Source organism: Vibrio mytili (genome assembly GCF_000830505.1).
Taxonomy (GTDB): Bacteria; Pseudomonadota; Gammaproteobacteria; order Enterobacterales; family Vibrionaceae; genus Vibrio; species Vibrio mytili.
Genome location: NZ_JXOK01000050.1, coordinates 1 through 57,671, shown reverse-complemented (window position 1 = coordinate 57,671; position 57,671 = coordinate 1). Strand labels below are relative to the sequence as shown.

The 57,671-nt window shown below is 44.3% G+C and carries 48 protein-coding genes and 10 pseudogenes (1 of these 58 running past the window's edge); 21 read left to right on the top strand and 37 right to left on the bottom strand.

Translation table 11 applies throughout. The annotated features are described in order from the left end of the window. From lpxD to rpsB, 11 genes and pseudogenes are all read right to left on the bottom strand, one after another. Positions 1-565, bottom strand: a pseudogene (gene lpxD, locus SU60_RS13845) (UDP-3-O-(3-hydroxymyristoyl)glucosamine N-acyltransferase) (it extends 466 nt beyond the left edge of the window). A gap of 6 nt (positions 566-571) precedes the next feature. After that, a complete protein-coding gene (locus SU60_RS13840) occupies positions 572-1,081 on the bottom strand; it encodes an OmpH family outer membrane protein (protein WP_041156071.1) in 510 nt (169 codons plus the stop codon). A 13-nt stretch (positions 1,082-1,094) separates the two neighbouring features. Beyond that, a pseudogene (gene bamA / locus SU60_RS13835) lies at positions 1,095-3,508 on the bottom strand (outer membrane protein assembly factor BamA). Positions 3,509-3,552: 44 nt separating this feature from the next. Beyond that, positions 3,553-4,911 (bottom strand): sigma E protease regulator RseP, encoded by a 1,359-nt coding sequence (rseP, locus tag SU60_RS13830; protein WP_041156030.1) that lies wholly within the window; start codon positions 4,909-4,911, stop codon positions 3,553-3,555. Between the two features lie 15 nt (positions 4,912-4,926). Next, positions 4,927-6,134, bottom strand: a pseudogene (gene ispC / locus SU60_RS13825) (1-deoxy-D-xylulose-5-phosphate reductoisomerase). Between the two features lie 51 nt (positions 6,135-6,185). Then, positions 6,186-7,028, bottom strand: a complete 843-nt coding sequence (locus SU60_RS13820) for a phosphatidate cytidylyltransferase (RefSeq protein WP_041156029.1) — start codon at positions 7,026-7,028, stop codon at positions 6,186-6,188. 12 nt (positions 7,029-7,040) lie between these two features. Then, the gene (locus SU60_RS13815) at positions 7,041-7,796 is read right to left on the bottom strand and encodes an undecaprenyl pyrophosphate synthase (RefSeq protein WP_041156028.1); all 756 of its coding nucleotides are present in this window, start codon (positions 7,794-7,796) and stop codon (positions 7,041-7,043) included. Positions 7,797-7,892: 96 nt separating this feature from the next. Continuing rightward, the gene (gene frr, locus SU60_RS13810; RefSeq protein ID WP_041156027.1) at positions 7,893-8,450 is read right to left on the bottom strand and encodes a ribosome recycling factor; all 558 of its coding nucleotides are present in this window, start codon (positions 8,448-8,450) and stop codon (positions 7,893-7,895) included. A 259-nt stretch (positions 8,451-8,709) separates the two neighbouring features. Next, positions 8,710-9,441 carry a UMP kinase gene (pyrH, locus tag SU60_RS13805; protein WP_041156026.1) on the bottom strand — a complete coding sequence of 244 codons (732 nt, stop codon included), beginning with the start codon at positions 9,439-9,441 and terminating at the stop codon, positions 8,710-8,712. 150 nt (positions 9,442-9,591) lie between these two features. After that, entirely contained in the window at positions 9,592-10,437 is an 846-nt protein-coding gene (gene tsf / locus SU60_RS13800; RefSeq protein ID WP_041156025.1) for a translation elongation factor Ts, read from the bottom strand. Between the two features lie 132 nt (positions 10,438-10,569). Next, positions 10,570-11,298 carry a 30S ribosomal protein S2 gene (gene rpsB / locus SU60_RS13795; RefSeq protein WP_041156024.1) on the bottom strand — a complete coding sequence of 243 codons (729 nt, stop codon included), beginning with the start codon at positions 11,296-11,298 and terminating at the stop codon, positions 10,570-10,572. Positions 11,299-11,679: 381 nt separating this feature from the next. Here rpsB and map point away from each other — a divergent pair, with 381 nt between their 5' ends. From map to SU60_RS13780, 3 genes are all read left to right on the top strand, one after another. Then, positions 11,680-12,558: a type I methionyl aminopeptidase gene (gene map / locus SU60_RS13790; RefSeq protein WP_041156023.1), complete on the top strand. Its 879-nt coding sequence runs from the start codon at positions 11,680-11,682 to the stop codon at positions 12,556-12,558. A 107-nt stretch (positions 12,559-12,665) separates the two neighbouring features. After that, the gene (gene glnD, locus SU60_RS13785; protein WP_041156022.1) at positions 12,666-15,290 is read left to right on the top strand and encodes a bifunctional uridylyltransferase/uridylyl-removing protein GlnD; all 2,625 of its coding nucleotides are present in this window, start codon (positions 12,666-12,668) and stop codon (positions 15,288-15,290) included. Positions 15,291-15,435: 145 nt separating this feature from the next. Further along, positions 15,436-15,819, top strand: coding sequence for a DUF3461 family protein (locus SU60_RS13780; RefSeq protein WP_041156021.1), 384 nt, complete (start codon positions 15,436-15,438; stop codon positions 15,817-15,819). 111 nt (positions 15,820-15,930) lie between these two features. Here the strand turns inward: SU60_RS13780 and truC are convergent, their stop codons facing one another. Both truC and SU60_RS13770 read right to left on the bottom strand, forming a co-directional pair. Beyond that, positions 15,931-16,692 (bottom strand): tRNA pseudouridine(65) synthase TruC, encoded by a 762-nt coding sequence (gene truC, locus SU60_RS13775; RefSeq protein ID WP_041156020.1) that lies wholly within the window; start codon positions 16,690-16,692, stop codon positions 15,931-15,933. Between the two features lie 5 nt (positions 16,693-16,697). After that, positions 16,698-17,012 carry a YqcC family protein gene (locus SU60_RS13770; protein WP_041156019.1) on the bottom strand — a complete coding sequence of 105 codons (315 nt, stop codon included), beginning with the start codon at positions 17,010-17,012 and terminating at the stop codon, positions 16,698-16,700. 76 nt (positions 17,013-17,088) lie between these two features. On the opposite strand from SU60_RS13770, the gene SU60_RS13765 reads away from it, so the two are divergent. Beyond that, positions 17,089-18,126 carry a DUF3549 family protein gene (locus SU60_RS13765; protein ID WP_041156018.1) on the top strand — a complete coding sequence of 346 codons (1,038 nt, stop codon included), beginning with the start codon at positions 17,089-17,091 and terminating at the stop codon, positions 18,124-18,126. 3 nt (positions 18,127-18,129) lie between these two features. Beyond that, positions 18,130-18,429 carry a DUF3301 domain-containing protein gene (locus SU60_RS21425; RefSeq protein ID WP_084735844.1) on the top strand — a complete coding sequence of 100 codons (300 nt, stop codon included), beginning with the start codon at positions 18,130-18,132 and terminating at the stop codon, positions 18,427-18,429. Here SU60_RS21425 and SU60_RS13760 read toward each other — a convergent pair. Continuing rightward, on the bottom strand, positions 18,389-18,874 hold the full coding sequence (locus SU60_RS13760) for a GNAT family N-acetyltransferase (protein WP_041156017.1): 486 nt from the start codon (positions 18,872-18,874) through the stop codon (positions 18,389-18,391). The two genes, SU60_RS21425 and SU60_RS13760, sit on opposite strands and share 41 nt — an antisense overlap. 956 nt (positions 18,875-19,830) lie before the next feature. On the opposite strand from SU60_RS13760, the gene SU60_RS13755 reads away from it, so the two are divergent. Together SU60_RS13755 and SU60_RS13750 are read left to right on the top strand one after the other, a co-directional pair. Continuing rightward, positions 19,831-20,124 carry a hypothetical protein gene (locus tag SU60_RS13755; protein ID WP_041156016.1) on the top strand — a complete coding sequence of 98 codons (294 nt, stop codon included), beginning with the start codon at positions 19,831-19,833 and terminating at the stop codon, positions 20,122-20,124. Further along, on the top strand, positions 20,121-20,564 hold the full coding sequence (locus SU60_RS13750) for a YaiI/YqxD family protein (protein ID WP_041156015.1): 444 nt from the start codon (positions 20,121-20,123) through the stop codon (positions 20,562-20,564). Before SU60_RS13755 ends, SU60_RS13750 begins: the two co-directional genes overlap by 4 nt. A gap of 90 nt (positions 20,565-20,654) precedes the next feature. Here SU60_RS13750 and SU60_RS13745 read toward each other — a convergent pair whose 3' ends face one another. Further along, the gene (locus SU60_RS13745; RefSeq protein ID WP_041156014.1) at positions 20,655-22,241 is read right to left on the bottom strand and encodes an AbgT family transporter; all 1,587 of its coding nucleotides are present in this window, start codon (positions 22,239-22,241) and stop codon (positions 20,655-20,657) included. Positions 22,242-22,475: 234 nt separating this feature from the next. Continuing rightward, positions 22,476-22,601, bottom strand: a complete 126-nt coding sequence (ykgO, locus tag SU60_RS21420) for a type B 50S ribosomal protein L36 (RefSeq protein ID WP_084735838.1) — start codon at positions 22,599-22,601, stop codon at positions 22,476-22,478. A 127-nt stretch (positions 22,602-22,728) separates the two neighbouring features. Between ykgO and tsaA the strand changes: the two genes are divergently transcribed. The 5 genes and pseudogenes from tsaA (at position 22,729) to SU60_RS13720 (ending at position 26,774) form a co-directional block, all read left to right on the top strand. Next, the gene (gene tsaA, locus SU60_RS13740) at positions 22,729-23,424 is read left to right on the top strand and encodes a tRNA (N6-threonylcarbamoyladenosine(37)-N6)-methyltransferase TrmO (RefSeq protein ID WP_041156013.1); all 696 of its coding nucleotides are present in this window, start codon (positions 22,729-22,731) and stop codon (positions 23,422-23,424) included. A 112-nt stretch (positions 23,425-23,536) separates the two neighbouring features. Continuing rightward, positions 23,537-25,258, top strand: coding sequence for a proline--tRNA ligase (locus SU60_RS13735; RefSeq protein WP_041156012.1), 1,722 nt, complete (start codon positions 23,537-23,539; stop codon positions 25,256-25,258). A gap of 338 nt (positions 25,259-25,596) precedes the next feature. Continuing rightward, positions 25,597-26,265, top strand: a complete 669-nt coding sequence (locus SU60_RS13730; RefSeq protein ID WP_041156011.1) for a tellurite resistance TerB family protein — start codon at positions 25,597-25,599, stop codon at positions 26,263-26,265. Between the two features lie 112 nt (positions 26,266-26,377). Further along, positions 26,378-26,586 (top strand): annotated as a pseudogene (locus SU60_RS13725) (YaeP family protein). Further along, positions 26,583-26,774, top strand: a complete 192-nt coding sequence (locus SU60_RS13720; protein ID WP_041156010.1) for a DUF4250 domain-containing protein — start codon at positions 26,583-26,585, stop codon at positions 26,772-26,774. Before SU60_RS13725 ends, SU60_RS13720 begins: the two are co-directional and overlap by 4 nt. A 101-nt stretch (positions 26,775-26,875) precedes the next feature. Here SU60_RS13720 and SU60_RS13715 read toward each other — a convergent pair whose 3' ends face one another. The 3 genes from SU60_RS13715 to SU60_RS13705 all read right to left on the bottom strand — a co-directional run bounded on the left by SU60_RS13715 (position 26,876) and on the right by SU60_RS13705 (position 29,781). Then, the gene (locus SU60_RS13715) at positions 26,876-28,240 is read right to left on the bottom strand and encodes a sodium-dependent transporter (RefSeq protein WP_041156070.1); all 1,365 of its coding nucleotides are present in this window, start codon (positions 28,238-28,240) and stop codon (positions 26,876-26,878) included. A 257-nt stretch (positions 28,241-28,497) separates the two neighbouring features. Beyond that, positions 28,498-29,241, bottom strand: a complete 744-nt coding sequence (locus SU60_RS13710) for a YggN family protein (RefSeq protein ID WP_041156009.1) — start codon at positions 29,239-29,241, stop codon at positions 28,498-28,500. A gap of 60 nt (positions 29,242-29,301) precedes the next feature. After that, positions 29,302-29,781 carry a GreA/GreB family elongation factor gene (locus tag SU60_RS13705; protein WP_041156008.1) on the bottom strand — a complete coding sequence of 160 codons (480 nt, stop codon included), beginning with the start codon at positions 29,779-29,781 and terminating at the stop codon, positions 29,302-29,304. 76 nt (positions 29,782-29,857) lie between these two features. Between SU60_RS13705 and SU60_RS13700 the strand changes: the two are divergent. Beyond that, positions 29,858-31,781: pseudogene (locus tag SU60_RS13700) on the top strand (RecQ family ATP-dependent DNA helicase). A gap of 59 nt (positions 31,782-31,840) precedes the next feature. Here SU60_RS13700 and dinB read toward each other — a convergent pair. The 14 genes and pseudogenes from dinB to bolA form a co-directional block, all read right to left on the bottom strand. Next, positions 31,841-32,901, bottom strand: a pseudogene (gene dinB / locus SU60_RS13695) (DNA polymerase IV). A 319-nt stretch (positions 32,902-33,220) separates the two neighbouring features. Then, complete coding sequence (locus tag SU60_RS13690) at positions 33,221-33,421, bottom strand: hypothetical protein (RefSeq protein ID WP_041156007.1); 201 nt, start codon at positions 33,419-33,421, stop codon at positions 33,221-33,223. 353 nt (positions 33,422-33,774) lie between these two features. Further along, a complete protein-coding gene (gene cspE, locus SU60_RS13685; protein WP_041156006.1) occupies positions 33,775-33,987 on the bottom strand; it encodes a transcription antiterminator/RNA stability regulator CspE in 213 nt (70 codons plus the stop codon). A 391-nt stretch (positions 33,988-34,378) separates the two neighbouring features. Beyond that, positions 34,379-37,341, bottom strand: a pseudogene (torS, locus tag SU60_RS13680) (TMAO reductase system sensor histidine kinase/response regulator TorS). 170 nt (positions 37,342-37,511) lie between these two features. Next, positions 37,512-37,745, bottom strand: a complete 234-nt coding sequence (locus tag SU60_RS13675; RefSeq protein ID WP_041156005.1) for a DUF2789 domain-containing protein — start codon at positions 37,743-37,745, stop codon at positions 37,512-37,514. Positions 37,746-37,884: 139 nt separating this feature from the next. After that, positions 37,885-38,118, bottom strand: a complete 234-nt coding sequence (gene nqrM / locus SU60_RS13670; RefSeq protein WP_005436655.1) for a (Na+)-NQR maturation NqrM — start codon at positions 38,116-38,118, stop codon at positions 37,885-37,887. 42 nt (positions 38,119-38,160) lie between these two features. Continuing rightward, complete coding sequence (locus SU60_RS13665) at positions 38,161-39,165, bottom strand: FAD:protein FMN transferase (RefSeq protein ID WP_041156069.1); 1,005 nt, start codon at positions 39,163-39,165, stop codon at positions 38,161-38,163. A gap of 199 nt (positions 39,166-39,364) precedes the next feature. After that, the gene (nqrF, locus tag SU60_RS13660; protein WP_041156004.1) at positions 39,365-40,588 is read right to left on the bottom strand and encodes an NADH:ubiquinone reductase (Na(+)-transporting) subunit F; all 1,224 of its coding nucleotides are present in this window, start codon (positions 40,586-40,588) and stop codon (positions 39,365-39,367) included. Between the two features lie 33 nt (positions 40,589-40,621). After that, entirely contained in the window at positions 40,622-41,218 is a 597-nt protein-coding gene (gene nqrE, locus SU60_RS13655) for an NADH:ubiquinone reductase (Na(+)-transporting) subunit E (RefSeq protein WP_014232790.1), read from the bottom strand. A gap of 7 nt (positions 41,219-41,225) precedes the next feature. Then, positions 41,226-41,857 (bottom strand): annotated as a pseudogene (locus SU60_RS13650) (NADH:ubiquinone reductase (Na(+)-transporting) subunit D). Next, positions 41,857-42,627, bottom strand: coding sequence for a Na(+)-translocating NADH-quinone reductase subunit C (locus tag SU60_RS13645; RefSeq protein ID WP_041156003.1), 771 nt, complete (start codon positions 42,625-42,627; stop codon positions 41,857-41,859). Before SU60_RS13645 ends, SU60_RS13650 begins: the two are co-directional and overlap by 1 nt. Further along, complete coding sequence (locus SU60_RS13640) at positions 42,617-43,861, bottom strand: NADH:ubiquinone reductase (Na(+)-transporting) subunit B (protein ID WP_041156002.1); 1,245 nt, start codon at positions 43,859-43,861, stop codon at positions 42,617-42,619. The genes SU60_RS13645 and SU60_RS13640 overlap by 11 nt, the downstream gene beginning before the upstream one ends. A gap of 5 nt (positions 43,862-43,866) precedes the next feature. Continuing rightward, positions 43,867-45,206, bottom strand: a pseudogene (locus tag SU60_RS13635) (Na(+)-translocating NADH-quinone reductase subunit A). 599 nt (positions 45,207-45,805) lie between these two features. Then, the gene (bolA, locus tag SU60_RS13630; protein WP_041156001.1) at positions 45,806-46,114 is read right to left on the bottom strand and encodes a transcriptional regulator BolA; all 309 of its coding nucleotides are present in this window, start codon (positions 46,112-46,114) and stop codon (positions 45,806-45,808) included. 244 nt (positions 46,115-46,358) lie between these two features. Between bolA and SU60_RS13625 the strand changes: the two genes are divergently transcribed. The 4 genes from SU60_RS13625 to SU60_RS13610 all read left to right on the top strand — a co-directional run bounded on the left by SU60_RS13625 (position 46,359) and on the right by SU60_RS13610 (position 50,268). Then, complete coding sequence (locus tag SU60_RS13625) at positions 46,359-47,513, top strand: methyltransferase (protein WP_041156000.1); 1,155 nt, start codon at positions 46,359-46,361, stop codon at positions 47,511-47,513. 38 nt (positions 47,514-47,551) lie between these two features. After that, entirely contained in the window at positions 47,552-48,130 is a 579-nt protein-coding gene (locus SU60_RS13620) for a YajG family lipoprotein (protein ID WP_041155999.1), read from the top strand. Next, a complete protein-coding gene (locus tag SU60_RS13615) occupies positions 48,130-48,675 on the top strand; it encodes a peptidylprolyl isomerase (protein WP_041155998.1) in 546 nt (181 codons plus the stop codon). The genes SU60_RS13620 and SU60_RS13615 overlap by 1 nt, the downstream gene beginning before the upstream one ends. 240 nt (positions 48,676-48,915) lie before the next feature. Then, entirely contained in the window at positions 48,916-50,268 is a 1,353-nt protein-coding gene (locus SU60_RS13610; protein WP_041155997.1) for an AmpG family muropeptide MFS transporter, read from the top strand. Between the two features lie 129 nt (positions 50,269-50,397). Here the strand turns inward: SU60_RS13610 and SU60_RS13605 are convergent, their stop codons facing one another. From SU60_RS13605 to SU60_RS13590, 4 genes are read right to left on the bottom strand one after another with little or no spacing between them, the layout of a single operon-like run. Beyond that, a complete protein-coding gene (locus SU60_RS13605; protein WP_041155996.1) occupies positions 50,398-51,057 on the bottom strand; it encodes a ChrR family anti-sigma-E factor in 660 nt (219 codons plus the stop codon). Further along, positions 51,054-51,638, bottom strand: coding sequence for an RNA polymerase sigma factor (locus tag SU60_RS13600; RefSeq protein ID WP_041155995.1), 585 nt, complete (start codon positions 51,636-51,638; stop codon positions 51,054-51,056). Before SU60_RS13600 ends, SU60_RS13605 begins: the two co-directional genes overlap by 4 nt. Positions 51,639-51,683: 45 nt before the next feature. Continuing rightward, positions 51,684-53,045: a DUF4397 domain-containing protein gene (locus SU60_RS13595; RefSeq protein ID WP_041155994.1), complete on the bottom strand. Its 1,362-nt coding sequence runs from the start codon at positions 53,043-53,045 to the stop codon at positions 51,684-51,686. After that, positions 53,042-53,638, bottom strand: a complete 597-nt coding sequence (locus SU60_RS13590) for an LON peptidase substrate-binding domain-containing protein (protein ID WP_041155993.1) — start codon at positions 53,636-53,638, stop codon at positions 53,042-53,044. The genes SU60_RS13595 and SU60_RS13590 overlap by 4 nt, the downstream gene beginning before the upstream one ends. 324 nt (positions 53,639-53,962) lie before the next feature. Here SU60_RS13590 and SU60_RS13585 point away from each other — a divergent pair, with 324 nt between their 5' ends. From SU60_RS13585 to csdA, 4 genes and pseudogenes are all read left to right on the top strand, one after another. Next, on the top strand, positions 53,963-54,799 hold the full coding sequence (locus SU60_RS13585; protein ID WP_041155992.1) for a nucleoside-specific channel-forming Tsx family protein: 837 nt from the start codon (positions 53,963-53,965) through the stop codon (positions 54,797-54,799). A 109-nt stretch (positions 54,800-54,908) separates the two neighbouring features. Next, on the top strand, positions 54,909-55,796 hold the full coding sequence (gene panE / locus SU60_RS13580) for a 2-dehydropantoate 2-reductase (RefSeq protein ID WP_084735836.1): 888 nt from the start codon (positions 54,909-54,911) through the stop codon (positions 55,794-55,796). Beyond that, positions 55,796-56,393, top strand: a pseudogene (locus tag SU60_RS13575) (DJ-1 family glyoxalase III). Before panE ends, SU60_RS13575 begins: the two are co-directional and overlap by 1 nt. Further along, on the top strand, positions 56,393-57,604 hold the full coding sequence (gene csdA, locus SU60_RS13570; RefSeq protein WP_041155990.1) for a cysteine desulfurase CsdA: 1,212 nt from the start codon (positions 56,393-56,395) through the stop codon (positions 57,602-57,604). The pseudogene SU60_RS13575 and the gene csdA overlap by 1 nt, the downstream one beginning before the upstream one ends. Positions 57,605-57,671: the final 67 nt, after the last annotated feature.

The following is a 57,671-nucleotide window of genomic DNA, read 5'->3' as shown; positions in this document are numbered from 1 at the left end:
TTGTCGTTTGCATAACCGAAACCATCAGAACCGATCACCGCACCCGATTGAACTAAGCAATCAGAGCCTAGGGAGACTTCGTGATAAACAGTAACATTAGCCCAGAGCTTAGTATTGTTACCGAGCTTAGCGTTCTTACCGATAAAACAACCCGCACCAATGATGACATCGTCACCCAGTTCAACGCCAGTTCGATCACAGCATTAGCACCGATTGAAACGTTTTGCCCGATTTTTACGTCAGCGGCGATGACCGCACTTGGCGCAATATCAGTTGCAGGTTTTGGCGTGGTATCCATTGCCTGAACCGCACGAGCAAAAGCAACATAAGGGTCAGAAACAACCAACGCATTACCAACGCACTGCTCTTTATGCTCAGCTTTTACCATTACAACGGTTGCTTTACACTCAGATAAGTGCTTGGCATATTTTGGGTTAGACAAGAAAGTGACATCACCTTCCTGTGCTTTATCCATCGGGGCAACACGGTTAACAACGAGAGACTCGTCACCAAATAGTTCACCGCCAGTAATTGTCGCCAACTCGGCTAATGTTAATGTATTCATAACGTCTTATTTTAGAGCTTTAATTACGTCTTCAGAGATATTGTACTGTGGTTTACCGTACTGTAGTGCTGAGATGTCAATGACAAGGTCGTAGCCTTTGCTCTTAGCGACTTTTTCTACTGCAGTTTGAATCGTTTTAAATAGTTTCGCTTTTTCTTCAGCTTCGCGACGAGCACTTGCTTTGTCTAGTGCTTGTGCTTTCACTTTGTATTCACTGTCGAGTTTTGCAATATCAATACGCAGTTTTTCAATTTGATCTTGACCTAGAAGCTCGCCATCACGCTGTAGCTTTTCAATTTTCGTTTTCGCTTGCGCTTGAATCGATTTCAGCTCATCGGCTTTACCCTTGAAGTCTTTCTGCATTTTTTGCACAACAACTTCACGCTGAGGAAGCGCTTGAAAAACTTGAGCTGTGTTTACATAAGCAATTTTTTGTGCCGCTTCTGCAGCGTTTGCAAACATTGACGAGCTCAGTACAAGAAGGCCAATTCCAGCCGCTTTGATCATTTTATTCAAAATATTTTCCTCTTTAGAAGGTTCTACCGATAGTGAATGTGAAGAATTCTTCGTCATCGCCATCATATTTCTTAACTGGTTTCGCTAGTGAGAATACTAGTGGCCCCATAGGAGACATCCATTGCAACGCCGCGCCATATGAAGAGCGGAAATTGGTTGGATCTGAGTAATCGTAATAATACTTGTCGCCGTACTCTGCACCTGCGTCACGGTAATCAAACTCGGTATCCCAGACACTTGCCATATCAAAGAAGATACTGGTACGAATTTGACTGCGTGCTTCGTCTGATGCAAATGGCGTTGGCACGATAAGTTCCAGACTTGCCAATGCAACAGCGTTACCACCGACCGAATCTTCGGTTGCGGTATCTGCACCATTGTTTGAGCCTGAGTAGTCACGATACACCGCTCGAGGACCTACCGAGTTGGAACCGAAACCACGCAGGGTTGTAAAGCCACCCGCGTAATAGTTTTCGTAGAATGGGAACAAGTTATCGTTACCATCTGTTTGACCATAACCATTACCGTAACCCAAGCGCCCACGGAACAGGAGCGTAAACTCATGCTTTTCTGTCAGCGGCATGTATTGACGAACATCATACTGAAGTTTGAAGTACTGAACGTCAGAGCCAGGTACGGTCATTTTATAAAACGCACGTTGGTGGTTACCCGCTGTCGGGAAGTAACCACGGTTTAGGTTGTTGCGTGTCCAAGAAATATTGATATCAAAATCATTGGTGTTTAATGCACCTGAGGAATCAATATTGTCCGCCTGAGCCTGCAAGAATTGCTCTACCTGTAAGTAAGGCGATAAGTTACCAATCTTGTTGTGAGTATAGCCGACACCAAATTCAAAACGATTGAGCTCATCAAATGGGAAACCCCACGTTAGGCTCGCACCATAACTTTCGTTGGTATAGTCAACGATACCCGCTTCTGACGCTTCAAATTCGTTGTAAAAGACTTTACCACCCAAGCTCACACCATCTAGGTTCCAGTATGGGTCACGATAATCTAACTCACGTTCTTTTGATAGTCGTTCATCATTGCGTTAATACCAACGCGATTACCACTACCTAAGAAGTTGTCTTGTTGCAAACCGACCTGGAAGCTCACGCCTGATTCTGTACCGTAACCGACACCGAAGTTCACACTGCCTGAGTTGGCTTCTTTAACTGAGTAAACAAGATCGACCTGGTCGTCACTGCCCGGTACGCGAACCGTCTGAACATCGACTTTTTCAAAGTATCCAAGACGGTTTAGACGAGTTTTACCCGTTTCAATCGACTTCGAATTCAACCAGCTTCCTTCCATCTGACGCATTTCACGACGGAGGACTTCATCTTTTGTCGAGTTATTGCCAGTAAAGCGAATATCACGAACATAGATTCGATTGCCTGGGTCCACATTCACAACGAGAGAGACTTCTTTGTTAGTATCATCAAACTCAGGGATGGTATTCACTTTCGGGTAAGCATAGCCAGCTTCACCTAGCTCACGCTTGATCCCCTCTTCCATCGAGGTGACCAGAGAACCGTTGTAAGTTTCCGCATTTTTGAAAGGCACCATGGCTTTAAAATCGGCGTCTTTACCGATCAGATCACCACGAAACTTGACATCTTTAACGGTGTAAACGTCACCTTCATCAATGCCAAGAGTGACGTACACACCTTTCTTATCAGGAGAAATGGCAACGTGCGTTGACTCGACATTAAACTTTAAGTATCCACGATCTAGGTAGAAGGATTTCAATGATTCAATATCCGCAGCAAGAACTTGCTTTTGATATTTTTCATCAGCTAGGAAGTTCCACCAAGGCACATCAACGTTCAAATTAAAGCGGGATAGCAGCTCTTCGTCTGAAAAAGCCTCATTGCCCACAAAGTTGATTTGCTGAATCTTAGCAGACACGCCTTCGGTAAATACGAACTTCAGATCAGAACGATTACGCGGCAACGGCGTAACCACCGCTTTCACTGTTGCGTTGTACTTACCTACACTGTAGTAGAAGTCTTCCAAGCCTTTTTCGATGTTACTCAGCGTAGTACGGTCGAGCGCTTCACCTTCACGAACACCTGATGCGTTCAGGTTTTCTTTCAGCTGCTCTTCCTTAATCGCTTTGTTACCCGAGAAGGAAATGCTAGCGATGGTTGGACGCTCTTTAACCTGAACAACCAACACATCTCCGTTACGCAGTACTTTTACATCTTCGAAGTTTCCAGATGCATAAAGCGCTCGGATAATCTCTGAAACATCACCTTGATCAATGCTATCACCAACACGTACCGGCATTTTCAATAATGCAGCACCCAGTGCAACGCGTTGCAATCCATTGATCTGAATATCTTGAACTACGAAGTTCTGTGCTCCATTTGCAGACACACTGGTCGCCAGTAAACTTGCAAATAGAATTCGCTTAATCGCCATATTTGTTTTAATTATTCCTTGCTACTGCTGTTGTCTCTGAACTATCACAGACGAGTAAAATCGTTAAATAGCGCTAACGCCATGAGCGAGAAGATGATCGCACCGCCAATGCGGAACCCCATTTCCTGTATTTTTTCAGGAACTGGGCGTCGAATAATGGCTTCAATTGCAAAAAACAACAAATGACCGCCATCCAACATTGGTAGAGGAACGAGATTAATAATCCCTAGGTTAACACTAATCAAAGCGAGAAAACCTAAAAAATAAACCAGACCGTAATCTGCGGTTGCCCCGGCACCTTTAGCAATTGAAATAGGACCGCTTAAATTATTTAGCCCTACATCTCCGACAATCAGCTTCTTAAGCATACTGATTGTTAAGCCAATCACTTGACCGGTTTTGTCCATCGCTTTACCAATGGATTCGAATACACCAAACTGCAACTCAAAGCGATAACTTTCAGGCCATTCTGCGACCTCTGGAGCGATACCCGCGAATCCAATTATCTCTTTGTTAGCTAGCTCACGGCTATCAGGCGTCAGGATTAAAGATTGATGATAACCTTCACGCAAAACCGTTATTTCCATCGGTGTATTTGGGTTTGAACGAACCGCATCAACCACTTGTTGCCAATCACTGATTGTTGCGCCATTTATCGCAACAATTTCGTCTCCAGGTAAAATACCGGCTTTCTCTGCCGCACCACCCTCAGTCACCTGCTGTATCGAGTTATAGATCTCTGGAGTATACGGTGTAAACCCTAATGAGTGCATCGCAGACTCGGTCTCCGGATCAAACTGCCAATCACGCAGGTCAAGCGTTTTTGTTACGTCAGAGCCGATCTCATCATTGGATGCGACAGTAACCGTCATCAAATCATCACCAATATGAGAAATCAATCCCATATTAACTGATTCCCAATCCGGAGTTTTGATACCTGCAATCGCTTTTAGTTCCATTCCAGATTCAATTCCGGCTTCTGCAACGATCGAATTGGGCGTTATTTGACCAATAACAGGCTTAACCGCGGGTACGCCAATAAGAAACACTAACCAGTAAGCAAAAATTGCGAAGAGGAAATTAAAAATAGGACCCGCTGCAACAATAGACGTTCGTTTCCATAGCGGCTTATGATCGAAGGCCAAATGTTTTTCATTTTCCGGCACATCGTCAACACGGCTATCGAGCATTTTAACGTAGCCACCTAACGGGATCATCGAAACACTATATTCAGTTCCGTCTTTACCTTGCTTACTCCAAATTGACTTTCCAAAGCCAATCGAAAACTTTTCAACTTTGACGCCGCAACGGCGAGCAACCCAAAAGTGGCCGAACTCGTGCACAGCGACCAAAATACCCAGCGCAACGATAAAAGAAACAAGATTCCATAAAATACCAGTCATTAGCGTCGCTCACGTTTAGTTTCTAAGACAATAAATAGTTTCTAGGGCAATAGTTCGTGCCATTCTATCTAGCTCAAGCAAGCTTTCCAAGCTATTCACATTCTCACCTTTGCAGCTTGCACTCATTTTGTTCAAAACTGACTCATTGATACGTCCAATATCAGTAAATTTAATCTGATTGTTAAGAAATGCATCAACCGCCATTTCATTGGCCGCATTGAGAGCCGTTGTCGCATGTTGCCCTTCATAACACGCATCAATGGCTAATTTTAAGCATGGATAACGCGCGAAGTCAGGCTGTAAAAAAGTCAGTTCACCAACTTGTGTAAAATCTAGTGGCTTTACACCAGCATCGACTCGGGATGGGTAAGACATCGTCAATGCAATTGGCGTTGCCATATCGGCTCGCCCATTTGAGCTAAGACGGAACCATCACGATACTGAACCATGGAATGAATAACAGATTGTGGATGAATGATCACTTTAAGCTGCTCTCGAGCTGCATTAAACAACCATTTCGCTTCTATGTACTCCAATCCCTTATTCATCATCGTTGCTGAATCAACCGAAATCTTTGGTCCCATTGACCAGTTAGGATGAGCAATCGCTTGTGCAGGAGTCACATGCTCCAGTTCTGAGATGTCACTGTAACGAAACGGGCCACCAGACCCCGTCAACAAAATATGAGAAACACCGTGCTGCTCAAGACTGCCATGACCTAAACTGGTCTGAATCTGCTCTGGTAGACACTGAAAAATAGCATTGTGCTCACTATCAACGGGAAGTAATTCTGCGCCATATTTTTCTACAGCATCAATAAATAGTTGACCAGACATAACCAAGGCTTCTTTGTTGGCCAAAAGCACACGCTTGCCAGATTTGACCGCCGCCATCGTTGGTAACAAACCTGCTGCACCGACAATCGCAGCCATAACGCTGTCGACCTCTTGCAAAGAAGCAACATGACAAAGCGCATCAACGCCTCCTAACACTTCTGTCTTCGGCGAGATGCTGGCAAGTTCAGACTTCAATACCAGAGCGGCTTGCTTGTCAGCCATCACCGCATACTGAGGTTGCCATCTTTGGCACAATGCGACCATTTTTTTAACGTTCGTGCTCGCTGCGAGCGCAACGACAGAAAACCGCTCCGGATTTTGTTCGACTACTTTAAGTGTGCTCGCACCAATTGAGCCAGTTGCACCGAGAATCGTTAACTTTTGCATGTTGTTAGACCGTTAGAAAGACACAGGAGCGGTGAATCCGCTCCTGATAAATTAGAACACGTAGTATAGAAGAGCAAAGACTGGAAATGCTGCGGTTAAACTGTCGATACGATCGAGCACGCCGCCATGACCGGGGATAATGTTACTGCTGTCTTTTATACCTGACGCGCGTTTGAACATACTCTCGACCAAATCGCCAAGCACCGAAATGACAACGGTGACAAACGTAATAAACACCATATGTACAGGGCTTGTAAATTGGATATCAAACCAACACGCAAATCCCCAGCCCACAATCAGTGCGGTAATAATACCACCAACCAAGCCTTCAATGGTTTTGTTGGGGCTGACATTTGGCGCCATTTTACGTTTACCTAAACTCTTGCCAGTAAAGTATGCGCCACTGTCAGCGGCCCAAACTAACAAACATACGTACAACACCAGTTTCGCACCATAATAAGGTTCTACGCCGATATCTGATGCTCTTAATATGATCACGCTCCAAAGGAATGGTAGCAAGGTTAAAAAACCAAATAGGTGTCGCAGTACCCGACTGTTCTGCCAAACCGTGGCATTTTTAGGATAGGTAATCGCCATTAAGCTCGCGATTATCCACCAGCCAAAACCCAAAGACAGCATCACATAATGTGGCAACGCGAGGTGATTGAGGCTATTTACATCCGGCGAGATGTACACGAAACTGAGTCCCGTAGCCACAAGCGCTGGGACAAGAGCAAAAAGACGAGAAGTACTTCCAGTGAACTGGGTCCACTCCCAAAACCCAATGAACGTTATCGCAGTCAGTGCGATAACAAATCCCATTAGCGGTAATTTAAAAATGCCTAAAATAACCAAGGGAGCTAAAATTAGTGCCGTTATTATTCTTTGTTTCAAACTAACTAGTCCTTATTGAGCAGCCATCAGTGCCTTAATTTGTTCACCAGTACAGCCAAAACGACGTTCACGGTTAATAAACCAGGTGACCGCTTCAACAAGACTGTCTTCATCAAATTCAGGCCAGTACTCTTCCGTAAAGTACATTTCAGCATAAGCCATTTGCCACAACATAAAATTGCTGATACGGCACTCACCACTGGTGCGAATCAATAAATCCACTTCCGGTAAGTCTGCCATAGTCAAATGCTCAGTGATTAACTGCTCATTGATATCTTCTACACGAATTTCACCGTTACGAGCTTTGGTCGCCAGCGTTTTCACTGCTTCTGTGATGTCCCATTTGCCACCATAATTGGCCGCAATGTTAATCACCATACCAGTATTGTTTGCCGTTAGCTTTTCTGCCTCAAAAATTTTATTTTGTAAGCGCTCACTAAACCGGCCAGTATCGCCAATGACTCGTAATTGTAAGTTGTTTCTGTGTAGTTTCTTTACTTCACTCGACAGGACTGAGATAAACAGTTCCATCAAAAGACCAACTTCTTCCTCTGGGCGACGCCAGTTCTCACTACTAAAAGCAAATAGCGTCATGGCTTTAATACCAAGTTTTGAAGCTGCGGCTACTGTTTTGCGAACCGCATTGACGCCTTTTTTATGGCCAAATACGCGAGGTTTTCCTTTGGACTTCGCCCAACGACCATTACCGTCCATTATGATGGCGATATGCTTAGGGAGGGAATCAGAGAAGGATTGAGAATTTTGCATAGGGAGTTAAATGAGTTCCATCAGTTGGACAGATTAACATAAAAAAACGCTGAGCTGCGAGCACAGCGTTTTCCAACAGTGATGTAGGTGGGAGTATTAAACTTCCATCAACTCTTTTTCTTTTGCAGCAAGAACTTCGTCGATCTTCTTAACTGCAACGTCAGTCAGTTTTTGAATTTCTTCTTGCGCTTTACGATCTTCATCTTCAGAAATTTCTTTGTCTTTCAACAGCGCTTTAAGATCGTTGTTTGCATCACGACGGATATTACGCACAGCAACACGACCGCCTTCCGCTTCACCACGTACAATCTTAACGAGATCTTTACGACGTTCTTCGGTTAGCGGTGGTAGAGGAACACGAATAATGGTGCCAGCAGACATTGGGTTTAGACCAAGATCTGACATCATGATCGCTTTTTCCACTTTTTGCGTCAGCTCTTTGTCGAAAACTGTGATTGCAAGAGTGCGTGCATCTTCTGCAACAACGTTTGCAACTTGATTTAGTGGAGTTGCAGCACCGTAGTACTCGACAGAAATACCTGACAATAGGCTTGGGTGTGCACGACCTGTACGAACTTTAGAAAGGTTGTTCTTTAGCGATTCTACGCTTTTGTCCATGCGCTCTTGCGCGTCTTTTTTGATTTCGTTAATCACGGTTTCACCTTAAAAATGTCATCTTTCCTAAAGAAAGGCTTATACCAATCACCATAAAATAAGTGATCAGATATAGCGTAGGACAAATGCTTGAAAACAAGGCACAGATTTTGGAAAAGTAGTGACACTTATCATCCAAAATTGTAACGCAGTTATCGAGTATTTTAACAAGCTAGAATGAGCAGTTATTTACTACGATTAGTATTATAGGGTTGAGCAAGACTCAACGCCACCCAACATAACTGAGCAGCGTATCGTATTATGCGTCAGCGTTGATCAGCGTACCTTCAACTTCACCCATTACCACGCGGCGTAATGCACCTGGCTTATTCATGTTAAATACACGGATAGGCATTTTATGATCTCGAGCAAGAGTAAACGCTGCCAAATCCATCACTTTTAGCTCTTTATCCAGAACTTCAGCGTAAGATAGCTTATCATACAGTTCTGCGTCTGGGTTTGCTACTGGGTCAGCAGTAAATACACCATCAACTTTCGTTGCTTTTAGCACGATATCTGCTTCAATTTCGATACCACGCAGACATGCCGCAGAGTCCGTGGTAAAGAATGGGTTACCAGTACCCGCAGAGAAGATAACTACGCGGCCTTGACGTAGCTCACGAATCGCATCCGCCCAATTGTAGTCGTCACACACGCCTTTTAGCGGAATGGCAGACATAACACGAGCATTAACATAAGCACGGTGAAGCGCATCACGCATAGCTAGGCCATTCATAACCGTAGCAAGCATGCCCATATGGTCACCCACGACACGGTTCATACCTGCTTCTGCAAGGCCTGCACCACGGAACAAGTTACCACCACCGATAACTACACCAACCTGAACACCCAGTTCAACCAGTTCTTTCACTTCTTGCGCCATACGGTCAAGAACCGCAGGATCGATACCAAAACCGTCTTCACCTTGAAGAGCTTCACCACTTAGTTTTAATAAAATACGTTGATACGCTGGCTTAGGGTTCGTAGTCATGGAGTTTACCTTCCAAAGAGAGTTGTTGATTAACAGTCATGAATAAACACAGTCACGCTGAATCCATTCATCACGGTTAATCGATTACTTATTGGTCATAAAAAGACCGCAGCCTTGGCTACGGTCTTAACTTTATGCAATCTCTAAGGATTAACCTTTTTGAGCTGCAGCAACTTCTTCAGCGAAGCTCATTTCTTCTTTCTTCTCGATACCTTCGCCTACTTCTAGACGAACGAACGTAGAAACTGAAGCGCCTTTTTCTTTCAGCATTTCGCCAACAGATTTCTTAGGCTCCATGATGAACGCTTGACCTGTTAGAGAGATTTCGCCAGTGAATTTCTTCATGCGGCCAACAACCATCTTCTCTGCGATTTCAGCAGGCTTGCCTTCGTTCATTGCGATTTCAACTTGAACCGCTTTCTCTTTTTCAACTACGTCAGCTGGTACGTCTTCTGGGTTAACGTACTCTGGCTTAGAAGCAGCAACGTGCATTGCAACGTGCTTAAGCGTTTCTGCATCACCTTCGCCAGCAACAACAACACCGATTTTCTCACCGTGACGGTAAGAAGCAAGAGCAGTACCTTCAACGTACTGTACACGACGAATGTTGATGTTCTCACCGATTTTAGCAACTAGTGCTACGCGAGTGTCTTCAAATTGAGCTTGTAGCTCTTCAACTGATGCTTTTGAAGCTAGCGCTGCAACAGCAACTTCTTCAGCGAAAGCAGTGAAGTTACCGTCTTTAGCAACGAAGTCAGTTTGGCAGTTAACTTCAAGAAGAACAGCAACGCCGTTTTCTTCTTTGATGATGATTGCGCCTTCAGCTGCAACGTTACCAGCTTTTTTAGCTGCTTTCGCTGCGCCTGATTTACGCATGTTTTCAATTGCTAGTTCGATGTCTGCGTTTGCTTCTACAAGCGCTTTCTTACATTCCATCATGCCAGCGCCAGTACGCTCGCGAAGTTCTTTAACTAGAGCAGCAGTTACAGTTGCCATTCTGTCTTCCTCGTTTGATTCGAAATAAGGTAAAAAACAGGGGCCTAACATTGTCGGCCCCCATTACTAACTATAACTTAGTTTATGCTACACAAAGGTTGCATGTAGACTAAGTGTGACTTAGAGCCGCTATTATTCAGCTTCTACGAAACCGTCTTTTTCAGCAACTGCAGCTACGTCTTTGTTACGACCTTCAGATACCGCTGCACCAGCAGCGTTTAGGTATAGCTGTACTGCGCGGATAGCGTCGTCGTTACCTGGGATGATGTAGTCAACGCCGTCTGGGTTAGAGTTAGTATCTACCACAGCGTATACTGGAATACCTAGGTTGTTCGCTTCTTTAATCGCGATGTGTTCGTGATCTGCATCAATTACGAATAGAGCGTCTGGTAGGCCGCCCATATCTTTGATACCACCAAGAGATTTCTCTAGCTTCTCCATTTCACGAGTACGCATTAGAGCTTCTTTCTTAGTTAGTTTATCAAAAGTACCGTCTTGAGATTGAGCTTCTAGCTCTTTTAGACGCTTGATAGACTGACGAACAGTTTTGTAGTTAGTTAGCATACCGCCCAACCAGCGGTTGTTAACGTAGTATTGGTTGCTTGCAATAGCAGCTTCTTTAACAGCTTCAGATGCAGCGCGCTTAGTACCTACGAATAGAACTTTACCTTTTTTCTCGCCAACTTTAGCTAGTTCAGCTAGAGCGTCGTTGAACATTGGTACAGTTTTTTCTAGGTTGATGATATGAACTTTGTTACGAGCGCCAAAGATGAATGGCTTCATTTTTGGGTTCCAGTAACGAGTTTGGTGACCGAAGTGAACACCAGCTTTAAGCATATCGCGCATTGATACAGTTGCCATTTTAAAATCCTCTATGGGGTTAGGCCTCCACATCCCCCATAATTCCGACTAAGCTTCTGCTCAGCACCCCGGAACATGTGACGGAATGTGTGTGATTTAAAGATAAAAGTTTGTTGGATAAAAGCATGCTTCGCCGTTCAGTATTCTCTGAACGAAGACAACACTCCTCTATTCCGGCGCGCTTTATATCATATTTTAGCGTACTGTGGCTAGAAAAATAATTTCTTACCCTTGTTAATTGAGGGATATTTACTTCCTATAATCTCTATAAGTCAAATAAGAATGACTCATATTCTTAACTCACTTGGGTTCACCACATGTTGTCTGTTAGAATGCCGCCATTCGCACGCATAAGTGCTATCGAATAAGTAGAGAAAACCAATGTCAATCAAGATTAAAACCGCTGAAGAAATCGAACGCATGCGCATCGCTGGCAAGCTTGCCGCAGAAATTCTAGAAATGATCGAGCCACACGTCCAAGTCGGCGTTACGACAGAAGAACTCAACAAAATCTGTCATGAATATGCTCTAGAAAAAGGCGCGTATTCTGCTCCCCTTGATTACCATGGGTTTCCTAAATCTATTTGTACATCGATCAACCATATCGTATGTCACGGTATTCCTGCTGAGAAAGATGAAATCGGTAGCAATGGACAAACCAAACCAGCCGTACTGAAAGATGGTGACATTATCAACATCGATATCACAGTTATCGTCCCTAACGATGAGAATGCAGATTTAAGTATTCGTCCGCAAGGCTACCACGGCGACACATCAAAAATGTTCTTAGTTGGTGACGTTTCTCCAGCGAATAAACGCTTGTGCATGGTCACTCAAGAAGCGCTTTACGTAGGTATGCGCACAGTAAAACCTGGCTCAACCGTGGGCGACATTGGTACAGCGATCGAGAAGTACATCAAAGAAAACAATAAGAACAACCCGCGTAACAAGTTTTCAATCGTGAAAGACTTCTGCGGCCATGGTATCGGTGATGAATTCCACGAAGAGCCACAAGTGGTTCACTATAAGAATAAAGATCGCCGCGTACTCAAAGAAGGCATGTGTTTCACGATCGAGCCTATGATCAACGCAGGCAAGTTTGGTTGCAGTGTCGATGCTGAAGATGACTGGACGGTATACACAGGTGACGGTAAAAACTCAGCGCAGTACGAACACACGATAGTGGTCACTAAAGAAGGTTGTGAAGTCCTCACACTGCGTAGCGATGATACGATCCCTCGCCTGATGAAAAACGCCTAAATGTTTTGATGGCCCACTATTTTATATCCTCGCTCATGCGGGGATATTTTTTATCTGCCAAAGATTTGTTAAATTGCTTTAATTAGTCGCTTGCACGGATAGCAAATATGTCACTACAGTCCCCTTTAGCGTTGACCGATGAACAGATCAACGTTGTTGAGCTTAAACAAGAGCTCGAGAAGTTCAGCTCTGATCAAATACAAGATTTCATCAACCACCAGCCGGTCACGGATCTAGTCCTCGCCCGAGCCAAGTACATGGATCAACTGCTGGCTCGCCTATGGAACCATTTTGGCTTCAATGAGATCTATAATATTTCCCTGGTTGCGGTCGGTGGTTATGGGCGTGGTGAGCTGCACCCATTATCAGACATCGACATCCTTGTATTGTCGAATAACAAACTACCATCGACGCTCGAAGCAAAAATCAGCGAGTTCATCACCCTTTTGTGGGATTTAAAACTTGAAGTTGGACATGCTGTTCGTACTGTCAAGGAATGCGCAGAGATTGGTCGTGATGATTTGACGGTTGCCACCAACCTTCAAGAAGCTCGGTTATTATGTGGCAGCGAGGATACCTATCAAGCGCTTAAAAAAGTGGTCCTCTCTGATTCTTTTTGGCCAAGCGAAACCTTTTATCGAGCTAAAATTCAAGAACAACGGGAACGCCACGCTCGTTATCACGATACAACATACAACCTAGAGCCAGACATTAAGTCTACCCCTGGGGGACTGCGTGATATCCATACGTTAAGTTGGGTCGCACGCCGTCACTTTGGCGCGACCTCTTTGCTGGAAATGAGCAAGTACGGATTTTTAACGGATGCTGAGTACCGTGAACTAGTCGAGTGTCAGGACTTTCTCTGGCGTGTTCGTTTCGCCTTACATATGGAGTTACGTCGATACGATAATCGTCTGACCTTTGCTCATCAGGCACAAGTCGCAGAAAACCTGGGCTACGTTGGTGAAGGCAATCGCGGCGTTGAGATGATGATGAAAGAGTTTTACCGAACTCTTCGCCGCGTCGCAGAGCTAAACAAAATGCTGCTCAAACTGTTTGATCAAGCGATCATCAACGGTGGTGTGACTGTCGATGCAGTCATTATTGATGCCGATTTCCAACGCAGAGGGCCATTAATTGAAGCTCGTAAGCCTGCCCTATTCCAAGCTCGACCAGAAACCATTCTGGATATGTTTATACATATCGCCAATGACTCAACCATCGAAGGGGTGAGCCCTCCTACCCTACGTCAGTTAAGAACCGCTCGCCGTCGTCTGAACAAGTTTTTACATACGATACCAGCAGCGCGTGAAAAGTTTATGGCGTTATGTCGTCACCCAAATGCACTACACAAAGCGTTTACTTTAATGCACAGACTGGGGGTAATGGCTGCGTATTTACCGCAATGGAGCCAAATCGTGGGTCAGATGCAATTTGACTTGTTCCACGCCTATACGGTTGATGAACACAGTATGCGATTGCTCAAGCACATTAACCGCTTCAGTGATCCAGAAAACCACGAAAAGCACCCTATTTGTTGTGACATTTACCCTCGAATGCAAAAAAAAGAGCTTTTGATCATTGCGGCCATTTTTCACGATATTGGCAAAGGCAGAGGTGGTGATCACTCGGTAATTGGTGAAGGAGAGGCTTATGACTTCTGTATAGAACATGGCTTGTCCAAACCTGAAGCCAAACTCGTCAGCTGGCTGGTTAGACATCACTTGCTTATGTCTGTAACGGCGCAGCGCCGGGATATTTACGATCCAGACGTTATTACAGAATTTGCTAAAAAAGTGCGCGATGAAGAATCACTTGAGTACCTCGTTTGCCTAACTGTCGCTGATATTTGCGCAACAAACCCAGAACTTTGGAATGCCTGGAAACGTACATTGCTAGCAGAACTGTTCTACTCAACTCAACGAGCTCTTCGACGAGGCTTGGAAAACCCAGTCGATGTTCGTGAGCGTATTCGTCACAATCAGCAAATGGCTTCCGCAATGTTGCGTAAAGAAGGATTCGCTGCACGAGAGATTGAGGTACTATGGCAACGCTTTAAAGCCGACTACTTCCTGCGTCATACTCATACTCAGATTGCGTGGCATTGTGAACACTTACTACGGATGGATGACGCCAGTAAGCCACTGGTGTTGATCAGCAAAAAAGCGACGCGAGGCGGTACGGAAGTGTTTGTTTATAGCAAAGATCAGCCGGCTCTGTTTGCGACCGTTGTTGCTGAGCTCGACCGTCGCAACTTCAACGTTCATGATGCGCAAATCATGACCAGTAAAGATGGACACGCGATCGATACTTTCATTGTTCTCGATCAGCAAGGGGAAGCCATTGATGAGACCCGTCATGCTGCGGTCATTAAGCACCTAACCCACGTGTTAGAAGATGGACGCCCGACCAAGATTAAAACGCGTCGTACACCGCACCAGCTTCAACACTTTAATGTCAAAACCAAAGTGGACTTTTTGCCCACAAGAGGGAAAAAACACACTTTAATGGAATTTGTCGCATTAGATACTCCGGGCTTGCTAGCGAGAGTAGGACGTACTTTTGCCGATTTGAACATCAATATTCATGGCGCAAAAATAACCACCATTGGTGAGCGCGCAGAGGATTTGTTCATCCTGACCAGCGACGCTGGGGGAAGATTAAGTGAAGAACAGCAGGATGAACTACGTAAAATCCTTGTCGACAAACTGTCTGACTCTGACCCTGCGTAGTTGTAGATAATAAAACCAGGAGTGAGCAAGGTTGATAGAGATCTTGCCCACAACTTGTTCGATTAGATTAAAAAGTCGCTATCTAGCGCACAAATAGGCTGCTAAAGTTATTACTGAAATTATTTCAGTAAAATAGAGGTAGCCTATGTATCCACACCTCACTGGTTTGGGCATCCATGATCCAAAACAGATTGAACGTTACTCCCTTCGTCAAGAAGCTCACAAAGACGTACTAAAGATCTACTTTCTTAAGCAACCTGGCGAACTCTTCGCTAAAAGTGTTAAGTTCAAATACCCACGTCAAATTAAAAATGTGCTTGTGGATAGCGGCAGTCATCGATATCGAGAAGTGACAGAAATCAACCGTAACCTCACGCTCGTTATTGATGAACTCAATAAAATAACTCGACCAACAAAAGCGTCCGAAACAGACGTGAAAGAAAAAATCCTCTCGGATCTTCGTCACCTAGAAAAAGTGGTCTCAAGCAAAATAGCTGAAATTGAAGCCGATCTCGAAAAGCTCAAATAACAACGACGTTCATACCTCCAGAATTCAAATAAACGGTATTTAAGTAAAAAAGAGGTGGATACTAATTCCCACCTCTTTTGCATTGCGCTTTGCTCACTTATTCATTGAGCACTAGACTACGTCATCCCACCCAAAGCGCTCAAATAGCCCTTGCCATGTTTCATCAAAGTTCGCTTTCATCATCATGCTTTCCCCAGTAAAAGGGTGCACAAATTGAAGTTCTGATGCATGCAACAGCAGGCGATGTGACGCAAACTCATTACGGAAAAGTTTATTGTGTTTACCATCGCCGTGCGAAGTATCCCCGACAATTGGGTGACGTAAGTGCGCCATGTGACGACGCAACTGATGCTTACGCCCAGTCTTAGGTTTCATTTCAATCAAGCAATAACGTGTCGTCGGGAACTTCCCCGTAGAATAAGGCACTTCGACTTTAGCGAGTGGCTTGTATGCGGTGACCGCGTCTTGCGCTTCTTTATTCTGGGAAGCAAACTTATCCGCAATCTTATCCAACTCAACTTTTAATGCGTAATCTAATACGCCCTCTTCCTCAATCCAACCACGAACGATTGCGTGATAGGTTTTTTCCATCTTGTGTTCGGCAAACATTGGCATGACCTGGGAAGCCACTTCACTAGACAGAGCAAAAACCAAAACGCCTGACGTTGGACGATCCAAGCGGTGCAGAGGAAAAACATGCTGGCCAATCTGGTCACGTAAAGTTTGCATAACGAATTGCGTCTCGTGTTTATCTAACCAACTACGATGCACTAACATTCCTGCGGGCTTATTTACCGCGACAAAGTATTCGTCTTGATAAACAATCTCCAACTCAACGGGTGCCAAAGAGATTGCGGTTTCTTGTTCAGTCATACAGATTACTTACATAATTCGTCAATAGAGTGGATGGTAATAAGTAGCTCAGAATATTGCGGAGCTTGCTTCCATGCCTCTGAGAAATAAGGCCCAATGGCGAACCCTTTCGGCAAAGGCTGGTTGTGTTCAATCATTGCACGCATTCTTGCAATAAATATCCACTGCAACCACTCATGGGGATGCAATGTATCAATCGCAAAAGGCTCAACACTTTGCAACGCTTGTACCGATGGCTTTGATTTTTGCCAAAGGTCATACTGTTGCAATTGCTGTTCAAGTTGGTGAAGTAAGTCGACCAATTGGGTATTTGTTACCATTAATTCTGTCTCGAACCTTGAATTAGCCAAGAATGATACCATTTCTTGTGAAAAGAACGTTAGGACGTCGTATTTAATGGAAAACCTACATACCCTCACCCAACTGCTGAATAACAGCAATTGTGATTACCAGATCTTCGACCTTGGCCGCCGTATCAAGACCATCGATAAGCTGCAATTTATCGATATAGAAAAAGGTCAGTGCCCTTATCCATTCCCAATGCAACGCAAAGCTCACTTAGCGATAGCGTACTGGAATGAACAGAAACAGCCTTGGATTTGGTTTTTGAAATTCGAATTGGACGAGCGCGGTCTGTTAAAACAAGCCGATATAGGAAACTTCATCAAATATGTCGTCGAGGCAATGGGGACACGTCTGAGTGATGACATGTCAGAGAAACAGCAACAAAAGCTGTCTAACAACCCTTATACTTTCAAGCCATCCGAAGACAAAATGGCCGTATTCCATAGCCAAGTTCGTGCACATCTCGATCTTCCTACCAGCCAATACTATGAGCACGCCCAACACTACTTTTCTGGGGGACTTGGATGGGATAATTGGCAAACCGTTGGCTTGCAAGGCATTACAGATATGGCGGCGAGACTTGAAAGAGAGCAAAACACGGTTACGCTGCGCAAAGCCCTCAAACATCTGCCCAACGAGCCTTTATATGCGTTATTAGGCGCTCTCGAGCATGTGGAATTGCAAGAACGACTCGCTCAACGCATCGCTGAAAAAGCACAACAGGAAATCGACAGCAGTGAGCCTGATCTATTTCTGCTCGCAGCGTTAATACGTGCACTAGCTGGAGCACCAAACAAAACAGCGCTTCCCGTACTAGAGGCGATACTAAAAAGTCCGCGATTCAGCCATCAAGAAGTTCTGATTGGCGTCGCAGGTCGTGCCTGGCACTTATTGGCAAGTAAAGACATTGCCGAGCAGTTTTTATTACGCCTCGCACAAACCGGCAATCAAGCGTTGTTCAATCAGTTATTTGCAGATTTAGTCATGTTGCCTGAGCTGAGAATGGTATTGTTACCCTTGCTTCATTCTAATCCATCTGAAGAGTTAGCTCATGCACTGTTGAGCTTACAACAGGCAACCAAAGGATAAACAATGATTGGTGATCTGTTAGCAATTTTAAGTTTGTGTTTTTTCTGCTTTCTTTTTTGGCAGCAGAGACGCCAATCTGAGTTAGCCAAAGCCGCGATTACACGCAAATGCGATCAACTGGAACTTCAATTGGTTAGCATTGCCTTTGGCGCTCACAAATTAAAAACGCCAGACGGGCGCTGGCGTTGGCATACAGTGTATCACTTCGAGTTTTCTTCTCTTGGTGATGATTGCTACCAAGGTCATTTAACCATGGTCGGATTCAGGCCGCAGAACTTTCATTTGCCGCCCCATCGTTTATAAATACCATCTCAAAGTAAGGGCCATACATGTCCTTACTTTCACCTTTTTTCACAAACCCCAGCTTTTCTAAAACAGCGATCGGCGCATGATGACGACTGTTCACATTAGCGGTTACTTTGTGAAGGTTCAATTCTCGACACGCCTTAGGGAAAAATGCTTTCAAAGCCTCAGTGGCCAATCCTTTCCCCCAGTAGGTTTTATCAAAAATAAAGCCTAATTCCGGTTCTGAGTTCAAATGAGCAATAAAAATATGACCCATATAGTCTCGGCTACGACTTTCTAACACAGCCAAGCTATAAATATTTTCATCGTCCAGCATTTCATCAAATGCTTGCTTAGCTGAAGCGACTGTGAGAGGACCGTTCATTTCCGCTCGGTTTTTTGCGCAGCAATTCAGCATGACAAATTCGAGTTGTAATGATTCAGTATAAGGTAGAAGAAACATTCTTCTGGTTACTATGGCCACATCTGTTCCTTGATTACAGCAAACCTAATTTATATCCGCATACCCAAGCTAACAAGTACAAGGGAATGGCGAGACATCATGTCTTTATCTAGAAGCCGAAAAATGATACCAACTGGTTGGAAAGAAAACATGCCCAGTATTGAGTGCAAGCAAATATAACGTTGTTCTAATAATGTACTGTTATATGGTCGATTTTATACTTTTAAGACGAATTCGGTTAGCAACAAATGTGTAGGAACATTCCTTTTAACGGTAAGCGTGATTGTGCTCATAATAAGAAAAACCCCGATACGCTGGTATCGGGGTTATAGTCTTACTTGCAGCAGTCCGGCTACTCATTATGCTCCATGCATCATCCGTAATAGTGGCTGAATCCGTCAGCTTAATCCTTGCATCGCCGTCCTAGCGGTGTCCTTATCATCCTGAAAGCTAACATTCCCCGTTAGCGCACATCACTTGTTCCTTGAGCGGTGTCCCTGGCATCTTCCTGATGCGGTCCTAATCCTCAATCCTATGAGGGGTCCATTGTCTTTCCTTAGTCATCAACATCCTATTGATGATTGTGTCCTTACAATGTCCTTCGCTCCATGCTGATTATTCATCCTAAATAATCAAATCGTCTTCCTGACGATAACCAAGTCCTTGGCTGTTTCCTGTTCCGTGTCTGCTTCCTGCTGACAAGTTCTAATTTACCCTTTTTCCTTCCATTCGCAATCTACGTGAAAAAAATATTTTAATTCCCCCTCAATCGGAAAATAAACTTTTACTTTAATATCAACATCTTAAAAACAAAAAGAACATTTTAACTGATAGCGAAAACGTTTTCTCTCACAACTGGTGTGAGAGATCTCTTACAACCCCCTTTCCAAATTGCCATTCGCCAAAATCAATGACACGACGTATGATGTTAGAAGCCATTTTAGTAGGGACCAAAAATGTTAACTCAAGACGTCACTAAAGAATTAGAAGCAGTGATGACACAGCTGCAACAACAAGGCAAAGAGCCAACTGTCGCATTAGTAAAAGCACGCATGAAAACCCCTGTGCCGATGCCTGCGATCATTGCCACAATCAAGAGCTGGAAAGGCACCAACCGAGTGCCAAAGATTGAAATTGCCGCATCAAGCACGCCAGAACAAACTCGAATTACAGAACTGGAAGCCGTTGTTGCGACATTGACGGCACGAATTGATGCTTTGGAAGCAAAACTGAATGAGAAAACATCATGAAGCTTTGGATTGATGCCGATGCCTGCCCTAAAGTGATTAGAGAGACCATTGTTCGCGCAGCAGAACGAACCGGAGTTGAGTGTACGTTCGTCGCCAACCATGTCGTTCCCGTTCCTAAAAGAGCCAACATTCACTCGCTTCAAGTACCTGCGGGGTTTGATATCGCTGATAACGAAATCGTAAAACGGGTTGAAGCGAATGATTTGGTGATTACCTCTGATATTCCGTTGGCGGATGAAGTGATCACAAAAGGGGCATTGGCATTGAGCTCTCGAGGGGAGCTATTTACAAAAGACACGATCAAAGCACGCCTTAATGTTCGCGACTTTATGGAAACGATGCGTTCAAGTGGTATTCAAACTGGCGGTCCTGCCGCACTGTCTCAAACTGATCGTCGTGAGTTTGCCAACCACTTAGATAGAATATTAGCGAAACGCTAAACATCGGCCTTCTATCAAACACAGCCTCTTAAATGACAAAAAGCCTGCGCATTCGCAGGCTTTTTTCGATCTGTGTGAGGAACACTCTTACTAAGGTGTGTAGTACGTCGCCGCACCTGGACCGACAGGTAGACCGAAGACGAATACCCATAGGTAGAACAACACGCTCCAACCCACAATAAAGCAGATTGAGTAAGGGAGCATGGTCGCAATGAGCGTACCAATACCAAGATTCTTCATGTAACGAGTCGCCACCGCCAGAATCAGACCAAAGTAGCTCATCATTGGGGTGATGATGTTGGTGGTTGAATCACCGATACGGTAAGCCGCCTGGATAGTTTCAGGAGCATAACCTACCAGCATTAACATCGGGACAAAGATAGGCGCTGTGACAGCCCACTGTGCTGACGCAGAGCCAATCATCAGATTAATGAAGCCACACATCAGGATGAATGCGAAGAACAGCATTGGGCCAGTCAGACCGATGTTCTGCAAGAAATCAGCGCCTGCTACAGCAAACACTTGACCGAAATTCGTCCACTTAAAGAAAGCGACAAACTGAGCGGCGAAGAAGACCAGTACAATGTACATGCCCATTGAAGACATGGACTTCGACATCGCATCAATGACATCACGATCCGTTTTCATTGTGCCGACAACTTTACCATACACAAAGCCTGGAATAGCAAAGAATACGAAGATAAAGGCTACGATACTCTTCAGGAATGGCGAACCTGCTACGGTACCGGCATCAGAGCGTAGCACGCCGTCTGCTGGAACAATTGTCCATGCCAATAGCGCTGATACTGCAAGAACCGCAATGCCCGCCATCTTCAGACCTTTTTTCTCTTGCTCTGTTAAGCCGCCCATCTTGTCATTAGACAAATCTTCTGCCGCTTCTTCTTCACTGTATTTACCAAGCTTTGGCTCAACGATTTTTTCGGTCACAAAGGCACCGGTAATCGCAATAAAGAAAGTTGAAACGAACATGAAGTACCAGTTTACTTCAGGACCTACCGTATAAGTAGGATCAATCATCTGTGCTGCCGTTTCAGTGATACCTGAAAGCAGTGGATCAACGGTGCCAATAAGTAAGTTTGCCGAGTAACCACCGGATACCCCCGCAAAGGCTGCTGCCAGACCAGCGAGAGGATGACGTCCTAGAGAGTGGAAAAGCATTGCAGCGAGTGGAATCAGTACCACATAACCTAGCTCAGAAGCCGTATTCGAGATGATACCTGCAAACACTACCGTGACCGTCACCATGCGTTGTGACGCGCCCATGACTAGGCCACGCATTGCTGCTGAAAGTAGCCCAGAGTATTCCGCGATCGCAACACCGAGCATCGCAACCAATACGGTACCTAACGGAGCAAAACCAACAAAGTTTTTCACCAAGTTAGTCACGATAAGTTGTAAGCCTTCAGCGTTGAGTAGGCTGACTACATGAATCATACCATCCGCGGAACGACCACTTGCCCCTTCAGGGCGAGGGTCCACAACCGAGACTTCGAAGTAACCTGCAATACCCGACATCACCAGAATGGCTAAACAGAAAATGGCAAATAGTGTGATCGGATGGGGCAATAGGTTCCCCAAATATTCGACAGTATCTAAAAAGCGCGTGAACAGCGACTTTTTAGGCGAGTTTTGTTTAATTGAAGCAGATGAACTCATCTGTTCCCTCCTTGTTTTTATTCCTGTGCAAAAATGACAAAGATGTCAAAAAGCGAGAGGAGGGTACTCGAGCAATAAGTTAAAACAAAAGTCAAAAAGGTTACAAAGTGTAAATTACAGTCGAATAATTAACCACTAAAATACACAAAAACCAGATTATTCATCCATATAAAGACCAACAAGTGACATTATAAATTGTGACATAACTAGCGTTGCACCAAATTGTTCTACGCTTTATTTCTGTACCGCTTTAAACCTTGGGTTTGTTTTACATAGGACGTATAACCGCCCTATTCGCTTCACTACTTGGTAATCAGGATGACGGCGTTTAGCACTTTTCAATGATTTCACAACTTTCATTCTTTACTCCGAATATCTTCAATCTTGCTGCTACATTATGCCGTACCAACCGACAGTTATTATCAATAATAAAAGCAAGTAGAATTTGTGATATTTTTGATGTAAATAAATCCAGAAGATACCAACTATGTATTCCATTGAGCCTATCGGCATCATTGAAAGCCCATACAAAGAAAAATTCGCAGTACCGCGTCAACCACGCTTAGTTCCCTGTGCCAAAGCCAGAGTCCAATTAGTAGGCGAAGCGAATAGCCCAGAAGCGGTTCGAGGCTTAGAACATTTCTCTCATGTATGGCTGCTATTTTTATTTGATAAAAACTTAGCAGCCGGTTGGAAACCGACCGTTAGACCGCCTCGTTTAGGCGGTAACAACAGAGTAGGCGTCTTTGCTTCTCGATCAACGTTTCGCCCCAACGGCATTGGTATGTCCGCCGTTGAGGTCAAAGGAATCAGCAAAAAAGGGGACCAAATATACCTTGAACTAGGTAGTGTCGACTTAGTCGATGGAACACCGATTATCGATATTAAACCCTATATCCCCTACTCAGATTCCATTCCAGATGCACAAGGTGGCTACGCAACCGAGGAACCAGACAAAGCACAGGTTACTTTTTCATCATCGGCATTGACGATACTGGAGAAGCACGCCGATACTGAATATATGCTCTCCCTGATTGAACAAGTTCTAGCACAGGATCCACGTCCTGCTTACAAGAAAAATAAGCCGGACGACAAAGAATACGCGGTAAATTTGTGCGATATGAACGTGAAGTTTGTTGTATCAGATAACTTAATAACCGTTACCGCGATTGAAAGCTTTTGACGAAGCCAATTGGCTGATATTATAGACGGCTAATTATTTTCCCATTGTGGGATCGACATACACAGATCAACCTTGGAACTGTGTATTTAACTTAAATAAACGGATAAATTTAATGCGTACCAGTAATTATCTTCTTTCAACTCTGAAGGAGACTCCAAACGACGCAGAAGTAGTGAGCCATCAGCTCATGCTACGTGCAGGTATGATCCGTAAGCTGGCTTCAGGTTTATACACCTGGCTACCTACTGGTCTACGTGTACTGCGTAAAGTCGAAAACATCGTTCGTCAAGAAATCGACAATGCAGGCGCAGTCGAAACGTTGATGCCCGTTGTTCAGCCGTTTGAACTATGGGAAGAGACAGGTCGCAGCGAAAAAATGGGCCCCGAACTGCTGCGCTTCGCTGACCGTCATGAGCGTCCGTTTGTTCTCAGCCCAACGGCTGAAGAAGTGATCACTAGTCTGGTGCGCAATGAAGTAAGTTCTTATAAACAGCTTCCATTAAACTTGTATCAAATCCAAACTAAATTCCGAGACGAACGTCGCCCTCGTTTTGGTGTGATGCGTGCTCGTGAATTCTCAATGATGGATGCGTACAGTTTTGATATAGACAAAGCAGGCCTGCAACAGTCCTATGATGCAATGCACGATGCATACTGCAAAGCATTTGACCGTATGGGCCTAGATTACCGCCCTGTACTAGCAGACAGTGGCGCAATCGGTGGCAGCGGTTCTCAAGAGTTCCACGTACTGGCAGAAAGCGGTGAAGACCTCATTGCATTTTCGACTGAGTCAGACTACGCAGCAAACCTTGAAAAAGCAGAAGCGTTAGCACCTGTCGATGCAGCACCTGCACCGACTCAAGAAATGACGCTGGTCGACACACCAAACGCAAAAACCATCGCGGAATTGGTAGAACAACATGGCCTGCCAATCGAGAAAACCATCAAGACGTTATTTGTTAAAGCGTCTGATGAGGTTGAGGCGCCAATCATTGCGCTTCTTGTTCGCGGTGACCATGAACTCAACGAAGTCAAAGCAGAGAACCTTCCGCAAGTTGCTGCTCCATTAGAAATGGCAACAGAAGAAGAGATCCGTGCTCTTGTCGGCGCAGGTCCTGGCTCTCTTGGCCCTGTTGGTCTAAAACTACCGTTCATCGTTGACCGTAGCGTTGCAGTAATGAGCGACTTTGGCGGCGGTGCAAATATCGACGACAAACACTACTTCGGTATCAACTGGGGTCGTGATGTTGAGCTTGATCAAGTAGAAGATCTACGCAACGTAGTTGAAGGCGATCCAAGCCCATGTGGGCAAGGCACGCTTCAGCTTAAACGTGGTATCGAAGTCGGTCATATCTTCCAACTTGGAACGACCTACTCTGAAAAAATGAACTGTAACGTATTGGGTCCTGACGGTAAGAGCGTCACACTGGAGATGGGTTGTTACGGCATTGGTGTATCACGCGTTGTTGCGGCCGCAATCGAACAGAACCACGATAAGTACGGTATCATCTGGCCTGACGCGATTGCACCATTCCAGGTTGCCATCGTTCCAATGAACATGCACAAGTCAGAAGAAGTCAAAGAAGCGGCTGAAAAGCTATACGCTGAACTGACTGCAATGGGCATTGAAGTGCTGTTTGACGATCGTAAAGAGCGCCCTGGTGTCATGTTCTCAGACATGGAGTTGATCGGTGTGCCACATACGGTGGTTATCGGTGATCGCTCAATGAAAGAAGGCAACTTCGAATACAAAAACCGTGCGACTGGTGATAAAACACCAGTACCGATGACGGATATCGTTGAGCATCTTAAGTCTCAACTGAAACTTAAGTAATTCCGTCGCGATTTCCATGTGATGTCATCGCAAACTAAATAAGAAGGTTGGCTTTAGTCAACCTTTTTTATTATACCAATCACAGTAAATAAGTGATCAGAAGTAGCGTAGGAAAAATGCTTGAGAACAAGGCGCAATTTTTCGATAAGTAGTTATTCTACAATCAACCTACTTTATAAACGAAAAGGCAACGAAGTTATCGAGTATTTTAGCAAGCTAGAATGACCAGTTATTTACTACGATTGGTATTACTCACTCGCCTTCACTATTCACGTCGTTAATCTTTGGTTCAGCTTTTTATTAGTACACTGCTCTCATCATCAATAAGGAGGTCAGTTATGGATCTAAAAAGTCTTCTAAATCAAGCTCTCAAGTCTGACTTACTCAAGCAAGGTGCCGATGCGTTGGGCCAAAAAACCAGTAATACCAAATCGCCATCAAACTCAAATAACCTCAAAACGCTAGGAGCAGGTGCGATAGGCGGCGGTCTTATCGGTATGCTAGTGGGCTCAAAGAAAAGTAAAAAGATGACAAAGAAAATAGGCACAGGCGCATTGAAAGTCGGTGGAGCGGCCGCACTTGGGGCACTGGCCTACAAAGTTTACAACGACTGGCAAGCGAAGCAGGAAATGCATGGCACTCATGAAACGTTTGACCCAGAAGACAGTAAACACAGTGTATTGATCTTAAAAGCGATGATTGGTGCTGCAAAAGCCGATGGACATGTCGACGAAGAGGAAATGAGCCGCATTGAGCAGGCCTTAGTAGACATGGGGGCAGATGTTCACGTTCGTCAGTTAGTGCATCAAGAACTAAACAAACCGCTCGATCCTGCCGAAATCGCCAATCAGGCAACGTCCCCTCAACAAGCGTCAGAAATTTATCTCGCGTCTTTAATTGTGGCTGATGAACAAAATTTCATGGAAAAGTCATACTTACAAGAGCTGGCCAAACAGCTTCAGCTTTCACCAGAGGTGACAAAGCAATTGGAATTACAGATTCAGTGATTAAATATCGCCCAATTCACGCCTCAACTTGAGCCAAAACAATGCTCTTCTTTGAGTTTCAAAACCGCTGTGTGTATATTTGAGAACAGTGATCACTTTTAAGGAATATGGCATGCAAGTATATGGCTGTTGTGAAATGGTTCGTGAACTTTGGGCTCAAATCGGTAGTGGCGATCAGGCTATATACCTCAGGCAATTGCTTGTGCAGTAAAAGCACTCAATGACATTGCAGCAGATGAGTCTCTTCCCCTAGAAACGCGCGAAAAAGCCGCTTTTGCTGCCGCGAACTTGCTGATTTCTGATTTTGAGGACAAGCAATGAACCTAGCAAACTTTGAGTCGATGGATACGGTGATGCTGATGAGCATCGTTAACATGAAATTGCGTGATGATTTTAACGGTGATCTCGATAAGCTAGTGGCTTTCTTTGACATAGACCGTACCGCATTAGAAGCGAAACTCGCCTCTGCTGGGTTTGACTATCTGCCGGAGGCAGGTCAGTTCCGTTAGTCTCCTTTACGGCGGGGTAAGCAATACAAAAAGGGCTTGATGAAACCATCAAGCCCTTTCCTTTGCCTACGTCTTTTTAAACGAGACATTATTGCGGTTACTTAGCCAAATGAAGCCCAAATTACCGTCGCAACGAGCACCGGACAAACAAACTTCACATACACTGGCCATAACTTACCAAACCAACCTTGGCTGAATTCTGGGAAGCCCTGTTCAAGCTCCTTAACTTTGGAGTGACGACTCCATACCCAGCCACCAAACAAACAGAATAACAATGCCGCCGTTGGCTGAAGATACTGAGTGGCAACCGTGGCGACCAAACCAAACATTTCACCAAAGTTATAGACGATGACCACACTAAACAGAGCAATCAAACCGCCCAGCACCCAGCTTGTAATGCCACGTTTGGTATTAAAACGTTCACTCACAAGCGCAACCGGACACTCCAACATCGAGATCGAAGATGTCAGCGCCGCAATAGTCAGTAGTAAAAAGAACACAATAGAGAACAGTTGACCCAGTAAACCTAAGCTATCGAACATCAGTGGCAATACGGTAAAAACTAACGTGTCTGAGCTGAGAAGAGAGCCATCATCCGCGTAAATCTGGACACCTTTTTGCATCGCGACAAACATCGCTGGCATCACAACCAAGCCGGCAATAAACGCCACTGCGGTGTCTACTAACGTCACGTTCATGGCCATCTTTGGCAGGTTCTCTTTCTTACTTAAATAAGAGCCGTAGATAAGCATCGAACACCCACCAATCGTCAGCGAGAAGAACCCCTGCCCCATAGCCGCCAAAATCAGCTTTCTATCCCATATTTTATCAAAATCAGGGACCAAATAGTGCTTAAGGCCTTCCATTGCACCGTTTTGCGTCATGATATATACAAACAGCAATGCAAACAGCACAAACAGAGCCGGCATTAGACGCGTTGACCACTTTTCGATACCTTGTTTAACGCCACCTTGTACGATCAAAACGGTGAGAATATAAAAAACAATCGTACCAAATAAGTTACGCTCGACACTAAAGCCTTTAAACCACGCAGTCAGTGCTTCCATACCCATAATGTCGGTGATTGCGCCAAGTAAAAAGCAAATCAACCACCCCCCAACAATTGAGTAGAACGCCAATACGGCACTCGGGACACTAAGGCCAATCCAACCAACAAGTCCCCCCAGTTTTTTGCCTATAGGGTTCGGGGTTAACGCACGCATACTGTCTACTGGGTTCGCTTGACCATGACGACCAATCGCCATTTCGACCACCAGCATTGGGAAAGCGACGATAAGAATCAGCACTAAATAAACCAACAAAAACGCACCGCCGCCGTTACTTGCTGCTTGCGTAGGGAAGCCCCAAATGTTTCCCAAACCCACAGCTGCGCCCGCGGCCGCTAAAATGAATCCGAGACGAGAGCCAAAATGCTCGCGAGGCTGAGAAGATGTCTGTTGTGTCATACCACTCACACAAAATATCAATGAACTAGTTAGCTAGTACAATATAGAAATATCAACTAAGCAGCAATAGGAACTAGGTTAAATACTCGACAATCGGGACCGTTAACAGACATTCAGTTTGTAAAGTTATACATACATCTCAGTTTAATTCGAAATGAAAAAAGAGCGCCAATGGCGCTCTTAGTTGTTTACTTATAGGGAATAAGTCTCGCTCAAGCCCTATAAGTAGGGAGAGACAAGTGCCTAACGCTCTTAATTTAAATTGTAAACACTCGGTAGTCGTTGAGTTCTGGAATTTTCTTCAGCAAATCATTTTCTTCATCAGCCATATCATCCAATGACTCACAAAGATCGTCTGCTTGCTTCTCGACTTTTTTCGAATGCTCTGCAAGACGCTGTTCAACTTTCGCACTGAGCTCCGCCATCGCTTCCGACAACGCAGTAAGGTTTAAACCACCATCGTCCTGCATCTTAGTCGACAATGCGGCAAACGTACTTGAAAGAAACTCTTTATTGAAAATTTCTTGTGCTTTTTCGAAATCATCAGTCCAGCTTTTAGTCATCGACTCAAAGCTATCTGCGGGAAGAATGAAATCACCATCTTTGTAATAGCGGGATTCAATATCTTCAAAAAATGCCTTGATAGACACTTTGACGTTGTCGTAAGCATTGGGCGCATCCAAACTTTTGGCAATGTCGTCTATAATGTCATTGGCCAGTTCCAAACCATCACTTGCTAATTGTTTTACCTGAGGAATATAGGCATTCATTTTGTCACGATAGTCGCCAATCGCCGCTTTTTGGTCAGCGTCGAGTTCAATGGACTCACCCTTGATCACTAAGTTACCATCCTCATCCACTACAGCCGTATCACCGCTTGTTTGGCGAATTTCAAGACTTTGTCCGTCCATACGAACTTCATTATGGATGTCTACGCGACATTGAGCTGAGTAGCCACCAAAACTGATCAGCAGCAGAGAGAGCGTAAGCAGTTTGTTCATATATTTCTCTTTAGTTCTAAATAACCCTGTTAAACATAACACTGACTTATCTTTCTGGTGTCAGCAAACCGTTACAATTTCATAACCAATTGTTTTTGAGTCGATGTGAATACTGACCTCTTCGTCTTGCTCTTTTCCGATCAAAGCGCGTCCAAGCGGAGAGCTCGCCGTTAATACGAAGACCTCTTTTCCTTGCCATTCAACCATTAAACCACCGGAACATGGCCCTATGAAAAAGTGCCGCTCGTGTTCCTCTTCATCAACGAGAACAACATAAGCACCAACATTGATCGGACAATCGGTAAAATCACGACTCGCTAACGATCGATACTGGCGTAGCTCTCCTTCACTTTCTTGCACGCGCATCGCTTGACCATGAGCTAGATAAGAAGCTTCTAATGCTAACGTATCGTATTTATGCTCTGGAACCGTCTCCTCATCCGTCGCGGCGTCAATCGCTCGCTGGGTAGAAGCCTGCGCAATGTGAAGTTTTTCTTCCAATTGTTGAATGATTATTTGGACTAGATCTGCTTTGTTCATACTTTTAAGACGCGTTGTTGGCCTACAGATTATGGTATTGTGAGCGAGTTTATCACTAAATTAAGGTTTCCCTATTATGCAAAGTGTCCAATTGCAGCAAACACTTCAATCGGTTTTTGGCTTCGACTCATTACGTTCAGGTCAACAAACCGTCATTGAAGCAGTAATGAAAGGTCACTCTGCCGCTGCAATCTTTCCCACAGGTTCAGGTAAATCACTTTGCTATCAATTACCCGCTACCCAATTACCTCATTTGACATTAGTGATATCCCCTCTTCTCGCACTCATGAAAGACCAGCTTGGTTTTCTGAAAAACAAAGGGATTGCCGCAGCTTCCATCGATAGCAGCCAAAGCCGAGAAGAAACGCAGCAAATCATGGCAGGGGTAAAAAATGGACACATCAATATACTGATGATCTCGGTAGAAAGACTAAAGAACGAAGCTTTCGCGAGTTTATTCGTCAGATCCCGATTTCATTGATGGTGGTAGATGAAGCGCACTGTATCTCTGAATGGGGTCACAACTTCCGTCCCGATTATCTGAAGCTGCCGCAATATCAACGCGAACTGAATATCCCTCAGTCTTTATTGTTGACTGCTACTGCCACACCCGCAGTCATTGACGACATGCAGCAGAAATTCAATATCGCGAGGGAAAATATTACCGTAACTGGCTTTTACCGTCCTAATCTAGATATATCGGTGATTCCTTGCCAAGAGTCGGAAAAGCAAACCCAACTCAACGACATCATCGCAGCAGCGCCAAAGCGACCAACCATCGTTTATGTCACTCAGCAACAAACCGCTGAGTACGTGGCAAAATCGCTCATCCATATTGGTATTAACGCACATGCTTACCACGCTGGAATGAAGAGTGACATTCGCGAACAGATTCAGTTGCAGTTTATGACCAGTCAAATCGACTGCATCGTCGCGACAATCGCGTTTGGTATGGGCGTTGACAAAGCGGACATTCGTCGTGTTATTCACTTCGACCTCCCCAAGTCTATTGAGAACTATGCACAAGAAATTGGCCGTGCCGGGCGTGACGGGCAACGCTCCGAGTGTATTTTGCTGGGGAATGCATCAGGCTTAACGGTATTAGAGAACTTTGTTTACGGCGACACACCTGAGCTGAGCGCGATTAATTATGTCCTGCAGCAAGCGCGTGAACATGCTCCTCAATGGGAAGTGGTTCCCCTACGTTTATCTCGCGATAGTAATATCCGCCAGTTGCCTTTGAAAACACTGCTCGTATATTTAGAACTCAAAAAAGTTATCAAAGCAAAATACAGTTATTTCGCTGATTATCGCTTCAAGTTCATTAAAGAACAGTCTTTTATTACCAGTCAATTTCAAGATGAACGCCGCCAGTTCGTCGAGGCGATTTTTACTTGCTCCAGCAAAGCTAAAGTGTGGTGCCAAGTGGATATGGAAGCGTTATGGATCAACTACCGTGCTGAGCGAAGTCGAGTGGTTGCTGCTTTGGATTACTTCCACCAAAAGGGATGGATCGAACTAGAGAGTAAACAGCTGACCGATGTCTATTCCGTTCTACCCATAGAAATAAGCAATGAATCCCTCACCCAAGAGTTATATCAACTGTTCCAGTCCAAAGAGAACAAAGACATCGAACGCATCCGCACAATGTTGGATTTGTTTCAATCTTCACACTGCTTAAGTTATCAATTGGCGCACTATTTTGCCGACTTTAATGCGCTACTCACTGTGGTCACTGCTCGGTATGTCGTCAGAAGGTTGCCGTTTTTCCTACCGAAAGTAAGCCTGAGCCAGAAATCGAGCAAGTGGAGGTTTGGATTAACGAGTACGTGCAATTGTCTCCAACAACCATCAGCCACGATGCTGTCGCGAGATTCTTATGTGGCATCAGCACACCGTTAGTTAGCCAACTAAAAGCGACCAAATTATCCGGTTACGGTGCAATGGCGAATGTGTCATTCGAAAAGGTGAGACAACAAGTCGAAGCCATACGATCTTAAAAGGGTTAACCAACCAGCTTGTCATTTGGGTAGAGTAGCACTCTACTCAAATGACACTATCACCAGTTCAGGCTTATCTGCGTATTAGATTGACTTTCCTTGGGCTCTAAACCAACCGACAAACCAATCAAACGAATGCCACGCCCATTCGCTCGTGACAAACCTTCCTTTAGCAGCTCTAAGAAAAAAGACTTATCAAGGCGATTGAATTTGTGCTCTATGGTGGTTTGTTGGAAGTCATCAAACTTGAACTTAAGACCTTGCCGTATGATATTTTTTTCATTCGCGATCTTATTAAACCGCCTCTCAAGCTCTAGGTACAACAAATCAATCGCTTGTAAGCATTCTTGTTCAGTATGAATATCTTTAGCGAAGGTTCGCTCCACGCCCAACGACTTCCTTATTCTCGTTGGCGTAACCTCTCTTCCATCAATACCATGCAACGCTGCCATAACGAGCTGCCGAACTTAGCAAACTGTTTCAATAGCTGATGTTGATCATAATTTTTGACATCAACACCTTTATACAACCCCAAACTGTTTAATTTATTGAGTGTTACTTTACCTACTCCTGGAATTTTGCCTAAGTCTAACGCCTCGACAAAGCTTTCTATTTGGTCCGGTGTGATAACACAAATTCCATTTGGCTTATTGATATCTGACGCTACCTTAGCCACAAACTTGATGGGGGCAACGCCTGCACTTGCAGTAAGGTTTAACTCTGACTCAATAGACTGACGAATATCCTCAGCAATGAGTGTGGCTGAGCCTTTAAATAATGGGGAGTCACTAACATCAAGGTAGGCTTCATCAAGCGACAAAGGCTCGATAAGATCGGTGTAGCGAGAGAAGATCTGGTGAATCTGCCTGGATACTGCTTTGTACTTATCCATGTTACCCGGGATAACCTTGAGATGAGGGCAAAGCTTTAAGGCGTGGGCTGTTGCCATTGCAGAGCGAACCCCATACTCTCGCGCTATATAATTACATGTAGAAATCACACCACGACGATCCTGAGAGCCTCCAATGGCTAAGGGGATCGTTCTTAGTTCAGGGTTGTCTCTCATCTCGACCGCAGCGTAGTAGCAATCGAGATCGATGTGAATTATTTTACGAGTCATATCTTTTTTACAGCGGTGTAACACGCTGGCACTCACCAAGCACTGTTTATAAAAACAGTATAATCAATCCTTGTTGAGTGTGCATTAAAAATTGACCGAAACCAGTCTCAGCCTGGAGTGACTGTCTATCGCTAGATTCTGACTTTCAACGTTTCTTTAGTCTTGAGAGCCCTTTATATTCAACTGTTCTCAAGATTCAGAACTTCATTAAGGTGAAAGCTCATGACGTTTACATGAATGCGGAGGGCAAAGACGGTAATGATGAACAAAAAGTGTTTAAGTAAGTTTTTATAAAGAAGGTGAAAACCACTGCAGATTATTAGTTTTTATTAATATATCTTTCAGCATTAGCAAAAAGTTTATCACATACTTTTTTCTGAGTTATATACTCAGACGTACCTTCTACCATAGAATCAAGAATTTCTTTAGCGTCTTGGTAGCTTTTCACCATGACAGCAAAACGCTCTTCAAAGTTGTTTTTTTGTGTTTTTTTGCTCGACTTTCTTACTGGCTTTCTCATATCTTTTTCTACCTTATCGATCCCAAAGCAATCTTTGTTCTCGTTTTAACAAAATATTTTCGATTTTTCTTGTCTTATGAACGCTGTCAAGGCTTTCATTTGGACATATCAATTATCACCCTTCTCTTATCGACCTTTAGTTTCAGGAGATTTTTGTTCGTTAAAATAAACAAACATGAGCAAAGAGGCGGGGATGTTCTCTAGGTAAAGCTTTGTGCCTTCAATACGTTGCGAGTTAACCAACGTTTGGGTACAGGCCAGGCTCTTACTATAATGAGGGGATTTTTATTCTCAATAATTAAGTATACAAATAAAAAGGTCTCGCCAAATAGGTGAGACCTTTTTAAAGAAACTTATGCTAACGTAACGTTGCCTGCTTGTGGGCCTTTGTTACCTTGTTCAACATTGAAAGACACTTTTTGGCCTTCAGCTAATGTTTTAAAACCTTCGCTAGCAATTGATCTAAAGTGAACAAATAGGTCTTCACCACCGTTATCAGGAGTGATAAATCCAAAACCTTTTGTTTCATTAAACCATTTTACTGAGCCAGTTGTTTTATTTGACATATATATCTCGATACATTGATTGAATTAAAAAGAAAGCTACTAAATAAGGAATGAAGAAAAAGGTATCGCAGGATAGACATGACGAAATTAATCGTAAAACTGAGAAAATCTTGAACTAAATATGTTATCAATAGCTCACTATTAGAGCTGACGACACTATACACTAAGTACACATAATAGATATACATTTCTTCATTAAATTTTATCACCTATAAAATCAACAACTTATAATAAAAATATTCGCAGCATTTCAAGCTTAATTCAATTAAAGTCGACAATATTATGGTTGTAAAACCGATATTCGATATGGGGATTACGCCGGAGCCTCACTCCAAATTCCAAATAGAGTCCATCTGTGCCGAACTGTGAAGCCAGCACGACGATAGATCGTCTAAGCGTTAATGAACGCTTGAAGTGCGCGCTGAGATGCTAATATCTGCTCATTCAGCTTGGCTTTGCATTGACAGTACTCGATCACAGGTTCTGCCGCTCCCTCAATACGCTCACAGGTTTTCATTAAGGCGATTAACCCCAAACTTCCCGCACTGCCTTTTAGCTTATGAGCCAAGCTTTTCACGTTAGTATTGTCATTAAGGCTGGCTGACAACTCGAATTGTTTAAGGGCTTCTGAGCTGCTTTTTGCAAATAACTCGATAAGCAGCACGATTTTTTCTTTCCCTAGCACATCCAGGTCTGATTGAAGGACACTTGGTTCGATAATGTCTAATTCATCTTGATTTAAGAGTGTAGATTCCACTCTATGAGCGGTCATCATTGACTCTCTGCCATTGACCCTTTCAGTAGCGTCACAAATTTTACCTTGTGGAAGACGTCGTTGCTGATCATCTAATAACGTCTGTATTAAGCTCGCTAGTCGTTCTTTGGAAAGCGGCTTGGGTAAGTATCCATCAAAACCCGCGGCTAAGTAGCGTTCAACTTCCTCTGAAAATACGTGCGCGGATACCGCGACCATAGGCGTGGTTTTCAAATCATGGTTGTCCGCTCTAGTACGCTCTATCTGCTTAAGTTGCTGAATCAATTCTGCTCCATCACAATCTGGCAAATTAATATCCACCAATGCAATATCAAAGTTCTGCTCAGAAAAGCGTTTTTTTGCCTGTTGACCGTCTACTGCCAGCACAACCTCATGCTGCATACTTTCTAAAAAGCCTTGAGCAACAATTCGATTTACTTCATTGTCTTCCACAAGTAATACTTTGGCACGCACGTTACAAGGCGAGCTGGCCACAATAGCAGCGTCTATGGCTTCACTAGGTTGTAATGGAACTGAAAACCAGAAACAGCTTCCATGACCTTGTTCGGAGTCAACACCTATCTTGCCATTCATCGCTTCGATGAGACGTTTACTAATAGCAAGTCCAAGACCCGTTCCTCCTGCTTGATTGTAGCCCCCTTGCGCCTGTGTAAAAGGTTCAAAGAGTAATTGTTGGTCTTTCTTAGTCAGACCAATCCCCGTATCGGAAACTTCAAACCGGATTAGGGATTCATCCACTGGATCGAGGCTAACGTAAATATCGACTTCTCCTTGCTCAGTAAACTTAATCGCATTGCCGACTAAGTTGTTCAGCACTTGACTGAGTCGGGTCATATCACCTTTCCAAAAGTGGTTAACATCACTTTCAATATGATAAGAGAAAAGCAGATTTTTCTCTTGCGCTCGACTCTTCATCAATTGATAACTTTCCTCTACCATTTGATGAAGATCGAAACCATGATTGCGAATGTCTAAATGTCCGGCCTCAATTTTAGAGTAATCTAAAATATCGTTAATAATAGCCAGCAGTGTCTTACCACTGCCGTTGATGATTTCAGCGTATTGCCTTTGTACCGGACTTAACCCCGAATCTATCAGCAAACGAGCCGTTCCTAATACGCCATTCATTGGCGTGCGAATTTCATGGCTCATGGTTGCTAAGAAGGCTGTTTTCGCACGGTTTGCTTGTTCTGCTTGGTTGCGTGCTTTGGCATGATTTAATACCTCCTCGTTCAAGCGATCGTTTGCCTGCATTAACTGTGAGGTGCGTTTTTCGATAAGATTTTCGAGTTGCGACTTGTGAACTTCGAGTTCTTGTTTAGCTGCCGCTTCGCTCTCTGCTACAACCTTGAGTGCTTGAGCCGTATCCCTAGCGGTGATAATTGCCCGCCCCATATGCGCAAGTTCATCTTTTCCCTCAACGTTTACGTCTACCGCTAAGTTACCTTGTGCCACCGACAGCAGTGCAGATGAATACTCAGCTAGCCTTTTCACCACAGAAAGATACACCACTCGCCAAACAATCAGCACCAAAATCACTAAACTCAATATCGAAATGACCGTTAGTGACCATTGGGCTCGTTGCAGTGAATGAGTCAGTTCATCAATGGCGAACGTGGTTGCTTTATTAGAATTGTCGACCAATTCGCTCACGGTACGATTCAGTTCTGCAAACAACTCCAAGGTCTCTTGTTTAAGCTGTTGTGCCTGTTGATTATTTTCATATTTCTGAATGAGCATGGTGAACACGACTTTTCGCTTACCTAGCTCATCAATAAGTTCACTCATTTGCTTCGATCGTGTTGGGTCTTCTACCGCTAATACACGACGTTTCATGATGGTGAGATTAGTTAGAAACTCACTTTGTACTTGCTTTAAACGATCAATATTACTTAGCGTTCTTGCTTCTTCTGTTTGGTTAAGCATCTTGAAGGCAAGAAGGTGGAGTTGGTGCAGACGGTCCGCAAGATCTAAATCTACCTCGACAAGAGCATCAAGCGCCTGATAAGCGCGATTTTTGTCATTTGACTCCAGTAAATCATAAATATGGGTCACGTTCGCGACAGTATGGTGCTGGTATTTTGTACCTGAGTCCGAGTGAGTTGCTCTAGCTCTTCACTGATTAGCCGCATGTCTTCAACGAGACGCTTTATCTCCTCGGTTAACGACAGCCTTCTCTCTACTGTTACACCTAGCTCGGCTAAATTATTAATCACACTTTGAACATGGCTTGCTAACGTATCCAATACCGCCGTATTAAACGTATCACTGCCTAAAGTTTGAATATGGTTGAGTAACGAATCCAGCTGTTCGAATACAACTCTACCTGCTTCCTTTCGTTCTCGCTCATTTTGCGCATTGGACAATATCTGCACTGAGGAAATGATTTGGGTGCTTAACTCTGATACCTGCCTAGCTTCGAGCATTGAGGGGATGGCAGTATCAACGACATTTCTTTCTGTCTTTGCAACCAAAGAGAAGCCTGATACACCAATAACTGTAGATATAATCACGAGGGTTGCCATCGCAATAAAAGACAACAACAGTTTACGACCGATGCTTGCAGGGGCTAACAGCATAAATGAATGACCTTAAGATTCACGTTAGTTCTGGGTTCGTTCACAACCATAACGGCGAGTATTGAGACAAATTTGCAGTTATTATTTCTGTACTTGTGCAAAGCCTAACGTTACTAAGCACAAGCCTTTATTGTACATCTTAACTTGTGGTATAGCCCCTGTCATTTCATCTAATCACGCAACATGACATCCAGTTGATCAACCAATTCTGCCCAGTCAGCATCTTCGTCAATCGCCTGCTTCAAAAAGGCGGCTTGTGATCGTGTCCAAAAACTGGCTTCATGCAACACAACCGAGTCACGCTGATGACGGTGGTGATTAACGAAGTCTTTGATTTCTTCAGGTGAACTTCCTAACCCCAGTTGCTCAAAAAGATCGGACATTCCATGTTGATGCATTTCCATAATGATCTCCTGTTAAAACGATTGATGACTCTATATCAATCGTAGTAAATAACTGGTCATTTGGTAATAGAGAAAAAATAACCCAGCCGAGGCTGGGTTATATAGTTGGTTTTGTTACCCGTTAGTTTAATGCGAACGATTAAGCAATACGGTCTTTTTCCCAAGCCGCGAGCTTTTCTGCACGCGCCGCTTCACGAGCTTCGCGCTTTTTACGTGCATCACACGGTTCTGGACAGTTACATACTTTCTCGATACCAACGGCACCAAGACCACCACAGCTGCCTTTCACGACTTTCTTTTGAAAGATATAACCGACCGCCATCGCTGCTATCACTGCAACAAATACGGCAAATGTAATTAGAAATGTACTCATAAGAACATGCTCACTTCTTGTAGTTACTTGTTCATAACTTAGTTATTTATTCATAAACGGCTTGTAAGCTTCTGAAGCCAGTTCTTTAAAACCATCATCAGTCTTAACAATCATGAAGGCTGGGATACCATTTTCATTCGCGATAGCCATGCCTTTTTCTGCACCTAACACCATCAAGCCCGTAGCAAGTCCATCGGCTGTCATTGATGACTTATCCAATACCGTCACTGACACCACTTTGTGATGAATCGGCTTGCCCGTCTGTGGGTTAATAATATGAGAGTATCTCACACCATCGCTCTCAAAGTAATTACGATAGTCACCGCTTGTTGCAATTGCCATATCGCCCGGCTCTATGATTTCCTGAATTGATCGCTCATCGACCGTCGGTTTTTCAATCGCAATACGCCAAGGTACACCATCATGGTTAATACCTTTTAGACGCATTTCACCGCCAACTTCTACCATATAGTTCTGAATACCTTCAGACTCTAAGTAATTCGCAACAACATCAACCCCCCATCCTTTCGCGATCGTAGAAAGGTCGACATATAACTGAGGCAAGTCTTTAGACAAAAAGTTTCCGTCTACCGATAAATGATGGATACCTGTATTCGCTTTGCGCTCAGCGAGCTCTTCGTCTGTTGGTACTACGTCCGGACGCGCTTCCGGTCCAAAGCCCCACAAGTTCACAAGAGGTCCTACCGTGACATCCAGTGCTCCCAACGTCAGGTGATTTAATCGTATCGCTTCTTTTACTACCGTTGCAGTTTGAGGAGATACTTCAAACGGTTCATCAGTCGCATGCTGGTTGAACAGGCTTAACTCCGAGTCTTGGCGATAAGTTGACATTTGATCATTCACTTCTTCAAGCAAGCGATCAATCTCTGTATGTAGCGCTTTTGGTTCAGGCAAACCGTCTTGTTCGATGTATTTTATATTGTACGTAGTCCCCATCGTTGGGCCACTCAAATGAATTTGCTCATCAGGCTGTTCACAACCAGCCAAGATAATTAAAGAAGCGAATGCAACAAGCCACGTTTTCACTTGTTTACTCCCATTATTGTTGAATTGATATGGGGAATGAGATTGTTTTAGCAATCCAATTTCCTATAACAACTGGTGGTGCTTCGGGTTTAATCTAAAAAAATAATGGCTAGCTAAAGTTAGCTAGCCATTCTATCGACGTCATTTCAATCAGTTGAAGCTGCAAATAACAAAACGACAACTTCAAATGAAGCGAAATTTAGCCACCAAAGTCATCAAGTAGGATGTTTTCATCTTCTACACCGAGATCTTTCAGCATGCCGATAACTGCTGCGTTCATCATTGGTGGACCACACATGTAGTACTCACAATCTTCTGGAGCTTCATGATCCTTCAGATAGTTTTCGTACAGTACGTTGTGGATGAATCCTGTGTAACCATCCCAATTGTCTTCTGGCATTGGATCAGAGAGCGCACAGTGCCATACGAAGTTGTCGTTCTCAGCCGCTAGGCCATCGAAGTCTTCTACGTAGAACATTTCACGCTTAGAACGTGCACCGTACCAGAAAGACATCTTACGCTTAGAATGTAGACGCTTAAGTTGGTCGAAGATATGCGAACGCATAGGTGCCATACCTGCACCACCACCAACGAATACCATTTCAGCATCAGTGTCTTTCGCGAAGAACTCACCAAATGGACCAGAGATCGTACACTTATCGCCTTCTTTCAAAGACCAGATGTACGAAGACATGATACCAGGTGGTACGTCAGGATTATTAGGCGGCGGCGTAGCGATACGCACGTTCAGCATAATAATGCCTTCTTCTTCTGGGTAGTTAGCCATTGAGTAAGCGCGGATAGTCTCTTCGTTTACTTTTGACTCATAACGGAACAGATTAAATTTGTCCCAGTCTTCGCGGTACTCTTCAGGTACATCGAAGTCAGCGTATTTGACGTGGTGAGCAGGTGCTTCAATCTGAATGTAACCACCAGCACGGAACGGTACTGATTCGCCATCAGGGATTTGCAGCTTAAGCTCTTTGATGAATGTCGCTTTGTTATCGTTAGAGATAACGGTACATTCCCACTTCTTAACGCCGAAGATTTCTTCTGGAAGTTCGATGTCCATGTCGGTTTTCATTGCAACTTGACATGCTAGACGCTCACCTTCACGCGCTTCACCTTTAGTAATATGGTCAAGCTCTGTAGGGAGGATATCACCACCACCAGATTTAACTTTTACGCGACACTGACCACAAGAGCCACCGCCACCACAGGCAGAAGAAACGAAAACACCAGCACCAGCTAGAGCGCTTAGTAGTTTACCGCCTGGTTGTGTAACGATCGCCAAATTAGGGTCGTCGTTCACAGAAATTGTAATGTCACCTGTTGGTACAAGCTTAGACTTAGCGAAAAGAATCACTAGTACTAGAGCCAGTACGATCAGAGTAAACATCACTACACCAAGAATAATGTCCATTGACTATTCCTTAATTGTTGCGGTTTACCCGACTTACAGTTGAACACCAGAGAAAGACATAAAGCCTAACGCCATTAGACCTACCGTGATGAACGTGATGCCAAGACCACGAAGACCAGGAGGTACGTCAGAGTACTTCATCTTCTCACGGATACCTGCAAGAGCAACGATGGCTAGCATCCAGCCCACACCAGAGCCGAAACCGTAAACAACCGATTCAGCAAAGTTGTAGTCACGCTGTACCATGAAAGATACACCACCGAAGATTGCACAGTTTACTGTGATCAACGGAAGGAAGATGCCAAGCGCGTTGTACAGAGGTGGGAAGAAACGGTCGAGAACCATCTCTAGAATCTGTACAAGTGCAGCGATTACACCGATAAAGGTGATGAAGTTTAGGAAGCTAAGATCGACTCCTTCAACTAAAGCGTTTTCTCTCAGCACTAGGTTGTAAACAAGGTTGTTCACAGGAACGGCGATAGTAAGTACTACCACAACCGCGACACCTAGACCAAAAGAGGTCTTAACTTTCTTAGATACCGCAAGAAACGTACACATACCTAAGAAGAAAGACAAAGCCATGTTTTCGATGAAAATCGATTTAACTAACAGACTAATGTAATGTTCCATGACGTCCTTACTCCTTCGCTTCTACTTGTTCTGGTTTCAGAATACGGATTACCCAGATCATGAAGCCGATTAGGAAGAATGCTGACGGTGCGAGAAGCATCAAGCCGTTTGGTTGATACCAACCGCCGTTGCTTACTAGAGGTAGTACTTCCAGACCAAATAGTTTGCCTGAGCCGAACAGCTCGCGGAAGAAACCTACAGTAATAAGAACGAAACCGTAACCCAGACCGTTACCGATACCATCAATAAGTGATGGCACTGGCGCAGATTTCATTGCAAATGCTTCAGCACGACCCATTACGATACAGTTGGTGATGATAAGACCAACGAAAACTGATAGCTGTTTCGAGATATCGTAAAGGTAAGCTTTCAGCACCTGGTCTACCACGATTACTAGCGAAGCATGATAGCCATCTGCACGATGATACGTACGCTGTTAGGAATGTGGTTACGGATAAGAGAAACAGAGAAGTTAGACAATGCCGTTACAAACGTAACCGCTAGCGTCATAACAAACGCGGTTTCCAGTTTAGTTGTTACTGCCAGAGCAGAACATACACCAAGCACCTGCAGCGCGATTGGGTTGTTATCCAATACTGGCGCTAGAATGCTCTTTTTAACATTTTGTGCACTAGACATTAGTTCAGACCTCCGTCACGAACTTTTGCTAGGAACGGACCAAAGCCCATGTCACCTAACCAGAAGTCAAATGTATGTTGAACACCGTTACTAGTTAGTGTCGCACCTGATAGGCCATCAACACCGTGCTCAGAACCCTGAGGCGCCCCACCTTTCACGACTTTAATCGCTGGCTGGTGGTTCTCATCGTACAGTTTTTTGCCATCCCACTGAGCGCGCCAAGATGGGTTCTCTACTTCACCACCAAGTCCAGGAGTTTCACCTTGCTCGTAGTAAGTAATACCAGAAACCGTGTTACCGTCCGTTTCAACAGCTACAAACGCGTACATCATTGACCAAAGCCCTTTACCGTGTACCGGCAAGATCACTTTTTGAATTTCGTCTTGGCCTTTAACTAAGTACACCACGGCAGTTTTTGCGCGGCGACGAATGTCAGCCAAATCTTCTTCTGGAGTCAATTTAATTGAGCGTTGTGCATCTTTTGATGCTGCACGTTGATCATAAGTCGCTGCATCACCTTCAGTAAAGTTACCTGTTTCAAGGTCAACTAAACGAGGTTCAATGTACTCGGCAAACAGCTCAGGTACTTTTTTACCGTTTGCCTCAATGCCTGCAACTTCAACGATCTTCGATTGCTTATCTAGGACAGCGTTCGCTTTTTGCTTATCACGCAGACCTACCGCTGCTGTTGATACGATGATTGAACAAACAAGGCTCAACCCGATAACAACACCCAGCGTCTTTTTAATGCTGTCGTTATTACTTGCCATATCGTGCTAGTCTCCGCTTGATGTTCTTCTCAATAACTAAGTGGTCGAACAGAGGTGCAAACAGGTTCGCGAATAGAATCGCCAGCATCATACCCTCAGGGTAAGCTGGGTTAACTACACGGATAAGAACACACATAACACCAATTAACGCGCCATACCACCACTTACCTTTGTTGGTAAATGAAGCTGATACAGGGTCTGTTGCCATAAAGAACATACCGAATGCAAAACCACCTAGAACTAGGTGCCAGTGCCATGGCATGTTGAACATTGGGTTCGTATCAGAACCGATCACGTTGAACAGCGTTGACGTCACAATCATACCGATCATGACACCCGCAATGATGCGCCATGAAGCAATTCGCATGTAAACGATCATTGCTGCACCGATCAATAGTGCAAGTGTCGATACTTCACCGATTGAACCTGGGATGTTACCGATGAACGCATCCATCCAAGTAATAGGAGCACCTGAAACTGTGTTTACTAGTGCACCGTTACCACCCTGAGCCCACTGGCTAAGCGCCGTTGCACCAGAGAAACCATCAGCAGCAGTCCAAACGACGTCACCCGAAATTTGTGCCGGGTAAGCGAAGAATAGGAATGCACGGCCTGCTAGTGCAGGGTTCAGGAAGTTACGACCCGTACCACCGAAGATCTCTTTCGCTACAACAACACCGAAGGTAATACCTAACGCGGCTTGCCATAGAGGAAGTGTTGGTGGAACGATAAGCGCGAAAAGAATAGAAGTGACAAAGAAACCTTCGTTAACTTCGTGCTTACGCACCATACAGAACAGCACTTCCCAGAAACCACCAACGATGAATACCGTTGCGTAGATAGGCAAGAAGTAAGTCGCGCCAAGGAGCATTTTACTGCCAACCCCTGCATCAGCGGATATGGTCCCGCCGAACATTTCGGTTAGCCAGTAATGCCAATTACCTGCGACTACTGTTGCTAGTTGGTCACCAGCATGCATGTGAGTCAATGCTGCGATAGCTTGGCCACCCGCGTTGTACATCCCCCAGAACATTGCTGGGAATACCGCGAACCAAACCATGATCATGATGCGTTTTAGATCAACGCTATCACGAACGTGCGAGCTTCTCTTTGTTACAAGGCCCGGTGTATAAAACAACGTTGCTGCTGCTTCATAAAGGGCAAACCACTTCTCGTGTTTACCGCCAGGTTCAAAGTGATGCTCGATGTCTTCAATAAACTTTTTAAGAGACATGAAAATTACCCTTCCTTCTCGATCTTATCTAGGCATTCACGAAGCAGTTGACCGTACTCGTACTTACCAGGACAAACAAAGGTACACAATGCTACATCTTCTTCATCTAGCTCTAGAGCGCCCAGTGCTTGTGCACTGTCAGAGTCGCCTGCACATAGATCGCGAAGTAACAGAGTAGGCTCCATATCTAGTGGCAATACACGCTCGTAGTTGCCAATTGGAACCATTGAACGATCACTACCGTTAGTCGTCGTTGTCATGTTGAACAACTGACCTTTGAATAAGTGACCAAGGAATGAGCGAGTTATCGAGAACTTGTTTTTACCAGGCATTGCCCAGCCAAACAGCTCTTTTTCGTAGCCTTCACGAAGTACAGAAACCTGTACGTGGTAACGACCTAGGTAGGCGTGAGGACCCGTAGCGTGTGTACCGGTTAGTACAGAGCCAGAAATCACACGAACGTCACCTGGCATTAACTCGTTATCCACTACATCATCAAGCTAGCACCAAGTGTTGTGCGAATAAGGCGAGGGTTATTTACCACAGGACCTGCTAGAGAAATCACACGGTCAGTGTATAACTCACCAGTGAGGAACAACTTACCAAACGCAATAACGTCTTGGTAATTGATGCTCCACGCCACATTCTCTGCATTGACTGGATATAGATAATGCATGTGGGTACCCGCGAGACCTGCCGGGTGAGGACCATCAAAGACATGTTCTTCAATGTTCGATTGAGAAGAGCGAGGTAGGCTAGTACCTGTTTTACATACGTAAACCTTGTCTTCCGTGAGGGCTGAAAGAATATCTAAACCCGCAATGAACGCTTCTTGTTGCTCATTAATGATCAACTCAGGCTTCGCAGCAAGTGGATTAGTATCCGTTGCTGTTACGAAAATAGCCTTAGTAGAAGACTCGATTGCTGGAACCTTGCTAAACGGACGAGTACGCAAAGCGGTCCAAAGGCCAGATTCAACCAATTGAGTCTTGATCGCCTCACGATCTAAACTTGCTAGTTGAGCGGCTTCAAACTTATCGAAAGTTACCTGTTCTTCACCTGCAACTTCAATCACAACAGATTGAAGCACACGCTTAGCACCACGGTTAATCTCGATCACTTTACCGGCTGCTGGTGCAGTGAATTTCACGCCTGGGTTCTTTTTGTCTTCAAAAAGAACTTGCGCTTTCTTCACTTCATCACCAACGCGGACATGCATGGTTGGACGCATGCCAACGTACTCTTCGCCAAGCAAGGCGACTTTTTTGATGGTCTTACCATCATTTATCACCTGGGATGGAGTTCCTGCAATAGGAAGGTCCAAGCCCTTTTTTATTGTAATCATACGCACTTGCACTACTTTTATCGGGAAAAAGATTCTTTTGATTGCGTAACTTTTAGACACGACATTAGTGTCCGGTTTCGGTGTTGTTTTAAACACCAAAATCGCAACATCCTTTTTAAAATCTCATCACACAAGAAGGTGAGAGACTCATCAGGTGCCGTAGTTTAGCATTTTTTCCAAACTTGATGCCATGACCAATCATGCGAATAGAGCGGATATTTGGGCGGAAGAAGGTTTAACAGCTTAAAGAATACTCATATTTTTGACCGAACGCACAAATGCTCACACTGGATCGATTGCTTTCAAAACGGTCAGATTCACTACGTATAACAAGTGGTAATTTTCTGTCACATGTTGAAATGTTGTTAATATTTCAAAACATCAGCCACATGCATTCATCGTGACAATTCGTGAGGCACTCTACATAATCTCAGTCGATAAAATGTTTGACCGAAGAATAAAATAACAAAAAAAAGATGGCTTTTGCCATCTCCTTATCTTTTTATCCATCGCCAACAGATAAATTGGTTGCGAACACATAAACGCTAAAATGTGAGTGATATACGCGAGTCACTTCAAGGAGCCTATTCAGCGAGAACTTATTGACCGCCACCGACACACATCGGGCTATCAGGTGCGCCATTTTGTTCACGCTTCCACTCCTCGTCAGTATAGGTATGAATCGCCAACGCGTGAATGTGATTGTCTAATTCATCCGCGAGAGTTTGATGAACTTGGCGATGTCGACCGATCAAGCGCTGTCCCTCAAAACAATTACTCACCACAATGACTTTAAAGTGACTCTCTGAACCTGGTGGCACATTGTGCATGTAGCTTTCGTTAATCACTTTTAAATAACTTGGTTGCAACTCACTATGCAATTTTTTCTCTATGATTTCTTGGATCATATTCGTTCCTCCTGATGTTAAATGGATAAGTATATACTAAAAACAAGGGACAGTATCTTCTCAAATCCGTCGCTTACTATCCCAAAATCACCTCGAGATACAGGCTCAGAACTGCTTGAGGTAACTTGGGCACATTGGCGAAAAGAAATAAGATAATTAAGAAATTTCACACCTTTTTGTATCTAGACACGTCATCATCTGAGACAATATTGCACTCGTTTATCGAATCAACTTACGTTTATCTATGAAAACCGAATTGAACCTTCATGGTCGAAGTCTGACGCTTCACCGTTTCCCCAAACGTACAAACGAAACGTTACAAGCTTGGGATGCAGGTGATGAGTACCTGATCAATCACGTCGAAGAACTGGCACTGCCAGAGAATCAAAATATCCTCGTTATTAACGATAACTTTGGCGCACTTGCATGCTGGTTTTCAGATAAACATCGTGTCACATTAATGAGTGATTCTCATATTTCTCATCGCGGCACTGAACTGAATTTAAAGCAAAATAGTGGTAACAACGTGACTATGCTCACCACGTTGGACGCGGTCCCCAACGATACAGACGTGGTGTTGATGCAGTTACCCAAAAGTAACCGTCATCTGATCTGGCTCCTCAGCCAGCTGAGAAAAACACTCCCTGCATCATGCCCCGTCATAGCGGTAAACAAAGCAAAAGAGATCCACACTTCAACACTGAAACTGTTTGAAAAATATTTGGGCAGCACAAAAACCTCGCTTGCATGGAAAAAACACCGTTTGGTTTTTTCCGAAGCAGACGTGGCACCAACCATCGATGTCGAACCAATCACGATTTGGTCGGTCGATGGAGAGAACATTCAGCTTAAAAACATGCCAAATGTCTATTCAGGTGAAAGCTTAGATTTGGGTGCTCGTTTTATGCTCCAGCATATACCGCAAGATCCTTCCATCAATCACATTATTGACTTGGGTTGTGGCAACGGTGTCCTGTCGGTAAAAGCAGGTCAACTCAATCCCACAGCACGTTTAACCTGCGTCGATGAAAGCTTTATGGCAGTAGAGTCGGCCAAACTAAACTTAGCAGATAACCTAGGCAAAGAGCGCGATGTACGCTGTATCACGAATAACTGCTTAGATGGCTTTGAAGCCGACAGCTGCGAACTTGTAATGTGTAACCCGCCCTTCCATCAGCAGCAAGCCATTACTGACCATATCGCTTGGCAAATGTTCTGCGACGCAAAACAAGTTTTGAACCAAGGGGGAAAGTTACTTGTCATAGGAAACCGTCACCTTGGCTACGATACAAAGCTAAAGCGCCTATTTGGCAAAGAGAATGTGAAACTTATCGCTGGAAACAACAAGTTCGTTATTTTACAGGCGACAAAAAATCCTGCTAAATTAGACGCAAAATAAGCTCCTTACTGAGCAAACCGTTTACAAGGAATAATAAAATGAAAAAACTGGTACTCGCGGCTTCGGTTGTATTGCTTGCTGCATGTTCATCTTCTCAAGCACCTAATCAACAACAGCTAAACCTGATGCCGGAAACCACACTAAGCACAAACCCAATAGTGCAAGGTAAAACGTACAGCATGATCAGTAAAGATGTACGCGCGGCTCAGTACGTTGCTTTAGTAGACAGCGGGCATTCCAACATTTTGCCTCTTCACGCCAAACAAAACTTGCGTATCACCTTAGAGGAAGCCCTTGAGAAACAATTCTCATCGCAAGGTTTTCACTCAGATCTACGTAGCAATAATGTCGTCGAGCTGTCTGTGATGGAAGCGCTCGTAAACGTTAAGCATTCAGCCATGGAAAACGACATGGATGCGAAACTGGTCTTGCAACTGACAGCAGAAACACCACAAGGTAAGTTAGTTAAGACCTACACAGGAACAGCACAACGCTCGGGCGCATTTAGCGCATCTGATGAAGATATCGAGCAAACCTTAAATGATGTAATAACACTTACTCTGGAAGAAATTGGTAACGATCCAGAGCTTCGTCAATACATGCAGGAACGCTTCTAATGTTACGTAAAGCCATACTATCTTTTGCGCTATTAAGTTGTAGCGTATGGGCTGGTCCCAAAGTTGAGTTCGAAACCACAATCGGCTCTTTTACTGTTGAACTTAATCAAGAAAAGGCACCTATTACGGTTGAGAACTTCTTGAGATATGTCGAGGATGGTAGCTATGCTGGTACTATTTTCCATCGCGTGATTCCCAACTTTATGGCTCAAGGCGGCGGCTTTAATCAAGACATGGAAATGGTCAAAACCTATGCGCCAATAAAAAATGAAGGCAATAACGGTTTAAATAACGATCAAGCCACCATCGCAATGGCGAGAACCAATGCGCCTGACTCGGCAACTCGTCAGTTCTACATTAACCTAGTCGACAACGACTTTCTGAACTATGGTGCTCGCCCACCGGGTTACGCGGTTTTTGGTCAAGTGACCAAAGGCTTTGAAGTCATCCAAGAGATGGCAAAACAGCCAACCTCGTCATCAGGTGGAATGCGTGACGTGCCAGAAACGCAAATTGTCATTACTAAAGCCACACGAATAGAATAACGTGGCTTAACGAGTGCCCTCGATACTGAGTCCTAAGTACAGAGTATTGGTACGAAGTAAATGAGTGGTTCAGAAATAAGATTCAAGCCATGCTAGCATGAGCCATTTTTACCGCGGTTTCAGTACTTATCATATCGACTGTACTTATCATGTTGACAGTACTTATCGCGTTAACAAATAAGCTCTTTGAATTTTCAAAGAGCTTTTTCTTTCCACAGCGTCACTAATCTGGATTTACCTATGTCTTCATTACCTTCCATCACTTGGTTGGAAACGGTAAAAAGTTACCTTGATAAACGTTTGTTATGGGTCTTTATGCTCGGTTGCTCTAGTGGCTTCCCTTGGGTACTGATCGGCTCAAATATGTCTGGCTGGCTTAAAGATGCTGGATTAACCCTCTCCGCTATCGGTTATTTTGGTAGCGTCTTTGCTGTCTATGCCATTAACTTTCTCTGGGCTCCTTTAGTTGACCGAGTTAAGTTACCTATGCTTTACCGTTTATTAGGCCAAAGACGTAGCTGGGTATTCTTTTGTCAAAGCATTGTATTGGTAGGGACAGTCCTCATCGCTGGCGTTAATCCGGCAGAGAATTTAATCTTGGCTTCGATATTGGCCTTATGTATTGCCACTGCGTCAGCCACACAAGATATTGCTATCGATGCATTTCGTATCGATACCTTTCCAAAATCAGAAGCCTCCAAGCTTCCCCAAGCTTCCGCTATGGCGGTAACAGGTTGGTGGACAGGCTACTCTCTTCCTGGCTATTTAGCGTTCATTAACGCAGACAGTATTGGCTGGAATGGTGTTTACTACGGCATGGCGTTGATCGTCGTTCTGTTAATGATCTTCACGTTGTTAGTGGGCGAGCCACAAACACAACGAGAGCAATTACAATCACAAGCGGAACAACGCCATAAGGAAGTGGTTGGTTCAAAAATCGTCGCTTGGTTTACCGTGACGGTCATAGAGCCATTCTTAGACTTCTTCAACCGCAACGGCGTTAGAGTGGCTATCACGCTATTATTATTCGTCTTTCTATTTAAGATCGGCGAAGCGTTTTTAGGCCGTATGTCGATTGCATTTTATAAAGATATTGGCTTTAGTAACGAACAAATAGGCTACTACTCTAAATTGATTGGCTGGGGAGCAACCATCTTCTTCACCATCATTGGCAGCATGTTTAATGTTCGCTTCGGGATTGTTCGAGGCCTGATGATGGGCGGTATTGCAATGTCAGCCAGCAACCTGATGTTTGCGTGGATCGCTTCTGTTGGACCAAACGAGCACCTCTATCTGGCAACAATTATTGTTGATAACTTTACTACCGCGTTTTCGACCGTTGCATTTGTTTCATTTCTTACTGTTCTTACCGGGCAAGCATTTTCTGCGACTCAATATGCGCTGCTTGCTTCTTTGGGTAACTTCGGGCGGACGACTTTGGCGTCTTTCAGCGGAGAGTTCGTCGACTATCTCGACAACTGGAGTGCCTTCTTCGTCCTAACGGCAGTCATGGTGATCCCAAGCTTGATCATGCTTTACTCTCTGCGCCACTACTTCGACGATCTACTGGAAAAAGCCAGAAACAGAGATTAAATCTGCTCGAAGTAACTCGCACAAAAAATCACGCGAAAGCAACAAGTAGACAACAAAAACGACAAAGCCACCAAACATTTTGGTGGCTCTGATTTTAAGCATAAACAAGAAATCGATGTAACAAGTATTCTACGGATAGAGACCTTTACCAAACAAGTTAAATACTCTCGCAACACCTTGGGTAAATATCATTGGCTCAGTCAGTGCAGTCAAACACAAGCAGTCTTCCCCTTTCTTAGTAAACGGACTGTGCTTCACTGAGGCGTCTCTTATCATTAAATCCCCTTCGTGGTACTGCCCATCTTCATCGCTAAAGCTGCCATGAAGGACGAGGGTTGATTCCAATCCCTTGTGCGTATGCTGAGGCACCTGCACATTTTCTCCGATATACATCAAACTCACACGAGCGTCTTCGCCCAAATCAATCTGTGCACTGAAAACTTTCCCGCCATAGCTTCGCCAGTCACTAATTAAATCAGCAAATCGAGTCAAGGTATTCGGAAGTGCAAACGTCTTTCCTGCAACTGACACGTCAGCATAATCGCGTATGACCACGTTATCGACAATAGGTTCTGCATTGACAATGTCACTTAGCATCACATCAAACTCACGATCGTACTCTGATGGCGTATCACTAACGATGTTCGCTTGGTTAGCTTCAACCTGATTGACATAATCCCTACACTGACGACATGTTTCTAAGTGCGTCGCGACCATAAGCCCAGAAACTGCATCAATGCTGCCTGAAGCATAAGCCTCTAACACGTTGTTATCTGGATGATTATTCATAACTGCTCCATATGCATTGAGTGCCTTAATTTTTCCACCGCGAGTCTTAACCGAGATTTGACGGTCCCCAAGGGAATGTTGAACATTTCTGCGACTTGCTGATGAGGTAGCTCTTCAAGATAAACTGCTTGTAACACTTCCCTTTGATTTTTGGGCAGAGTACCTAAAAACTTCACAACCTGATCTTTTAGTAAGTCTTGCTCCGGTGAATAATGATCGACAAGGTCAGGTGGATAATACTCTGAAGGCCAGATATCATCCGAGTGAATATGCAGTTCTTTTCCTTTCTGTTTTCTCAACAGATCAAAACATAAGTTACGGATGATTGTGTATATCCACGTTGATAAAGCACTCTTCTCACCATTGTAAAGATGAGCTTTATGCCAAACCGTTGCCATGGTTTCTTGCACCATTTCCATCGCAACTTCTTCATTACCCACATGCTTGTAGGCGAACTGTTTCAACTTGGGAGCATAAAAATGGAAGACGAAAGCAAACGCGTCCTTGTCACGCGCTTTCACTTTATCCATGTAAGCGCACCATTCTTTTCGACCCAATTTTTGTTGGCTCTCACTCATCATAATCGGCCTTAATTATAGGGAGGAGAGCACTCCTCCCATCCATTCCTAATCTGTGATGTCGTCAACTAACAAGTTAAAGCCGCCATTGTTACCATCGTCTATCGCAACAACTTGGTAAACCACACCATTCATTAAATCTACTGGTGCCGAATCAACAGCGACAACGCTTGGATCGCCCGCTACTGTTACAGTGACGTAGTAGGTACCCGCTTCAACATAAAGACCTTGTATACTATCTTTATACGTAAAGTCCGTTACTGCTGGATCACTTCCATCAATTCCCGCACTTGTTGTGAGATAAATGTCCACTTTCTCGGCTACCGGATTAGCCGCCGCGTGAGTGATATTGAGCGTCGCACTGGTCGCCACTGCTCTTCTCATATCTTCTACCACTAATGGTTCGATATCGATAGAAGGACTGACCACACCGACCGCATATACACTGTAGTCCTTGCCCCCTTCAACCGATAACCCATTGACGTCAATGATCGGATCCGTCGTGGTACCATCAACAAACACATCGATATCATAAGCATCAGGAGCCAAATCTAGATAACCTCGAATTTCTTTAAACGCTAAGTCGGCAAGTGGTGCGAATGGCGAGCCGTTGACATTAACATCAACATCTGGGGCACCATCAACAAGGTGCCCGACTCGGACTTCTGCTTGGCTTCCCATATCTTCAATCATAGACGAACCAGAGCCATCCAGAACTAACAACTTAACTGGAGAGGTACTGTTCGAGTCTCCGGTTTTTATCGCCGCTATGGTTAAGTTGGCGTCGCCGGCAAGTGAAACCGTTCCAGAATCAAACACAACGGTGTCACCAACAGCAAGTCGAATTTGATAATCATCCGCTGGGATATTCAAAACATCAGTCGAGCCTTTGTAAGCAAGATTAGTAGCCGTTGGACTCGCGCTCGCTAAATCGAGGCCAGGCTCAGTGACATAAACATCGACTGCTGGTACGCCTGAAGCAGCGTGCACAACTTGTACATCCAGGCTATTGGCATCCGCCATCGATTCGGCATCTCGTGTCACGACCAAAGGTTCAACCACATTTGGACTGCCATCTGCATCACCCACGACGAATACGCTGTAATTAAAATCTGATTCGAGTTCAAGCTCGGTTCTAGGAACGACAGTAGCGACCTCGTCACCGGGTAATTGCACATCAACTTGGACTGAATTCATACCGGCTCGTACTTTTTTAAAACCGGAACCAACACCATAATCAACGTCGGTTAGTGTTGCTTTATCATTAAGCCAAACATTGGCTAAAGGTGCATCTGACACCGCATGTATCGCCTGTACATTGGAATACTCGACAGTGTCGGAATCCGAACCACAAGCAGTTAGACCCATGACCACTGCCAAACATGCCAGTGCGTGTTTTACTCGTTTCATAATCTTGCTTCCTTGTTGTTAGGAGCTTCAAGTGCTTGATTCAAAAATAGTAGTGCCGGCAGGCAATCCTCTGCTCCTGCCAGTTTTTCGAATAAGCGGCAATCTAGCGGTAATAGCTCAAGCCAACGCTGCGTGACCCATACTGGGTCATTGTAAAAGCAGTTTGCATAGAGAGAACCGAGTTGGGGAAACTCTTCATAAACGTATTCCAACTGTTGACTTAAGTAGTAAAAACTGAACAACTCATGAGGAGCCTGCCAATTTTCCATCCACTCTACTTCTGCATGCCTCAAACCGTCTTTATCCGCTCTAACTCGCTTAACCTTAAACCGTTTCTCACCAATCACTGTTATGCCAAGAAGCCCATCACTTAATGTTTCAAAATCAACGATTCGAACTAAAGTACCTATCGAACAAACGTCACCAACTTCTTTCGGATCGCTGTTATTCCCTACCAGACAGACGCCAAAACCACTATTTTGTCGACTACTCTCTTTCACCATACGTACATAGCGTGGTTCAAAAATGCGCAAATTCATTTTGCCATTTGGAAGCACGACCGAGGTAAGTGGGAATAACATAACTTCATTCATTGATAAGTCCTCTATATGTTCATCTTCTAATACGAGAAGATTATCAATCCGATCACTTACTAATTTTGTTGGTTAATCGACTGGCTTAAAAGTTAAGAAAATACACACAAGTACCGATCTGAATCACATATTTATTGCAATGAAATGCAAACTCAAAAAAGTTCCGATAAATAGAATAATTATGTGATTTATATCACCAAAAAGGTTTAGTTTTGCATCTTGTGTCACTTTCATTTGAGATTTTTATCGCTATTATTCACGCCAATTGGATAGCGCAACACAGATTGCGTGTTCTAAACCATGACAAATATAGAGAGTCCCCTTATGCGTAAATCACTTTTAGCTCTTAGCCTTCTAGCAGCGACCTCAGCACCAGTTTTGGCGGCTGACTATTCTGACGGCGATATCCACAAAAACGATTACAAGTGGATGCAGTTCAACTACATGTATTCAATTGATGAAATGCCACGAGTTAAAGGCGCTGACGATAACGCCCACGATTACCTAGAAATGGAATTTGGTGGTCGCTCTGGTATTTTCGACCTATACGGTTACGTAGACGTATTTAACCTAGCGACTAAAGATGACCAAGATAAATCAACATCTAAAGATAAGATGTTTATGAAGTTCGCACCACGTATGTCTCTAGATGCGGTAACTGGTAAAGATCTATCTTTCGGTCCTGTTCAAGAACTATATATTGCATCTCTAATGGAATGGGGTGGTGACAACGGTGGTGTAAACAACCAGAAAATCGGTTTAGGTTCTGATGTAATGGTTCCTTGGTTAGGTAAAATCGGCCTAAACCTGTACAGCACTTACGATGGCAACAACAAAGGTTGGAACGGTTTCCAAATCTCGACTAACTGGTTCAAACCATTCTACTTCTTCGACAATGGTTCATTCATTTCTTACCAAGGTTACATTGATTACCAATTCGGTATGGATGATGATGCTGGTAACAAATTTGGTACTACCGCGTCAAACGGTGGTGCAATGTTCAACGGCATTTACTGGCACTCAGATCGCTTCGCGGTTGGTTACGGCCTGAAAGCATACAAAGAAGTATATGGCGTAAAAGACGGTCTACAAGTTGCTCCTGGTGTTGAGCTAGAATCGACTGGTGTAAGCCACTACCTAGCTGTAACTTACAAGTTCTAATCGAACCGATAAGAATCCTCAAAAATGGCGCCAATTGGCGCCATTTTTATTTGCTTTCCTTTTTCCCCTCATTATCCTTGCAGCAAACCTTTTTTATTGAGAGCGTTTGGTGAATATTGTCATCTTAGGTCCGGGAGCAGTTGGCTCACTCTGGGCTACAAAACTTAATCAAGCAGGACATAACGTCTCGCTTTGGAGTAGAACCTCCGAACGGGAAATAGCTCTCAGTCTGGATGACTCTGCAGCAGTCGCGTTTGTTAATCGACAGTCTGCCAGCGTACAAAATGCCGACCTACTTTTAGTCACAGTAAAAGCGTGGCAAGTCGAAGCCGCTATTACTCCATTACTGCCTTATATCCATACCGACACGGTCATTATGCTGATGCACAATGGTATGGGGTCAGCCCAACATATTGCGAAAGCGCTAGCGAACAATCCGATTGTATTAGCCACGACGACGCACGGTGCCTACAAACCAAACAAACAGCAAGTGCTCCACACAGGTCACGGGGCCACTCAAATTGGTGGTTTCAATGCATCCGGGGCACAGTGTGAGTTTCTTCAAGGCGTTCTTGACCATGCGCTGCCTGAAGTAAAATGGAACCCCGATATTCATTCCGCATTATGGACTAAACTTGCTATCAACTGTGCCATCAATCCTTTAACAGCGATCCACCAATGTAAAAATGGAGAACTGGCGAAAGCAAACTTTCAGGATACGATGGCACACATTACGCAGGAGTTAGTCAATGTGATGAACAAGGAAGGGATCAATACAGATTTTACTACCCTATTTCAAACCGTTATGCACGTCGTCGATGCAACCGCAGAGAATTACTCTTCGATGAGACAGGATGTGCTGCACAAACGTCGCACAGAAATCGATTTTATTACCGGGTACTTGTTGCAAGCGGCAGAGAAGCATCATCTCGATACGCCGGAAAACCGGAAACTTTATCAACGCATCAAACAAATAGAACAAAGCTGGACAAACTAATGACTAAAAAAATTTTAGTGCCCATCGCACCCGGTACCGAAGAAATGGAAGCGGTGACTGCCATTGATACACTGGTTCGAGCTGGCTATGACGTCACGGTCGCGAGTGCTGCATTTGATGGTTCCCTAACCATGAAGGCTTCTCGCGGTGTCACTTTAACGGCCGATTGCAAGTTGGTCGATATAGCGGATGATGAATTTGATGTCATCGTACTCTCTGGTGGTGTCGGGGGAGCAGAGGTATTTCGCGATAGCCCAGTCATGCTAGAGATCCTCAAGCAGCATATTTACGACGGTAAACTGGTTGCTGCGATTTGTGCCGCGCCAGCATTGGTGTTACAACATCACAATCTCTTTCCAAAAGCGCTAATGACTTGCCACCCTAGTTTTCAGTCACACATACCAGAACAAAACTGGCGCAGTAAACGCGTGACGATCGATTTAAATCACAACCTTATTACCAGCAGGCCCAGGCACAGCATTAGAGTTCGCGATCGAAATCATCATCAAGCTTGATGGTAAGAAGCATGCATGGAGCGTCGCTGAACCTATGGTGACCATTCCGACCTTGCATTACCATAAGATAGGCGACGAGTAATGTTTGACGTTAATGCAGTAAGAAGCCAGTTTCCCGCTTTAAATCAATCAATTAATGACACCGAGTTGGTTTACCTCGATAGCGCAGCAACCACGCAAAAACCGCAATGTGTGATTGACGTGATTCAACATTATTACAGCGCACAAAATGCCAACGTTCATCGCGGTAGCCACAGTTTAACAGCAAAGGCGACCAGCCAATTTGAAGCTGCGCGCGATACCGTGACGCGCTTTGTAGGTGCCGAGAGTTCAAAAGAAATCATATGGACTCGTGGCGCCACTGAAGCTCTCAACCTTATCGCTCAAACATACGCTCGTAGTACCTTACAACCAGGGGATGAAATATTAATTAGCGAGATGGAGCATCACGCGAATATCGTCCCATGGCAAATTGTGGCTGAACAGACCGGAGCAAAGGTCGTTAAAGTCCCAATGACCACGGAATGCCAGTTCGATTTACCAGCCTTTCAATCACTGCTGTCTGAACGGTGTAAGATTGTTGCTTGCGCGCAAATCACTAACGTAACCGGTACTCGCCAGCCCATTGAAAAAATCACTGAAATGGCTCATTCGGTTGGTGCTATCATCGTCGTGGACGGTGCACAAGGCATTGTTCATGAGCCTCTCAATCTCTCTGCACTCGATATCGACTTCTATGTTTTTTCCGGGCACAAGCTTTATGCGCCTGCAGGCATTGGCGTGCTATATGGAAAGTTAGCGCTTCTCCAAGCCATGCCACCTTGGCACGGCGGAGGGAAAATGGTCGAACGAGTATCATTTGAAAAGACCACGTTTTCAGGCTTACCCGGAAAGTTTGAAGCTGGTACCCCAAATGTCGCAGGGGCAATTGCTTTAGCAAAAGCGATCGAATGGTATCAAGGTTTTGATCATCAAGAAGTTGAAGACCATTTACACGCATTACAGCAAAAAGCTTACGAGGCACTAAGGCAATTGGATGACATTCGCATCATTGGCTACCAGCCCAATGCTTCTGTACTCACTTTTGTGATGGATGGCGTTCATCACCAAGATATTGCAACCCTGTTGGATCAACAAGGTATCGCAGTGCGTGCTGGACATCATTGCGCGCACCCCTTAATGGATGCGCTCGGGGTCAAAGGCACGATTCGTGTTTCTTTTGGTATTTACAATACCCAAGAAGATGTTGATAGGCTGATTGCTGGTGTCGAGAAAGCGGTGGGGATGTTGTAAGTTAAAAAAGGTCCTAGGTTTAAAACAAGGGCCTAGGAAGAGAAAGGTCCTAGGTCCTAGGAAAAAC

What these genes read in the sequence shown, in the direction of transcription:
- rseP (WP_041156030.1), bottom strand. Translation starts at nt 4,911, where the DNA reads ATGACTGGTATTTTATGGAATCTTGTTTCTTTTATCGTTGCGCTGGGT.
- SU60_RS13815 (WP_041156028.1), bottom strand. Translation starts at nt 7,796, where the DNA reads ATGCAAAATTCTCAATCCTTCTCTGATTCCCTCCCTAAGCATATCGCC.
- pyrH (WP_041156026.1), bottom strand. Translation starts at nt 9,441, where the DNA reads ATGACTACGAACCCTAAGCCAGCGTATCAACGTATTTTATTAAAACTA.
- tsf (WP_041156025.1), bottom strand. Translation starts at nt 10,437, where the DNA reads ATGGCAACTGTAACTGCTGCTCTAGTTAAAGAACTTCGCGAGCGTACT.
- rpsB (WP_041156024.1), bottom strand. Translation starts at nt 11,298, where the DNA reads ATGGCAACTGTATCAATGCGCGATATGCTTAAAGCTGGTGTTCACTTC.
- map (WP_041156023.1), top strand. Translation starts at nt 11,680, where the DNA reads ATGTCAATCAAGATTAAAACCGCTGAAGAAATCGAACGCATGCGCATC.
- glnD (WP_041156022.1), top strand. Translation starts at nt 12,666, where the DNA reads ATGTCACTACAGTCCCCTTTAGCGTTGACCGATGAACAGATCAACGTT.
- SU60_RS13780 (WP_041156021.1), top strand. Translation starts at nt 15,436, where the DNA reads ATGTATCCACACCTCACTGGTTTGGGCATCCATGATCCAAAACAGATT.
- truC (WP_041156020.1), bottom strand. Translation starts at nt 16,692, where the DNA reads ATGACTGAACAAGAAACCGCAATCTCTTTGGCACCCGTTGAGTTGGAG.
- SU60_RS13770 (WP_041156019.1), bottom strand. Translation starts at nt 17,012, where the DNA reads ATGGTAACAAATACCCAATTGGTCGACTTACTTCACCAACTTGAACAG.
- SU60_RS13765 (WP_041156018.1), top strand. Translation starts at nt 17,089, where the DNA reads ATGGAAAACCTACATACCCTCACCCAACTGCTGAATAACAGCAATTGT.
- SU60_RS21425 (WP_084735844.1), top strand. Translation starts at nt 18,130, where the DNA reads ATGATTGGTGATCTGTTAGCAATTTTAAGTTTGTGTTTTTTCTGCTTT.
- SU60_RS13760 (WP_041156017.1), bottom strand. Translation starts at nt 18,874, where the DNA reads ATGTTTCTTCTACCTTATACTGAATCATTACAACTCGAATTTGTCATG.
- SU60_RS13755 (WP_041156016.1), top strand. Translation starts at nt 19,831, where the DNA reads ATGTTAACTCAAGACGTCACTAAAGAATTAGAAGCAGTGATGACACAG.
- SU60_RS13750 (WP_041156015.1), top strand. Translation starts at nt 20,121, where the DNA reads ATGAAGCTTTGGATTGATGCCGATGCCTGCCCTAAAGTGATTAGAGAG.
- SU60_RS13745 (WP_041156014.1), bottom strand. Translation starts at nt 22,241, where the DNA reads ATGAGTTCATCTGCTTCAATTAAACAAAACTCGCCTAAAAAGTCGCTG.
- ykgO (WP_084735838.1), bottom strand. Translation starts at nt 22,601, where the DNA reads ATGAAAGTTGTGAAATCATTGAAAAGTGCTAAACGCCGTCATCCTGAT.
- tsaA (WP_041156013.1), top strand. Translation starts at nt 22,729, where the DNA reads ATGTATTCCATTGAGCCTATCGGCATCATTGAAAGCCCATACAAAGAA.
- SU60_RS13735 (WP_041156012.1), top strand. Translation starts at nt 23,537, where the DNA reads ATGCGTACCAGTAATTATCTTCTTTCAACTCTGAAGGAGACTCCAAAC.
- SU60_RS13730 (WP_041156011.1), top strand. Translation starts at nt 25,597, where the DNA reads ATGGATCTAAAAAGTCTTCTAAATCAAGCTCTCAAGTCTGACTTACTC.
- SU60_RS13720 (WP_041156010.1), top strand. Translation starts at nt 26,583, where the DNA reads ATGAACCTAGCAAACTTTGAGTCGATGGATACGGTGATGCTGATGAGC.
- SU60_RS13715 (WP_041156070.1), bottom strand. Translation starts at nt 28,240, where the DNA reads ATGACACAACAGACATCTTCTCAGCCTCGCGAGCATTTTGGCTCTCGT.
- SU60_RS13710 (WP_041156009.1), bottom strand. Translation starts at nt 29,241, where the DNA reads ATGAACAAACTGCTTACGCTCTCTCTGCTGCTGATCAGTTTTGGTGGC.
- SU60_RS13705 (WP_041156008.1), bottom strand. Translation starts at nt 29,781, where the DNA reads ATGAACAAAGCAGATCTAGTCCAAATAATCATTCAACAATTGGAAGAA.
- SU60_RS13690 (WP_041156007.1), bottom strand. Translation starts at nt 33,421, where the DNA reads ATGAGAAAGCCAGTAAGAAAGTCGAGCAAAAAAACACAAAAAAACAAC.
- cspE (WP_041156006.1), bottom strand. Translation starts at nt 33,987, where the DNA reads ATGTCAAATAAAACAACTGGCTCAGTAAAATGGTTTAATGAAACAAAA.
- SU60_RS13675 (WP_041156005.1), bottom strand. Translation starts at nt 37,745, where the DNA reads ATGGAAATGCATCAACATGGAATGTCCGATCTTTTTGAGCAACTGGGG.
- nqrM (WP_005436655.1), bottom strand. Translation starts at nt 38,118, where the DNA reads ATGAGTACATTTCTAATTACATTTGCCGTATTTGTTGCAGTGATAGCA.
- nqrF (WP_041156004.1), bottom strand. Translation starts at nt 40,588, where the DNA reads ATGGACATTATTCTTGGTGTAGTGATGTTTACTCTGATCGTACTGGCT.
- nqrE (WP_014232790.1), bottom strand. Translation starts at nt 41,218, where the DNA reads ATGGAACATTACATTAGTCTGTTAGTTAAATCGATTTTCATCGAAAAC.
- SU60_RS13645 (WP_041156003.1), bottom strand. Translation starts at nt 42,627, where the DNA reads ATGGCAAGTAATAACGACAGCATTAAAAAGACGCTGGGTGTTGTTATC.
- SU60_RS13640 (WP_041156002.1), bottom strand. Translation starts at nt 43,861, where the DNA reads ATGTCTCTTAAAAAGTTTATTGAAGACATCGAGCATCACTTTGAACCT.
- bolA (WP_041156001.1), bottom strand. Translation starts at nt 46,114, where the DNA reads ATGATCCAAGAAATCATAGAGAAAAAATTGCATAGTGAGTTGCAACCA.
- SU60_RS13625 (WP_041156000.1), top strand. Translation starts at nt 46,359, where the DNA reads ATGAAAACCGAATTGAACCTTCATGGTCGAAGTCTGACGCTTCACCGT.
- SU60_RS13620 (WP_041155999.1), top strand. Translation starts at nt 47,552, where the DNA reads ATGAAAAAACTGGTACTCGCGGCTTCGGTTGTATTGCTTGCTGCATGT.
- SU60_RS13615 (WP_041155998.1), top strand. Translation starts at nt 48,130, where the DNA reads ATGTTACGTAAAGCCATACTATCTTTTGCGCTATTAAGTTGTAGCGTA.
- SU60_RS13610 (WP_041155997.1), top strand. Translation starts at nt 48,916, where the DNA reads ATGTCTTCATTACCTTCCATCACTTGGTTGGAAACGGTAAAAAGTTAC.
- SU60_RS13605 (WP_041155996.1), bottom strand. Translation starts at nt 51,057, where the DNA reads ATGAATAATCATCCAGATAACAACGTGTTAGAGGCTTATGCTTCAGGC.
- SU60_RS13600 (WP_041155995.1), bottom strand. Translation starts at nt 51,638, where the DNA reads ATGATGAGTGAGAGCCAACAAAAATTGGGTCGAAAAGAATGGTGCGCT.
- SU60_RS13595 (WP_041155994.1), bottom strand. Translation starts at nt 53,045, where the DNA reads ATGAAACGAGTAAAACACGCACTGGCATGTTTGGCAGTGGTCATGGGT.
- SU60_RS13590 (WP_041155993.1), bottom strand. Translation starts at nt 53,638, where the DNA reads ATGAATGAAGTTATGTTATTCCCACTTACCTCGGTCGTGCTTCCAAAT.
- SU60_RS13585 (WP_041155992.1), top strand. Translation starts at nt 53,963, where the DNA reads ATGCGTAAATCACTTTTAGCTCTTAGCCTTCTAGCAGCGACCTCAGCA.
- csdA (WP_041155990.1), top strand. Translation starts at nt 56,393, where the DNA reads ATGTTTGACGTTAATGCAGTAAGAAGCCAGTTTCCCGCTTTAAATCAA.